This is a genomic window from Nocardioides lentus (assembly GCF_039529515.1).
Lineage (GTDB): Bacteria > Actinomycetota > Actinomycetes > Propionibacteriales > Nocardioidaceae > Nocardioides > Nocardioides lentus.
In genome coordinates, this window is record NZ_BAAAMY010000004.1 from 184,503 (window position 1) to 233,661 (window position 49,159).

Sequence of the window (49,159 nt, forward strand, 5' to 3'; positions counted from 1 at the left end):
GCCGCGCGCGGCGACCGCGCCCACGGGGGCCACGGAGCTGGCGCGGGTCACCGGCCTGCCGGTGGACCTGCTGGTCGAGCACCTCCTCGAGACGAGCGACAACGAGGTCGGCGAGGTGCTCGCCCACCAGGTCGGCCTCGCGGTCGCCGGGGAGGGGTCCTTCCGCGGCGGGTCCCGCGGGGTCACCGCCACGCTGCGCGACCTCGGCGTGGGCCTCGCCGGGGTGCGGCTGAACGACGGCAGCGGCCTGTCGCGGGCCAACCGGCTCACCGCGACGGCGCTGCTCGACGTGCTCGACCTGGCCGCGGCCCCCGATCGTCCCGAGCTGCGCAGCGTGCTCACCGGCCTGCCGGTCGCCGGCTTCTCGGGGTCGCTGACGAACCGGTTCGCGACCGTCGACCCCGCCGGTCTCGGCGCCGTGCGGGGCAAGACCGGCACCCTGACGGGCGTCTCCGGCCTCGCCGGCGTCGTCACCACCGCCGACGGGGCCGTGCTCTCCTACGCCGTCCTCGCCGACCGCATCGACCCCGTCGACACCCTCGGCGCCATCCAGGCGGTCGACCGCCTCGTCGCCGCCCTGGCCGCCTGCCGCTGCGCCGCCTGACCGGTCCGCGGCTGTGCGCGAGTCGGCACCTGTGTGCGCGCAGGTGGGCGCGAGTCGGCAGCTGTGTGCGCGCAGGTGGGCGCGAGTCGGCAGCTGTGTGCGCGCAGGTGGGCGCGAGTCGGCAGCTGTGTGCGCCTGGAGTGCGCATCCGGGCCGACTCGGGGGGCTGGGGGTGCGCATCCGGGCCGACTCGGGGGGCTGGGGGTGCGCATCCGGGCCGACTCGCCGTACGGCGGCCGTGCGGGGCGGGCCTAGGCTCGCCGCATGACGGACGGGCCGACGCACGGGACAGGACCGGCCTCGACGGCGGGCGCGGGCATGGTCGACTGGGCGCTGGCGGTCCGGGTCGGCAGCCGGCTGGCCGGGGAGGGACCCGTCGTCGACCCCGCGGTGGCCCGGACGGCGGTCGCCGAGCTGCGCGCGGGCGCGGCGCGCTCGACGGCGCTGGTGGCGGAGTTCACCGGGCTGCGGACCCCCGACGACGGTCCGCCGGTCCTCGTGGTCGACCGCCAGGGCTGGGTGCAGGCCAACGCCGACGGCTTCGCGACCGTGATGGAGCCGCTCGTCGCGCGCCTCGCCGAGCGGCGCGGCGCGCCCGGGGCCGTCGCGCAGGCGGTCGGGTCGCGGGTGACGGGCACCGAGGTGGGCGTCATGCTCGGCTTCCTCGGCAGCAAGGTGCTCGGGCAGTACGACCCGTTCCACGAGCCCGGCGGACGGCTGCTGCTCGTCGCGCCCAACATCGTCCACGTCGAGCGCGAGATCGGCGCGAAGCCCGCCGACTTCCGGCTCTGGGTGTGCCTGCACGAGGAGACCCACCGGGTGCAGTTCACCGCCGTGCCGTGGCTGCGCGGCCACCTGTTCGACCAGGTCCGCGCCCTCGGCGAGAGCGTCGACTCCGGCACGCTGCGCGACCTGCTCGGCGGCGACGGCCTCAAGCGCCTCGGCGACACCCTGCGCGGCACCGGCTCCGGCGCCGGCATCGTCGACCTCGTCAGCACCCCCGCCCAGCGCGAGGTGCTCGACCGCGTCACGGCCGTCATGTCGCTGCTCGAGGGCCACGCCGACGTGGTCATGGACGGCGTCGGTCCCGGCGTGATCCCCAGCGTCGGCGCGATCCGGGCCTCGTTCGACAAGCGCCGCGGCGGGGTGGGTGCCCTCGACCGGCTCCTGCGCCGGCTGCTCGGCCTCGACGCGAAGATGGCGCAGTACCGCGACGGGGCCGCGTTCGTGCGCGGCGTCGTGGACCGCGTCGGCATGGAGCGCTTCAACGCCGTCTGGGAGCGCCCCGAGCACCTGCCCACCCGCGCCGAGCTCGCCGACCCCGACGCGTGGGTCGCCCGGGTCCTCTGAGGGCCCGGCGCGACGTGCCCACCCCCGACGAGCGGGCCCTCGCCCGGGTCCGCCACGCCGTGCGCGGCGTGCTCGCCCCGGCGGAGCCCGGCGCCACCGTCCTCGTCGCCTGCTCCGGTGGCGCGGACTCCCTCGCGCTCGCCGCCGCCGCGGTCGCCGAGGCGCCCGGCCCGGGGGTGCGGGTCCTCGGCGTCACCGTCGACCACGGCCTGCAGGACGACTCCGCCGAGGTCGCCGCGACCGCGGTGGCCCGGCTCGCCGCCCTCGGCGTCGACGAGACCCTCACCGCCCGGGTCGCCGTGGAGGCCGACGGCAGCGGCCCGGAGGCGGCCGCCCGCCGGGCCCGCTACGCCGTGCTGGGCCAGGTCGCGGCCAGCACCGGCGCGACCCTGGTGCTGCTCGGGCACACCCGCGACGACCAGGCCGAGACCGTCCTGCTCGGCCTGACCCGGGGCAGCGGCGGCCGGTCGGTCGCCGGGATGCGCCGCTCCTGGACCGAGGAGGTCGGCCCCGGCGGGACGGCGACCACCTGGGCCCGGCCGCTGCTCGACCTCGGTCGCGAGGACACCGAGGCCACCTGCCGGGCGCTGGACCTCCCCTGGTGGTCCGACCCCCACAACGACGACCCGCGCTTCCTGCGCTCGCGGGTCCGCCGCAGCGTGCTGCCGGCCCTCGAGGCCGAGCTCGGCCCCGGCGTCGCCACCACCCTCGCCCGCACCGGCGAGCAGCTGCGCGGCGACATGGAGCTGCTCGACCTGCTCGCCGACGAGCTCGGCTCCCGGGCCGCGCGCGGACCGGCGGGGACAGACCCCGACGCCGGTGGCGATCCCGACGCCGGTGGTGACGCCGGTGGTGACGACGGGGCCGACGGGGCCGACGGGGCCGACGGTGCCGACGGTGCCGACGGTGCCGGCGCGCCCGTCGGGCCGGCGTACGACGTCGCGACGCTGGCCGCCGCTCCCGGGCCCCTGCGCCGCCGGGTGCTGCACCGCGCGGCCCTGGCCGCCGGTGCGCCGGCGGCCGAGCTCGCCCACGTGCACGTGCTCGGCGCCGAGGCGCTCGTCGTCGACTGGCACGGTCAGCGCTGGGCCGACCTGCCCGGCCCGCTGCGCGTCGTACGGCGTGGCGCGCTGCTGCGCTTCACCCGCCCCTGACGCGCCGCCCGCGAGGGCATAGCCTCGACCACCATGGAGTCGAGCGCCGTCGAGGGCGACCTGGTCAACATCCTCTTCACCGAGGAGCAGATCCAGACCCGGCTGGGGGAGATGGCCGAGCGGATCCGCGCCGACTACGAGGGCGAGGAACTGCTGCTCGTCGGCGTGCTGCGCGGCGCGGTCATGGTGATGGCCGACCTCGCCCGGGCACTGGACCGCCACCTCGAGATGGACTTCATGGCCGTCTCGTCCTACGGGTCGGGCACCAAGTCCAGCGGCGTCGTGCGGATCCTCAAGGACCTCGACACCGACATCTCCGGGCGCCACGTGCTCGTCGTCGACGAGATCATCGACACCGGCCTGACGCTGAGCTGGCTGATCTCCAACCTGTCCTCCCGCAACCCCGCGAGCGTCGAGATCGCCACCCTGCTGCGCAAGCCGGAGGCGCTGGCGATGCCGGTCGAGCCGAAGTACGTCGGCTGGGACATCCCCAACGAGTTCGTCGTGGGCTACGGCCTGGACTACCAGGAGCGCTACCGCAACCTGCGCGACATCGGCACCCTCGCGCCGCACGTCTACTCCTCCTGAGCGCGGGGGCGTCGGCCCGCGGCCTCCTCCTGGGGCCCGGGGCGCTGGGGGAGCCTGAGAGACTGAGCGGTGTCGGGACGCCGGAGTACCGTCGTCCTCTCACCTGGCCGAGCGCCCCACCGGGCGCGTCCGATGTGCGATTGGCGAAGAGAACCACGTGAAGCGAGCGTTCAAGGGTCCCTGGCTGTGGATCGTCCTGGCCGTGGCCGGCGTCCTCCTGGCCCTGCAGTTCCTCGCCCCGGGCGGAGGTCAGGACGAGATCTCGACCTCCCGCATGGAGCAGTACATCGCCGACGGGCAGGTCAAGGAGATCACCCTCGTCGACGGCGAGCAGCAGATCCAGGCCGTCCTCGACGACGACGTCGAGCGCGACGGCGGCAACGAGGTCGTCGCCTACTACGTGCAGGGCCAGCAGGAGGGCATCATCCGGGCGATCGACGCCCAGGTCGAGGCCGGCACGATCGACTCCTCCACCTCCGAGAACCCCCAGCCCTCGATCTTCGGATCACTGCTGCTCACGCTGCTGCCGATCCTGCTGATCGTCGGCCTCTTCCTGTTCCTCATGAACTCGATGCAGGGCGGCGGCCGCGGCGTCATGCAGTTCGCCAAGTCCAAGGCGAAGATGATCTCCAAGGACATGCCGAAGTCGACGTTCGCGGACGTCGCCGGCTGCGAGGAGGCCATCGAGGAGCTCGGCGAGATCAAGGAGTTCCTCTCGGAGCCCGCCAAGTTCCAGGCCGTCGGCGCGAAGATCCCGAAGGGCGTGCTGCTCTACGGCCCGCCCGGCACGGGCAAGACGCTGCTGGCCCGCGCGGTCGCCGGCGAGGCGGGCGTGCCGTTCTACTCGATCTCCGGCTCGGACTTCGTCGAGATGTTCGTCGGCGTCGGCGCCTCCCGCGTGCGCGACCTGTTCGAGCAGGCCAAGGAGAACGCCCCGGCGATCGTCTTCATCGACGAGATCGACGCCGTCGGCCGCCACCGCGGCGCCGGCATGGGCGGCGGCCACGACGAGCGCGAGCAGACGCTGAACCAGCTGCTGGTCGAGATGGACGGCTTCGACGTGCGCGGCGGCGTCATCCTCATCGCCGCGACCAACCGCCCCGACGTCCTCGACCCCGCACTGCTGCGCCCGGGCCGCTTCGACCGGCAGATCCAGGTCGACGCCCCCGACCTCGCCGGGCGCCACCAGATCCTCAAGGTCCACTCGCGCGGCAAGCCGATCGCCGAGGACATCGACCTGATGTCCGTGGCCCGTCGCACGCCGGGCTTCACCGGCGCCGACCTCGCCAACGTGCTCAACGAGGCCGCGCTGCTGACCGCCCGCGACTCCGGCAAGCGGATCACCGACGCCGCCCTCGACGAGGCCATCGACCGCGTGATCGCCGGTCCCCAGCGCCGTACGCGCCTGATGAGCGAGCAGGAGAAGCTCATTACCGCCTACCACGAGGGCGGCCACGCCCTGGTCGCCGCGGCGCTGCCCGGCACCGACCCCGTGCACAAGATCACGATCCTGCCCCGCGGTCGCGCCCTCGGCTACACGATGGTGCTGCCCGACGAGGACAAGTACTCCCAGACCCGCTCCGAGATGCTCGACAAGCTCGCCTACATGCTCGGCGGCCGGGCGGCGGAGGAGATGGTCTTCCACGACCCGACCACCGGCGCCGGCAACGACATCGAGAAGGCCACCAGCCTGGCCCGCGCGATGGTCACCCAGTACGGCATGACCGAGCGCCTGGGGGCGATCAAGCTCGGCGACTCCGGCGGCGAGCCGTTCCTCGGCCGCGACATGGGCCACCAGCGCGACTACTCCGAGGACGTCGCCGCGATCGTCGACGAGGAGACCAAGAAGTTCCTCGCCGTCGCCCACCAGGAGGCCTTCGACATCCTCGAGGAGAACCGCGACGTCCTCGACGCGCTGGTCCTCGCGCTGCTCGACCGCGAGACCCTCGACAAGGCCGAGGTCGCCCAGGTCTTCGAGCCGCTGCGACGCCGTCCGCGCCGCCCGGCGTGGACCGGCTCGCCCGAGCGCGCGCCGTCCGCGATCCCGCCGATCGAGATCCCGCAGGAGATCCGCGACCGGGTCAGGGCCAACGGCCACGTCCCGGCGTCGGGGGACGGCGGCGTCGTCATCAGCCCGCCCGGGCCCGGCGGCGACGTGCACGGCGACCCCGCCGTGGGCGGTCCCTCGTCCGGGGGCGGCGAGCCCCCGCGTCCCCTGTGAGGCTGAGCGCGTGACCGATCCCGTGCACGTCGTCCCCGTCGACCCGGCCGACGTGCCGCCGGTCGACCACGCCCGCGCCGAGGCCGCGGTGCGCGAGCTGCTCGCCGCCATCGGGGAGGACCCCGACCGCGAGGGCCTGCGCGAGACCCCGGCCCGCGTCGCCCGCGCGTACGCCGAGCTGACCGCGGGCATGCGGCTCACCCCGACCGAGGTCCTCGCCACCACCTTCGACCTCGGGCACGACGAGATGGTCCTCGTGCGCGACATCGAGCTGTGGTCGCTGTGCGAGCACCACATGGTGCCGTTCACCGGGGTCGCGCACGTCGCCTACATCCCGGCCTCCTCCGGCAAGATCACCGGGCTGTCCAAGCTCGCGCGCCTGGTCGACCTCTACGCCCGCCGCCTGCAGGTGCAGGAGCGGCTGACGACCCAGGTCGCCGACGCGCTGATGGAGGTGCTGGAGGCGCGGGGCGCGATCGTCGTCGTCGAGGCCGAGCACCTGTGCATGACCATGCGCGGGGTGCGCAAGCACGGCGCCCGTACGGTCACCTCGGCGGTGCGCGGCATCATGCACCGCCCGGCCACGCGCGCCGAGGCCATGTCGCTGATCCACGCGCGATGAGCCCGCACGGCGCGCACCCGCTCCTCGTCGGCCGCGACCGGCCGCGGGTGATGGGCGTGCTCAACGTGACCCCGGACTCCTTCTCCGACGGCGGGCGCTGGGCGGACACCGACGCGGCCCTCGCCCACGGGCGCCGGCTCGTCGCCCAGGGGGCCGACCTCGTCGACGTGGGTGGGGAGTCCACCCGGCCGGGCGCCGTCCGCCCCGGCACGGCGGAGGAGCTGGACCGCGTCGTCCCCGTCGTCACCGGGCTGGCCGCCGCCGGCGTCACCGTCTCGGTCGACACGATGCGCGCGGAGGTCGCCGCGGCCGCGCTGGCCGCCGGGGCGAGGGTCGTCAACGACGTGTCCGGGGGGCTGGCCGACCCGGCGGTCCTCGACGTGGTCGCCGGAGCCGGTGGCGACGTGGTCTACGTGGCCATGCACTGGCGCGCGCACGCCGACCGCATGCGCGACTTCGCGGCGTACGACGGGCCGGGCGGGGTCGTCGGCGACGTGCGCCGCGAGCTCGGCGAGCGGCTGGCCGCCGCCGTGGCGGCCGGCGTCGCCGAGGACCGAGTGGTCCTCGACCCGGGTCTGGGCTTCGCCAAGACCGCCGAGCACAACTGGGCGCTGCTGGGCGCGCTCGCCGAGCTCGACGCCCTCGGCCGCCCGCTGCTGCTGGGCGCCAGCCGCAAGTCGTTCCTGGGCCGCCTGCTCGCCGTGGGCTCCGAGCCCCGCCCGGTCGACGAGCGGGAGGCCGCCGGGGTGGCCCTCAGCGCGCTGGCCGCCGCCCACGGGGTGTGGGGCCTGCGGGTGCACGACGTGCGCGGCACGGCCGACGCGCTCGCCGTCGCCCGGCGCTGGCGGGAGGCCTCCGCGGCACGCACGGGGGCGGGCACGGCATGATGCTCGACGTGACCCCGACCCCGGAGACCTCCGTGCCCGTGACGGCGCCGGTGCACGCCTCCGGCGTCGGCGACGAGCTGGCCGTGCGAGGCATCGAGTGCTTCGCCCACCACGGCGTCCTGGCGCACGAGAGGCGCGACGGACAGGTGTTCCTCGTCGACCTCGTGCTGGGCCTCGACACCGCCCGCGCGGCCCGCACCGACGACTTGCGAGACACCGTGGACTACGGAAGCCTCGTGGCGGCGGTCAAGACCGCCGTCGAAACCGATCCGGTCGACCTGATCGAGACCGTGGCCCAGCGGGTCGCCGACCTCTGCCTCGCGGCGGGGCCGGTGGCCTGGAGCCGGGTCACGGTGCACAAGCCGGACGCGCCCATCGACGCGACGTTCTCCGACGTCGCGCTGACGATCACCCGGAAGAGGGCCGACGCGTGACCGAGACCCCCAACCCGCACATCATCTCGACCGACACGCTCACCGGCGAGATGCACCCCATCCGCCGCGCGGTCGTGGCGCTCGGGTCCAACCTGGGTGACCGGATGGCGAGCCTGCAGGGCGCGGTCGGCGCGCTCGCCGACACCCCCGAGGTCTGGCTGACCGACGTCTCCGCGGTCTACGAGACCGAGCCGGTGGACTCGCCGCCCGACGCGGAGAAGTACCTCAACGCCGTCGTCCTGTTCGACACGACCCTCTCCGCGGCGCGGCTGATGGACCGGGCGCTGGCCATCGAGGACGCCTACGACCGCGAGCGCAGCGAGGTCCGCAACGCCCCGCGCACCCTCGACGTCGACCTCATCGTCGTCGGCGACCGGCGCAGCGACGAGGACTGGCTGCGGCTGCCGCACCCCAAGGCCCACGAGCGCGCCTTCGTGCTGCAGCCCTGGTACGACCTCGAGCCCGACGCCGCGATCCCGGGCGTCGGCCCGATCGCCGAGCTGCTCGAGAAGGCCGACCGTCACGGCGTGGCGCGCCGCGACGACCTCACGCTCGACCTGCAGTGACCCGCCGCCCGTGAGCGCGGGGCGGTCCGGTCCGACGGGGTCGTCCGGTCCGTCGGGGCCCCCGGGCCCGGACGGGCGGCCCGACTGGCGGGCCATGCGGCCGATGGGCCCGGCGGCCCCCGCGGTCGCCGCCGCGATCGGCCTGGTGGGCGGCTGGCTGGTCCGTCCCGTCGCCGCCGCGACCGGCGTCACCGCGCCGCTCGTGCCGTGGGGGTCCGTGCTCGTGCTCGGCGTCGTCGCCGGGGTGCTCGGCCTCGCCGCCTGGGCGACCCGCACGGTCATCGCCGACCCGCGGGCCCGGCTCGAGCCGCACCAGGCCGTCAACCGGCTGCTGCTGGCGCGGGCCTGCGTGGTGGTCGGCTCCCTCGTCGCCGGGGCGTACGCCGGGTACGCGCTGTCCTGGGTGGGCCTGCCGACCGAGCTGGCCCAGCAGCGGCTGACCCGGTCCGGCGTCGCCGCCCTGGCGTCGGTCGCGGTCGTCGTCGCGGCGGCGCTGCTGGAGCGCGCGTGTCGCGTCCGATCGGACGAGCCGGACGCCTAGCCTGCAGCCATGGCCACCGCGAGCGCCCCCGTACCGTCCCCCGGGCGCACGCCCGGCAGCCCGTCGTCGAGCAGCCCGTCGTCCCCCGCGGCCCCCGGGTCGCGGACCCGCCCCCGCAGCGCCCGGCTGGTGCGCGCGGTGGTCCTGCTGGCCCTCGCCGCCGTGGTCGCCGTCGCGGCCGTGGCGGTCACGGTCCTCACCGGCGCGGGCGCGACGTGGCCCGTCGCCGGCGGTCTGGTCGTGCTGGCGCTCGGCGCCGCCGCCACCCGCTCCACCCACCTCGAGGTCCTCGACACCCGCCGCGAGGGCGGCGCGGACCGCGCCCGCCTCGCCGGGGAGTACCGCGGCATCACCGACGCCCGCGTGCGGGAGAACCGCGTCTTCGCCGAGACCATGACCCGCCGCCTCGACGACGGCGAGCGTGTCCTGGCCGAGCAGCTGGCCACCATCCACGCCCACGAGGCCGCGCTGGACCGCCGCGAGCGCCGGCTCGCCGCCGTCGAGGCCGAGCTCGAGCAGGCCAAGGACCGCCTCGCCGGCACCGAGAGCCTCGCCCGCGCGCAGGCCGCCCGCGCCGAGGAGCTCGCCACCCGTCTCAGCGAGGCCGAGGACATCGCCGGCGAGCGCGCGGTCGCCGCCGCGGCCCGCATCGCCGAGCTCGAGACCGAGCGCGACGCCCTGCGCTCCGAGCTGCACCTGTGGCAGACCGCCGCCACCCCCGGTCGCCGCCGGCAGGCCTGAGGCCGGCCGGGTCCACCCGCCGCCCGGGTCGGCGTACGGCAGAATCCTCGGGGTGATCGAGGACAGCCGGTTCGCCCAGGACGTCGACGACGTCGTTCCCGAGACGCCGACCCTGCCGGACGGCTGGACCGCGGAGGACCCCGGCGCGGGCAGCGCGGAGCTCGCCGACGAGCTCATCGCGCTGCTGGGCGCCCACCAGGAGGCGGCGCGCGGCTGGTCGAGCGCCGGACCCGACGACATCGAGATGCGGGTCTCCGAGGTGGCCGCGCTGACCCACGCCAACCTGGTGGTCCGCGACCCCGAGGGTGCCGTCCGGGCCTGGGGGAGCGTGCAGGACCGCGCCACCAACCGCATGATCTACGACCACGTCGTCGCTCGCGACCTGCCCGGCGCGGACGCCGAGCGCTGCAGCCGGATCCTGCTCGGCTGGGCCGAGGGACAGGCCCGCGAGGTCGGCCAGGCACGCGGCCTCACCACCCAGCAGATCGACGCGGGCGCGTTCGCCGACGACGAGCGCCAGCACGCCTGGTTCCGGGCCGCGGGCTTCGCCCACGCCCGGAACTGGTGGCAGATGAGCCGCCCCGTCACCCCCGACGAGGCCGACCTGGTCGACGACCCCGCCCGCTGGGAGGCCGACGGCGTCGTGTTCCGCCTCGTGGACCGCGAGGGCAGCAACATGCCCGCGGACGACGACCTGCGCGCCGTGCACGACGTCCTCGAGAGCGCCTTCCTCGACCACTTCAACTCCCGCGAGGAGACCTTCGCGGAGTTCCTCCACCGCCTGCGCGAGGACCCGGGCCACCGCTGGCACCACTGGTGGCTGGCCGAGCTCGAGGGCGACCAGGGCTGGGAGCCGGCGGGCGCGCTCGTCGGCACCCTGGTCGAGAACGCCGACGGTCCCCACGCGTCGTACGTCGACTACATCGGGGTCCTCTCCAGCGCCCGCGGTCGCGGCGTCGCGAAGGGCCTGCTGCGCACCGTCATCGCCGACGCGGCCCGGCGCGGCCGCGACAGCGTCGGCCTGGAGGTCGACGCGGACTCCCCGACCGGCGCCGACGGGCTGTACACGGCGATGGGCTGGGTCACGAAGTACCGCACCCAGTCCTGGCACCGCGACATCCGGGTCTGACGCCCGCCGTAGCGCCGTCGAGTCGGCGGCAGTTCCCGCCGTAGCGCCGTCGAGTCGGCGGCAGTTCCCGCTGTAGCGCCGTCGAGTCGGCGGCAGTTCCCGCTGTAGCGCCGTCGAGTCGGCGGCAGTTCCCGCTGTAGCGCCGTCGAGTCGGCGGCAGTTCCCGCCGTACCCCCGTCGAGTCGGCGGCAGTTCCCGCCGCCGCGTGCGATTCGTCGGGAACTTCTGACGTCTCGGCCGCTGGGGGCCGGGAGCTGGTGACGACTCGGCCGCTGGGGGCCGGGAACTTCTGACGACTCGGCCGCTGGGGGCCGGGAACTTCTGACGTCTCGCCGGTCAGGCCTCGTGGGGGCGGACGGCCAGCGCCAGGGGGTCGACGGGGGCGACGGTGGGCCCGTCCAGGACCGGGACGTCGATCCGCAGGCCCGAGCCGGCGGGGTCCGGCTCGCCGGGGCCCAGGGTCGCGCGCGGCACGGGCCCGTCGAGCCCGGCGAACCAGGTCATCACGGCCGCCGCGTCGTCGCGGCGGCCCTGCTCGACCAGCCACCCGGTGAGCCGGTGGACCGGGGGCAGGCCGCTGTGCACCAGGGACCGCTCCGACCAGAGCTCGAGCACCATCGCGCGCAGCAGCTCCCACCACGCGTCGTCGCAGCCCGGCACCTCGACGAAGTAGCGGTGGAGGTCCCCGGCGAGCACGCGGTCGAGGTAGACCGCGGACGTCGCCCCCACCCCGTGGGCGCGGACCGCGGCCCACGCGTCCCGCTTCGTCGTACGACGGTCCGCGAGGTCGGCGAGGGTCGAGCGCTGCTGGGTGATCGAGGTGCCCTCGGCCCGGATCCGCCAGTGGTAGACGACCTCGTCGAGCACGTCGAACCGCCCCGCGAGGTAGGCGCGGGTCGTCGTCGGCTGGTCCTCGTAGCGGACGCCCTCCGGCCACGACAGCCCCACCGCGTCCCACCAGGACCGGCGGAACAGCTTGTTCCAGGCGAAGACGTCGCCCATCAGCTCGGGGTGCTCGTCGGCGGTGGCGCCCCGGCGCGGGGGGTGGTGCAGCCGCCGCATCCACGGCGGCTCCTGGAGCCCCTCGCCGGTCCAGCGCACGCACGACCCGACCGCGAAGTCCGACCCGCTGGCCCGCAGCGAGGACACCAGCGTCGCCACCGCGTCCGGGGGCACGACGTCGTCGGAGTCGACGAACATGAGCAGCTCCCCGGTCGTCGCGGCGGTCCCGGTGTTGCGGGCGGCACCGAGGCCGCCGTTGGGCCGCCGCACCACCCGCACCCGCCGGTCCCGCTCGGCGTACGACGCGGCGACGGCGGCGCTGTCGTCCGGCGAGCCGTCGTCGACCACCACCACCTCGAGCGCCCGGTGGGTCTGCGCGAGCAGGCTGTCGAGACAGGCCGGCAGCCACGCGGCGACGTCGTACGCCGGGACCACGACGGAGACCAGCGGCTCCGGCGCGCGCCGCCGCAGTCGTCCGGGACCCCGCATGCCGCGGACGCTAGCGGCTATCCTGGCCGCTCGCCTCACCGACGTCCCGGGCCCCACGTCCCGGAGCCCGGGACGTCGAGGCCCCGTCCACGACGAGGGACGCGGGGAGTCGTGCGGCCGAGGGCCGCGGGTGCGGTCCCCGCCCCGGGGGTCAGCCCACCTCGACCCGGGTGAGGTCGCCGTCGTCGACGACGCGGCCCCCGGTGGCCTCCGCGACGGCGTCCCAGGCCACGCCCGCGGCCAGGTCGCGCTGGCCGTCGGGGACCAGCGGACCGCCGGCCTGCGGCGCGGGGGAGTGCAGCGACCCGGCGCGGGGGCGGGAGTCCGCGAGGTGACCCGGGTCGAGGGCCACGGCCCGGCCGCCGTCGAGGCGCCGGACGACGTCGCGCCAGGCCGCGTCGCGCCCGGTGCCGACCTCCGCCCGTGCGCCCGGACCCTGCTCGGCGACGGGCCACCACTCCGAGAGCCAGCGCCCGATGCTCTGCGGCACCCACGACTCGTTGAGGCGGGCCCCCAGGCGCTCGCGGCCCGTGAGGGGGTCGACGTGCACGAAGACGGGGTAGCCGTCAACACCGACCTGCACGACGTGGGCCGGCACGTGGCTCAGCCAGTCCACGGCGAGGACCAGCCCGCCGAACCCCTCGGGCAGGTCGTGGCGCACCGACAGCCCCGGCCGCCGGGCGGCCAGCTCCGGGGCCAGCGCCCCGGCGGCGCCGAGCAGCACCACCTCCGGCACGTCCTCGCCGACGAGCGCCACCACCTCCTCGCGTGCGTGGCGGAGCACGGTGGGGCGTCGCCGCAGCCAACCGTCGGCGCCGAACGACGAGGAGTCCCACGCCTGCTTCCACGTGGGCTCGGTCGGTGGCGGCAGGGCCGGCATGCCGAGGCTGGTGCTCATCGGGCGCGACGATACGGACGTCGCGCACGTCACTGCGCACCCGGCTACCGCACCCGGGGGGCCCGGACTACCGTTGACCACGCGTCACAGCCAGAACGCATCGTCCGGTACCCACCCCGGCCCCCGGCGCCGCCGGGGGTGGTCGGAGGGACTGCAGCGAGAGGTTCACCCTGATGGAGCAGGTCGTCGGTCCTGCGCGCCCACCCGCGCCCCACCCCCGCCCGGCACGCCGAGTCGGCGTGGTCGGGGCCGGCCGCGTCGGAGCGGTCCTCGGCGCAGCGCTCCGCGACGCGGGCCACGACGTCGTCGCGGTCTCCGCGGACTCCCCGGTCTCGCGTGCCCGCGCGGCCGCGCTGCTGCCGGGCGTCGCCGTCCGCCCGCCCGCGGCGGTCGCCGAGGCCTGCGACGTCCTGCTCCTCGCCGTGCCCGACGACGCGCTGGAGGGCCTCGTCGAGGTGCTGGTCACCGGGGGCTCCCTGCGCGAGGGCCAGTACGTCGTGCACACCTCGGGGCGCCACGGCCTCGCGCCCCTCGCCGCCGCCACCGCCCTCGGGACCCGGGCCGTCGCGCTGCACCCGGCCCTGACCTTCTCCGGCACCGCCGCCGACCTGACCCGCCTCGCGGGCTGCGCGGTCGGCGTCACCGCCGGACCCGGCGAGCAGCGCCTGGCCGCCGACCTCGTCGCCGACCTCGGCGGCACGGTCGTGGACCTCGCCGAGGAGCACCGCACGCTCTACCACGCGGCCCTCGCGCACGGCGCCAACCACCTCGTCACCGTCGTCGCCCAGGCCCGCGAGGCCCTGGTCGCGGCGGGGGTCCGCGACCCCGCCGCGGTGCTCCGGCCCCTGCTCGAGGCGGCGCTCGACGGAGCCCTCGGGCGCGGGGACGCGGCGCTGACCGGACCCGTCGTCCGCGGTGACGCCGGCACCGTCGCCGGCCACCGTCAGGAGCTCGCCCGCCACGCCCCGCAGGTGCTCACGGCGTACGACGCCCTGGCCGGGGCCACCCTCGACCGGGTCGTCGCCGACGGCCGGCTCGACGCCGTGCGCGCCGCGGGCGTGCGCCGGGCGCTGGGCGCCCACGAGCGCCAGGAGGCCCGCCGGTGAGCGTCGCCACCACGACCCGCGCGAGCGGACCGCTCCTCGTCACCACCGCCCGGCAGCTGCGCACCCACCTCGCGACCGCGCCCGCGGCGCGGGGCCCGCTGGTCCTCGTGCCCACCATGGGCGCGCTGCACGAGGGCCACGCGGACCTGGTCCGCCGCGCGCGCGAGCTCGCCGGCGAGGCGGGGCGCGTGGTCGTGACGGTCTTCGTCAACCCGCTGCAGTTCGGCGAGGGCGAGGACCTCGACCGCTACCCCCGCACCCTCGACGACGACCTCGTCGTCGCCGGCCACGCCGGCGCCGACCTCGTGCTCGCGCCGTCGGTCGACGAGGTCTACCCCGGCGGACGCCCGCAGGTCACCGTCCACCCCGGCCCGCTCGGCGAGGTCCTCGAGGGGGCGGTGCGGCCCGGGCACTTCTCCGGCGTGCTCACCGTCGTGACCAAGCTGCTCGGGCTCGTGCGTCCCGACGTCGCCGTGTTCGGGGAGAAGGACTTCCAGCAGCTGACCCTGGTGCGCCGCGCCGTGCTCGACCTCGCCCTCGGCGTCGAGGTCGTCGGGGTGCCCACGCGCCGCGAGGACGACGGACTCGCGCTGAGCTCCCGCAACCGCTACCTCGACCCCGCCGCGCGCCGGACCGCCCTCGGCCTGTCGGCCGCGCTGCGCGCCGGCGTCGAGGCGGGACCCGCGGGAGCGGACGCCGTGCTCGCCGCCGCCCGCTCCGCGCTCGCGTCGTACGACGGGGTCGCGACCGACTACCTCGTGCTCACCGACGCCCACCTCGGGCCCGCGCCCGCCGCGGGCGAGGCGCGCCTGCTCGTCGCCGCCCGCGTCGGCGGCACGCGCCTCATCGACAACCTGCCCGTCACCCTCGGGCCGGCACCCGCGGCCGGGACCCCGGCCGCACCCGCCACCCCCGACCAGAGCCCCCACCAGAGCCCCCACCAGAGCCCTGACCAGAGCCCTGACCAGAGCCCTGACCACACCCCTACCCCCACCCCGGGCGACACCGGAGAGGCTGGAGACCGCTGATGCTCCGCACGATGATGACCAGCAAGATCCACCGGGCCACCGTGACCCAGGCGGACCTGCACTACGTCGGGTCGGTGACCGTCGACGAGGACCTCCTCGACGCCGCCGACCTGCTCGCCGGCGAGCAGGTCCACATCGTCGACGTCACCAACGGCGCCCGGCTCGAGACCTACACGATCGCGGGCGAGCGCGGGTCCGGGGTGATCGGCATCAACGGCGCCGCGGCGCGGCTCGTGCAGCCCGGCGACGTCGTCATCCTCATCGCCTACGGCCAGATGACGACCGCCGAGGCCCGGGAGCTGACGCCGCGCGTGGTGTTCGTCGACGCCGACAACCGCATCGTCGGCACCGGCTCCGACCCGGCCGAGGTGCTGCCGGGCACCGGCGAGGGCTCCCCCCTGGTGCGCGGCGACCTGGTCGCCCCCGGCGCCCCCGGCGCCCCCGGGACCCGCCGGTAGCCTGCCGCGATGACCTCCGAGCGCCCCGGGGCGCCGCTGCTGCCGGCCCGTCTGCGCGCGCAGCCGCCCGGGTGGACGACGTGGGCCGACGTCGTGGTCGTCGGCTCCGGGATCGCCGGCCTGACCGCCGCCCTGCGGCTGCGCTCCACCCTCGACGAGCGGCTCGGCCCGCAGCCCGCCGGCGCCCGCGGGCCCCGGGTGCTGGTCGTCACCAAGGACGTCCTCGACGCCGGATCGACCCGCTGGGCGCAGGGCGGGATCGCGGCCGCGCTGGGCCCCGGCGACACCCCCGCCCAGCACGAGGCCGACACCCTCGTGGCCGGCGCCGGCGGCTGCGACCCGGAGGCCGTGCGGGCGCTGGTCGAGGAGGGTCCGGAGGCGGTCCGCGAGCTCATCGCGCTCGGCACCGTCTTCGACCAGGGCGACGACGGCGAGCTCGCGCTGACCCGCGAGGGCGGCCACCACCGCGACCGGATCGCCCACGCGGGCGGCGACGCGACGGGCGCCGAGATCTCCCGCGCCCTGATCGCCGCCGTGCGCGCCGCGCCGGAGATCGAGGTCGTCGAGCACGCCCTGGCGCTCGACCTGATGCTCGACGGCCCGCCCGGCGAGGGCGCCGTCGCCGGCGTCACGCTCCACGTGATGGGCGAGGGCCAGCGGGACGGCGTCGGTGCCGTGCGCTGTCGCGCCGTCGTGCTCGCCAGCGGCGGGCTCGGCCAGGTCTTCGCCCAGACCACCAACCCCGGCGTCGCCACCGGCGACGGGGTCGCGCTCGCGCTGCGGGCCGGCGCCCGGCTCCGCGACCTCGAGTTCGTCCAGTTCCACCCCACGATGCTCCACCTCGGCGCCGACGCCAGCGGCCAGCAGCCGCTCGTCTCCGAGGCGGTGCGCGGCGAGGGCGCGGTGCTGCTCGACCACGACGGCAGCCGCGTCATGGAGGGCGTCCACCCCCAGGCCGACCTCGCGCCCCGCGACGTGGTCGCCAAGGCCATCACCCGCCGGATGCGCGCCGGTGGCCACGACCACGTCTGGCTCGACGGGCGCCACCTGGGCGCCGAGCGGTGGCAGCGCCGCTTCCCGACCATCCTGCGCGTCGCCCGCGAGCACGGCATCGACCCGGTCGTCGACCTGCTCCCGGTCGCGCCGGCCTGCCACTACGCCTCCGGCGGGGTCGCGGTCGACCTGGCCGGGCGCACCGACGTGCTCGGGCTCTACGCCACCGGCGAGGTCGCGTGCACCGGCGTCCACGGCGCCAACCGGCTCGCGTCGAACTCGCTGCTCGAGGGCCTGGTCTTCTCCCGCCGGATCGCCGAGGTCCTGCCCGCCGAGCTCGGCGGGTGGCGCACCCCGGTCGCCGACCGCCGACCCGAGGGCCTCGTCGGCGGTGAGCACCGCGACGAGCTCCAGCGCACCATGACCGCGCGTGCCGGCGTGCTCCGCTCGGCGACCGGCCTGGCCGGCGCCGCCGCCGACCTCGCGGACCTCGCCGGTCGGGCCACCCGCCCCGACCGGGCCGCCGCCGAGCCCGGCGTGGCCGCGTGGGAGACCACCAACCTGCTCACCGTCGCCACCGGTCTCGTCGCCGCGGCCCTGCGCCGCGAGGAGACCCGCGGCTCCCACTGGCGCGAGGACCACCCCGACCGCGACGACGCCCGCTGGTCCGGCCACCTCGATCTCCAGCGCGATCTCCAGCTCGATCCCCAGCTGGACCCTCAGCCCGACCCGGGCGGCTCCCGCCTCGTGGTCGACCTCGTCCGCACCCGCCCCTCCGACACCCTCGCCGGAGCCGCCTCGTGACCTCGCCCGCCGCCACGCCCGGCCACACGCCCGGCCCTGTGCCCGGCACCAGCGCTCCCGACGGTCCCGACGGACCCTGGGTGACCGGCATCGCCGCCCCGTCGTACGACGCGCTGCCGGGCCGTCTGGTCGACGAGCTCACGGCGGCGGGCCTCGACCCCCGCGAGACGTGGGCGTCGGTGGTCGCCGCCGTCGCCGAGGACCTCCCCGGCGAGGACGTCACCAGCTGGTCGACGATCCCCGCCACCCAGGTCGAGACCGCCGACCTGCTCGCGCGCGCCGCGGGCACGCTGGCCGGGGGAGCGGTCGCGGAGCTGGTGTTCCGCCACGTCCTGGGCGCCGACGCCGCGGTCGAGCGGGTCGCCGCCGACGGCGCGGTGCTGGCGCGCGGCGACGTCGTGATGACCGTGACGGGGCCGACCGCGCTGCTGCTCACCGCGGAGCGCACCGCCCTGAACTTCCTCGGCCACCTCTCGGGCGTCGCCACCGCGACCGCCCGCTGGGTCGCGGTGCTGGACGGCACCGGGGCCCGGGTCCGCGACACCCGCAAGACCGTGCCCCACCTGCGCTCCCTGGCCAAGTACGCCGTCCGCGCGGGCGGCGGCGTCAACCACCGCCGCGACCTGTCCGACGAGGCCCTGGTCAAGGACAACCACGTGCTGGCGGCCGGCGGCGTCGTCGCGGCGTACGAGCTCGTCGCGGGCCGTCACCCGGACCTGCCGGTCCAGGTCGAGGTCACGACGCTCGACCAGCTGCGCGACCTCGTCGCCGGCACGGCCTGCACCGACGTGCTCCTCGACAACATGGACGTGGCCACCACCGCCGAGGCGGTGCGGCTCAACCGCGAGGTCGCGGCGGCCGCCGGGCGGGCACCCGCCCGGCTCGAGGCCTCCGGCGGCCTGGACCTCGATGCCGCCCGGGCGGTCGCCGAGACGGGCGTCGACACCCTCGCCGTCGGCGCGCTCACCCACTCGGCGAGCGTGCTCGACATCGCCATGGACCTGCGGGTCCCGTGAGCGGCGGGCAGGGCCCCGGGTCGGGCGGTGGGCTGGGCGGTGTCCGGGTCGACGACCCGGACGGCCTGCTCTGCGTCGCCGTGGGCAACGACCGCACCGAGGTCGGCCTCCTCGAGGACGGCGAGGTCCTCGCGCACTGGCAGCTGACGACCCGCGAGCAGCGCACCGCCGACGAGTGGTGGGTGCTGCTGACCGGGCTGCTCGGGGGCCGGCTCGAGCGGCTGCGCGGCGTCGCGGTCGCCTCCGCCGTGCCCGCGGTGCTGCAGCAGTGGCGCGCCATGCTCGACACCCGGCTCGCGGAGGTGCCGTGCGTCGTCGTCGAGCCGGGGGTCCGCACCGGCATCCCGGTCCGCACCGAGAACCCCCGCGAGGTCGGGACCGACCGCGTGGTCGACGCCCTGGCCGCGCTCCGGCGCTACGGCGCCCCGGTCGTCGTGGTCCACCTCGGCACCGCCACGTGCCTCGAGGTGGTGACGGCGGCGGGCGTCTACGTCGGCGGCGTCATCGCCCCCGGCGCGGAGACCTCGCTCGAGGGCCTGCGTCGACGCGCCGCCCAGCTGCGCGAGGTCGAGCTGGTGCGCCCGCCCGCCGTCGTCGCCCGCAACACCGTCGAGGCGCTCCAGTCGGGTGCCGTCTACGGCGCGGCGGCCATGGTCGACGGGCTCGTGGCCCGGGTGCTCGCCGAGGAGGGCCTCGCCGCCGCGGACACCCGCGTCGTCGCCACCGGCCACCTCGCCCACCTGGTCGCGCCCGAGTGCGCGAGCGTCACCGACCACGACCCGTGGCTGACGCTGCGCGGCCTCGAGCTCGTGCACGCGCGGAACTCCCACCGCCGCCCCTGACGCCTTTCGGGAGTGATTCCCGGGGATGTCGACGGGGCCTTTTCCGCGGGGAGACCGAAGATCGTGTACCTGCCTCACCAGATGATTCAGGGAATTGTCGTCACGTCGATGTGCGGAAAAGCGCAGGACCTGCGATAGTCCATTCCGACATGGGGGTCCCGTCGGCAATTCTTGAGAAAGGCACATTCCCGTGGCGCAGAAAGTGAACATCCTCCTCGTGGACGACATCGACGAGAGCGAGGCGAGCGAGACCGTCGCCTTCGGCCTCGACGGCACGTCGTACGAGATCGACCTGAACGACGAGCACGCCGCGCAGCTGCGCGAGGCGCTCGCCACCTACATCGGCCACGCCCGCAAGGCGGGTGGCCGCCCGCGTCGCGGTGGCTCCGCCCCGCGTCGCGCCGCCGCGTCGTCCTCCGACGGCCCGAGCGCGAAGGACGTGCGCGAGTGGGCCCGCGAGAACGGCTGGGAGGTCCCCGACCGCGGTCGGGTTTCCACCGAGGTCCGCGAGGCCTACGAGGCCGCCCACTGAGCACCGCCGGCCCGCCGGCCGCCCAGGCCCCGCCCCCTCCCGGGGCGGGGCCTGTTCGCTGTCAGCGCACCCCCTCCGGTACGCCGGGTGGAACACGTAGGCTGGCGATCCAGGTTGCACCCGTTGCAATCTTCGAGGAACTCTCCAGGTGGAGGAGCGCACATGTTCGAGCGGTTCACTGACCGAGCCCGCCGGGTGGTCGTGCTGGCCCAGGAAGAGGCCCGCATGCTCTCCCACAACTACATCGGGACCGAGCACATCCTGCTCGGTCTCATCCACGAGGGCGAGGGAGTCGCGGCGAAGGCGCTCGAGAGCCTCGACATCTCGTTGGAGGCCGTCCGCGCCCAGGTCGAGGAGATCATCGGCCAGGGCCAGCAGGCGCCCAGCGGCCACATCCCCTTCACGCCGCGCGCCAAGAAGGTGCTCGAGCTGTCCCTGCGCGAGGCGCTGCAGCTCGGCCACTCCTACATCGGGACCGAGCACATCCTGCTCGGCCTGATCCGCGAGGGCGAGGGTGTCGCCGCCCAGGTGCTGCAGAAGCTCGGCGCCGACCTCAACCGGGTCCGCCAGCAGGTCATCCAGCTGCTGTCCGGCTTCCAGGGCAAGGAGAGCGCGGGCGCCGCGACCGGCTCGCAGAGCAGCGGGGGCGACGCGCCGTCCTCCTCGCTGGTGCTCGATCAGTTCGGCCGCAACCTGACCCAGGCCGCCCGCGAGGGCAAGCTCGACCCGGTGATCGGGCGCGAGCAGGAGATCGAGCGGGTCATGCAGATCCTCTCGCGACGCACGAAGAACAACCCCGTGCTGATCGGCGAGCCCGGCGTGGGCAAGACGACCATCGTCGAGGGCCTGGCGCAGGACATCGTCCGCGGCGCCGTGCCGGAGACGCTGAAGGACAAGCACATCTACACGCTCGACCTCGGCGCCCTGGTCGCCGGCTCGCGCTACCGCGGTGACTTCGAGGAGCGCCTCAAGAAGGTGCTCAAGGAGATCCGCACCCGCGGCGACATCGTGCTGTTCATCGACGAGATCCACACGCTCGTCGGCGCCGGCGCGGCCGAGGGCGCGATCGACGCGGCCAGCATCCTCAAGCCGATGCTGGCCCGCGGCGAGCTGCAGACCATCGGGGCGACGACCCTCGACGAGTACCGCAAGTACCTCGAGAAGGACGCCGCGCTCGAGCGCCGCTTCCAGCCGATCCAGGTCGCGGAGCCCGCCATCTCGCACACCATCGAGATGCTGAAGGGCCTGCGCGACCGCTACGAGGCGCACCACCGGGTGACCATCACCGACGGCGCCCTCGTCTCGGCCGCGACGCTGGCCGACCGTTACATCTCCGACCGCTTCCTGCCCGACAAGGCGATCGACCTGATCGACGAGGCGGGCTCGCGCCTGCGAATCCGACGCATGACGGCCCCGGCCGACCTGCGCGAGTTCGACGACAAGATCGCCGAGGTCCGCGAGCGCAAGGAGACCGCGATCGACGGTCAGGACTTCGAGGCCGCCGCGCGCCTGCGCGACGAGGAGAAGCAGCTCATCCTGGCCAAGTCCGAGCGTGAGAAGCAGTGGCGCGCGGGCGACATGGACGTCGTCGCGGAGGTCGACGAGGAGCTCATCAGCGAGGTCCTCGCCCTGGCGACCGGCATCCCGATCGTCAAGCTGTCCGAGGAGGAGTCCAGCCGTCTGCTCAAGATGGAGGACGAGCTCCACAAGCGCGTGATCGGTCAGGAGGAGGCCGTCCGGGCCCTCTCCCGCGCGATCCGCCGTACGCGGGCCGGCCTGAAGGACCCCAAGCGTCCCGGCGGGTCGTTCATCTTCGCGGGCCCCTCGGGCGTCGGGAAGACGTGGCTGTCCAAGACGCTGGCGGAGTTCCTCTTCGGTGACGAGGAGGCGCTGATCCAGCTCGACATGAGCGAGTACGGCGAGAAGCACACCGTGTCGCGGCTGTTCGGTTCCCCGCCCGGATACGTGGGTTACGAGGAGGGTGGCCAGCTCACCGAGAAGGTGCGTCGGAAGCCTTTCTCCGTCGTGCTGTTCGACGAGGTCGAGAAGGCCCACCCGGACATCTTCAACAGCCTCCTGCAGATCCTCGAGGAGGGGCGACTGACCGACAGCCAGGGTCGTGTCGTCGACTTCAAGAACTGCGTCATCATCATGACGACGAACCTCGGCACCCGGGACATCGCGAAGGGCCAGAACCTCGGTTTCGCCCAGAGCGGTGACGCGGCCGGTTCCTACGACCGGATGAAGAACAAGGTGTCGGAGGAGCTGAAGGTCCACTTCCGCCCCGAGTTCCTGAACCGTGTCGACGAGGTCATCGTCTTCCCGCCGCTCAGCCAGGAGCAGATCGTCGCGATGGTCGACAACATGATCGCCGCGGTCGAGACGCGCCTGAAGGACCGGGACATGTCCCTCGAGCTGACCCAGCCGGCCAAGGACCTGCTGGCGAAGCGCGGCTTCGACCCGGTGCTGGGCGCGCGGCCGCTGCGCCGCACGATCCAGCGCGAGATCGAGGACACCCTCGCCGAGAAGATGCTGTTCGGCGAGGTGGGACCGGGTCAGATCGTGCTGGTCGACGTGGAGGGCGAGGGCCCGAGCGCGACCTTCACCTTCAAGGGTCAGAAGGTCGGCGCGCTGCCCGACCTCCCGCCGCTGGAGACCGCCGGCGTCGAGCTGGGCGAGCCCACCGGCGACCCCGGCGAGGACACCGACCCGCCGATCGACGTGAAGCGCTCCACCGACGACGACTGACGTCGCCGTACCGCTCCACCCACGAGGCCCGTCCCGGCACCCGCCGGGGCGGGCCTGGTGCGTCGGGTCGGCGGTGGTGGGCGGCGGAGGTGCGCATCCGGGCCGACTCGGCGCGTTGAGGGTGCGCACCCGGGCCGACTCGGCGCGCTGAGGGTGCGCACCCGGGCCGACTCGGGCTCAGGGCAGGGCGACGGTCGTGTCGGAGGTGCGGACGGCGAGGCCGTCGGTGAGGAGGCCCTCGAGGCAGCGGGCGCGCTGGAGGGGGTCGGGCCAGGCGGCGTCGAGGCGGCTGAGGTGGACGGGCGCGTCGGCGTCGCGGAGCACCGCCAGCAGGCGGCCGCGGCACTGGCGGTCGGTGCCGTCCCAGGCCTGGGCCCGCCGCACCGGTCCGTCGTACGCCGGGTGGCCGGCGGCGCGCCACGCGCAGGTCCCGGCGACCGGACAGGCGTCGCAGTCGGGGGAGCGGGCGGTGCACACGAGCGCCCCCAGCTCCATCACGGCGACCGACCACGTCGCCGCGGTCGGGGCGTCGGGCGGCAGCAGGGCCGCCGCGCGGTCCCGCTCGGCCCGGGTCACCGACGCGGCCGGGACCGCCTGGCCGGCCAGCACGCGGGCGTGGACGCGGCGCACGTTGGTGTCGAGCACGACGTGCCGACGGCCGTACGCGAAGGTCGCGATCGCCGCCGCGGTGTAGTCGCCGACCCCGGGCAGTGCCAGCAGGTCGTCGTAGGACGCCGGCACCTCGCCGCCGTGCCGCTCGGTCACGGCGACGGCCGCGGCGTGCAGCCGCAGCGCCCGCCGGGGGTAGCCGAGACGCCCCCACGCCCGCACGGCCTCCCCGGTCGGCTCGGCGGCCAGGTCCGCGGGCCGCGGCCACCGCTCGAGCCAGGCGGCGTGCACCGGCAGCACGCGGGCGACCGGGGTCTGCTGGAGCATGTACTCCGAGACCATCACCGACCAGGCCGAGGCGCCCGGCTCGCGCCACGGCAGGTCGCGGGCGTGGCCGTCGTACCAGCGCAGCACGGGCTCCCACAGGTCCGCCGCCGGCCCGGCCGGGAGGTCGCGAGCAGGGTCCGGGCCGTCCATCGCACCGCAGCGTACGTCGGCTGCGGTGTGGCTCCCCGTGGTGGGCGCCGCCGCTGGCTACGGTGACGCCCATGAGCTCGCTTGCCACGCCGCGCGGGCCGCTCCCGGCGCGGGTCTACTGGTTCCGTCGACTCCTCGTGGTCGGTCTCGCCGTGCTCCTCGTCGTCGGCCTGGCCCGGCTGCTCGGCGGCGGCGGTGACGGCGACGACGGTGCGGTGACCGCGGTGCAGGTCGGCTCCGACGCCGCCCAGACGCCCCAGGCGTCGCCGACCGCCGACGCGAGCGAGGCGCCCCGCGAGCGCGCGCGCCGCGCCCGGTCGGCACCGAGCGCGGGCCCGACCGTCGAGCCCCCGGCCGAGCCCGAGGGCGAGTGCGTCGACTCCGACGTCGTCGTCGAGCCCGAGGTCTTCCGCCCCACCGAGGGCAACACGGTCCTGATCGGCCTCGACGTCACCACCCGGGCCACCCCGGCCTGCTACTGGGACGTCTCCGCCGACTCGCTGGCCCTGACCATCACCTCCGGCGACGACGCGATCTGGAGCACGCGGCAGTGCCCGACGGCGGTCCCCGAGCGCGAGGCCGTCGTGCGCAGCACCCAGCCGACGCGCGTGATCGTCGAGTGGTCCGGCCGTCGTGCCGACGACGAGTGCAGCGAGACCACCGCCTTCGCCCTGCCCGGCTTCTACAACGTCGAGTCCGCCGCTCTGTCGGGTGAGCCGGCGAGCGTGCAGTTCCAGCTCAAGGCGCCCCCGCCCCCGGTGATCACCCGCTCGCCGGAGCCGACGGAGGAGCCGTCCGCCTCGCAGGACGCCCGGCCGGGCGCGGGGGACACCCCCTCGGCCGAGCCGGTCCCGGGCACCCGCGAGGGCGACACCGGTGGTCGCCGCCCCGCCCCGTCACCGTCGGGTGCCGTGGAGCCCGACGGCCGCTGAGGTCGTCCGCCGTGGACGACCTGCGCGTCTCGGCCCGGCTGCTCGTGCCCGACGCCGAGCTCTCCGAGCGGTTCTCCCGCTCCTCGGGCCCCGGTGGCCAGGGCGTCAACACCGCCGACACCCGTGTCGAGCTGTCCTTCGACCTCGCGCGCTCGCCCGCGGTGCCCGACGACCTGCGGGGACGGATGCTCGCCCGCCTCGACGACCGCCTCGTGTCGGGCGTCGTGACGGTCGCGGCGAGCGAGCACCGCACCCAGCTCGCCAACCGCCGGGCCGCGCGCGAGCGGCTCGCGTCCCTGCTGCGCGACGCGGCGGCCCCACCGCCCAAGCCGCGTCGGCGCACCCGCCCGACCCGCGGCTCGGTCGAGCGGCGCCTGTCGGCGAAGTCGCGCCGGTCGGAGACCAAGCGCGGTCGCCGCGGCCAGGGCTGGGACTGACGCGGGCCGGATCGTCGCGGGCGTAGGCTCGCCGAGGCCCCCGGCACCCGCCCCGGACCCTCCCCGAGTGATGGAGGTCGCCCCCATGTCGTGCGCCCGCTCCCTGGCCGGCCGTACCGTGCCCGCGCTCGTCGCCCTGCTCGCGTCCGGGGTCCTCGCGGTCCCGGCCGCCCTGCCCGCCTCGGCCAGCCCGCGCGCCTCGACCGCCCTGCCCGCCGGGCCCGTCGTCCTCGCGGCCCCCGGGGAGGCCCCCGTCGCCGGCGCGCGCACCGCGGGCGACAGCCTGTTCCCCCACGTCGGCAACGGCGGGTACGACGCCCGCCACTACGACCTGGACCTGCGGTGGACGCCGGCGCCCCGCCTGGCGCGGAGCCGCCTGCAGGCGACGACCCGCATGCGGGCGGTGACCACGGGACCACCGCTCGCGTCGTTCTCGCTCGACTTCGAGCGGGGTGGGATGCGGGTGTCCTCGGTGACGGTGGACGGCGAGCGCGCGTCGTACCGCTCGATCGACCGGCGGGCGAGGATCGAGCACAAGCTCGTCGTGACGCCGGCGACCCCGGTCGAGGGCACCTTCACCACCGTCGTGCGGTACGCCGGCGTCCCCACCCGGCACGTCGACCGCGACGGCTCGGCCGAGGGCTGGAACGCCACCGACGACGGGGCGGTCTTCGTGAACCAGCCGATCGGGGCCATGACCGCCTACCCCCACAACAACACCCCCGCCGACAAGGCGACCTACGCGATCGACGTCGACGTGCCCCGCACCCTGACCAACGCCGCCGGCCGTGGCCCGCTCGCGGTCGCGAGCAACGGCCTCCTGGTCGGGCGGGTGAGCAACGCGGCCGGCACCCGCACCACCTGGCGCTGGCGTCAGCCCCACCCGATGGCCAGCGAGCTGAGCATGATCTCGATCGGCAAGTACGACGTGATCCGCGACCGGGTGCGCCTGGCCGGCGGTCGGCGCGTGCCCGAGTGGAGCTTCGTCGACGCCGAGGTCGGCGCGGCGGCACGAGCCCGCGTCGAGCGTCAGCGGGATCGCTGGGCCCGGGTCCTCGACGGGCTCGGCCGCCTGTTCGGTCCCTACCCGGGGGTCAGCACCGGCGTCGTGGTCGACCGGGTGCCGGCGGCCGTGGACTACGCGCTCGAGACCCAGGACCGGTCCTTCTTCCCCGGCGACGTCGACCCCGAGACCTTCGTCCACGAGGCCGCCCACCAGTGGTTCGGCGACCACGTGTCGCCCGTGGACTGGAACGACCTGTGGATCAACGAGGGCATGGCCACCTGGGCGCCGACCTGGTTCGCCCACCGCGTCGGGCGCCCCGCCGGGCCGACGACCGGGACCGTCTACCACCGTCGGTGGGCCCGTACCCCGGCCGACGACCCGAGCTGGAGGATCCCTCCGACGCGCGTGCGCGACTCCGCCGACCTGTTCGGCGACCAGGCCTACGAGCGCGGCGCCCAGGCGTGGGAGGCGCTGCGCCTGACCATCGGGCCCCGTGCCTTCCGCGACCTCCTGCGGACCTGGCAGGAGCGGTACGGCGGGCGCAGCGCCGGCACGGGCGAGCTCGAGGCGCTGGCGGCGGAGGTCTCCGGCCAGGACCTCGACCTCTTCTTCGACGACTGGCTGCGCGACCCCGACAAGCCGGTCTGGCCGCGGACCGCCGGCACGGGAGGCTGACCGCAAGATTTCCGCAAGTGGTTCCGCTGTAACAGACATGTGATCTTTCAGGGGCCGGACCGGCATACGTTTCGCCTACCTGTCCCGGTCCCGCCCGAAAGGTCCCCATGCCCCTGATCCGCCGCACCGTGCCCGCCACGGTGCTCCTCCTGACGGCTGGCCTCGCCGCCGCCGTCGTCCCCGCCACGGGCGCGGCCGCCGCCGACCCGGTGGACGGTCCCCAGACCTCCGGCGACCGCCTGTTCCCGAACGTGGGCAACGGGGGCTACGACGCCCAGCACTACGACCTGGACCTGGCCTGGACGCCGGGCGCGACCCTGGCCGCCAGCACGCTGCAGGCCACGGCCGAGATGACCGCTGAGACCACCGGGTCCCCGCTGCGGTCCTTCTCGCTCGACTTCGAGCCCGGGAGCATGACGGTCTCGGAGGTGCTGGTCGACGGCGTGCCCGCGGCCCACACGCTGGTGCAGGACGCGGAGGCGATCAAGCACAAGATCGTGGTCACGCCGACCGCGCCGGTCGAGGGCGGGTTCAGCGTCGCGATCACCTACGCGGGCGTCCCGACGCGTCACGTGGACGCGGACGGCTCCTTCGAGGGCTGGAACGTCACCGACGACGGCGCGACGTTCCTCAACCAGCCGATCGGCTCGATGACCGGCTACCCCAACAACAACACCCCGTCGGACAAGGCGACGTACACGATCGACGTCGACATCCCCGACACCATCACCAACGGCGCCGGCACCGGCGCCGCGGCCGCCGCCAGCAACGGCGAGCTCGTCGCCCGCGAGCCGAGCGGCACCGGCCGCACCACGTGGCGGTGGGTCCAGGAGGAGCCGATGGCCTCCGAGCTCGCCATGATCTCGATCGGCAAGTACGACGTGATCGAGGCCGACGTGCCGCTCGCCGACGGGCGCACCATCCGCGAGTGGAGCTTCGTCGACTCGGCGATCTCCACGACCGCCAAGGCGTCCATCAACGTCCAGCGCAACCGGTGGACCGGCGTCCTCGACGGTCTCGCGGGCATCTACGGCCCGTACCCGGGCAACAGCACCGGTGTGGTGGTCGACCGCGTGCCGGGCGGGATCAGCTACGCCCTGGAGACCCAGGACCGCTCGTTCTTCCCGGGCAGCGTCAACGCCAACACCTTCGTCCACGAGGCCGCGCACCAGTGGTACGGCAACCACGTCGCGCCGCGCGAGTGGAACGACCTGTGGATCAACGAGGGCATGGCGACCTGGGTGCCGACCTGGTTCAACAACGAGGTCGACCCGCCGACCAGCGGCACCACGACCGAGGGTGCCAACTACGTCAGCTGGAACAGCTCCCCGGCCGACAGCGCCAACTGGACGGTCCCGCCGGCCGGCATGACCGACTCGGCGGACCTCTACGGCTACCAGAGCTACACCCGCGGCTCGCAGATGTGGGAGGCCCTGCGCCTGTCGATCGGTGACGACGACTTCTTCACGTTCGTCCGCGCCTGGCAGGACACGTACGGCGGCGGGAGCGCCGGCATCGAGGAGTTCACCGCGCTCGCCGAGGAGGTCTCGGGCGAGGACCTCGACGCCTTCTTCACCGACTGGGTCCGTGACGCCGACAAGCCGGCCTGGCCGCAGCGCTTCGACCTCTCGCTGTCCGAGCAGGCCGCCTCCCGGCCGGTCGAGCCCGGCTCGACGGTCACCTACACCCTCACCGCGGCCAACCGCGGCCTGTCGCGGCTGACCTCCAGCACCGCGAGCGTCGAGCTGTCCGACGTGCTCGACGACGCCGAGCTCGACCCGGCCGGCCTGCCCGAGGGTCTGACCCTGGACGGTGACGTGCTGACCTGGGCGGTGCCGGGCACCGCCCGCCGCGCCCGCTCGGAGGTCTCCTTCGACGTCACGGTCGACGACGCCGCGGCCGGCTCCCGCCTCGCCGCGGTCGCGTCGCCGACCTCGCTCGGCGGCTTCTGCGTCTCCGGGCGGGCCTGCACCAGCGACCTCGGCGTGCGCGAGCTGCGCGCGATGACGCTCAAGCCCCGGCCGAAGGTCGCCGGGCAGCCGGTGGTCGGCCGCACGCTGCGCGCCCAGCCGGGCCGTCACGACGACGGGGTGCGCCTGTCCTACCGGTGGCTGGCGGGCGGCAGGCTCGTCGCCGGCGCCCGGGGGGCGACGCTCGTGCTGAAGCCGTTCCAGCGCGGCGAGGCGATCGCCGTCCGCGTGGTCGCGACCAAGCCGGGCTTCGAGCGGCTGGTGCGCACCAGCGCCCCGACCGCGCCGGTGCGCTGACCCGTACCGTCTGACGACCGGTCACCCGCCCTCCCCGCTTCGTCGGGGTGCTTCGATGGGCGGGTGGCCGGTCGTCGTGCGTTCCTGGGGCTGCTGCCCGCCGCCCTGGGCGTCCGCCTGCTGACCGCCTGCGGCGTCGTGTCCGGCCCGCAGCAGGGAGCGCCGCGTCGCGAGGGGGACGGTGTGCAGGAGATCGCGTACGGCGAGGGGCCGTCGCAGTTCGGTGAGCTGACCCGGCCGGAGGGGACCTCGCGTGGCGTGGTCGTGGTGATCCACGGCGGGTTCTGGCGCTCCGAGTACGACCTGTCGCTCGGCCGGCCCCTGGTCGCGAGCCTGGTCGCCGAGGGCTGGACCGCCTGGAACCTCGAGTACCGCCGCGTCGGGAGCGGGGACGGCGGCGGGGGCGGGGTGCCCGCGACCCTCGACGACGTCGCGGCCGGCATCGACGCGCTCGCCGACGTGACCGACCTCGACACCTCGACGGTGATCACGCTCGGCCACTCCGCGGGAGGTCACCTCGCCGCGTGGGCCGCGGGCCGCGCGGCCACCGGCCGCTGGGGGGACGTCCGCGTCCCCGTGACCGCGGTGGTCTCCCAGGCCGGCGTCCTCGACCTCACCGCCGGCGCCGACGAGGGGCTCGGCGGCGGTGCCGTCCAGGCCTTCGTCGGGGCGCCGCCCGGCCCGTCGTACGACGAGGTGGACCCGCGCCGCCAGCTGCCGCTCCCGGTGCCGGTGCGGTGCGTCCACGGCTCCGGCGACACGATCGTGCCGCCCGCGCAGTCCACGACGTACGTCGAGGCGGCGCGGGCGGCGGGGGCCGACGCGGAGGAGGTCGTCGTCGACGGCGACCACTTCGTCGTCATCGACCCCGACTCCGAGGCGTGGACCCGGACCCTCGAGGTGCTCGCCGAGCTCGCCTGACGGCGCGCGGGTCAGGCCGAGCGGCGCATCCCCCGGACCCCGACGAGCAGCCCGAGGACGGCGACGGCGGCGGCGGCCACGAGGCCGGCGGCGACGTCAGCGGCCGGGAAGGACCCGGCGAACAGCGCCCGCTCGGCCTCGATCACGTAGGTCATGGGGTTCAGCGCGGCGAGCACCCGCAGCCAGGCCGGGGCGCCGTCGAGCGGCAGCAGCACCCCCGCGAGCAGCAGCAGCGGGAACACGACCGTCTGCTGGACCCCCCAGAACAGCCACGGCTCGCCGTGGGCCACCAGCCCCAGCGCCAGCGAGAGCGCGCCGACCCCGACGGCGAACAGCGAGAGCACCACCATCCCGAGCAGCACCCCGGCCGGGTGCAGGTCGAACGAGAACGGGGTGACGACGGCCAGGATGATCGCGGTCTGCGCGAGCATCGGCACCACCTCCTTGAGGGCCCGGCCCACGAGCAGCGCCGAGCGCCGCAGCGGTGAGACCAGCATCCGCTCGTGCGAGCCGGTCAGCATCTCGTCCATCAGCCCCGCCCCGGCGAACGAGGCCCCCATCAACGCCGTCATCGTCACGATGCCCGGCACGAACCACTGCAGCGCGGACCCGCCGGGCACCTCGGGCAGCAGGGGGGCGAACAGCGCGAGGAAGACCAGCGGCTGCATCATCGCCATCAGCACGCTCGCCGGCTGCCGCCGCAGCGGGGCGAGCTCGCGGACCGCGACGTTGCGCACGTCGCCGAGCCAGGACGGCCGCCGCGGCGCGTCGGGTCCGCGGCCTCGGGTGGGGGCGGCGGGGTCGGCCCGGCCGGTGGTCGTGCTCATGCGGCGGTCTCCTCGCTGCGCTCGCTGCCGGGGCCGTCCTCGCGCAGGCGGCGACCGGTGAGGGCCAGGAAGACGTCGTCGAGTGTCGGGCCGCTGACCTCGAGGCTCCCGACCGCGTCGCCGTCGGCGGCGAGCGCGGCGACGAGCCCGGCGACCGCCTCCCGCCCGTGGGCGACGCGGACCCGGACCTCGCGGTCCTCGACCGTCACGGACGGCGGCTGGCCCTGCCGTCCGCGCAGCCGCTCGGCCCGGGTCGCCGCCCGGGCGGCCGCTGCGGGATCGGCCAGCCGGAGGACCAGCAGGTCGCCGAGCGCCGACTTCAGGGCGGTGGCGGTGTCGTCGGCCACGATCCGGCCGTGGTCGACGACCACCACGCGCTCGGCGAGGGCGTCGGCCTCCTCCAGGTAGTGGGTGGTCAGGACGACGGTGCAGGCGCGCTCGGCGTGGAGGCGTCGGACGAGGTCCTGCAGGTGGGCCCGGTTCTGCGGGTCGAGGCCGGTGGAGGGCTCGTCGAGGAACAGCACGTCGGGGGCGTGGACGAGCCCCATCGCGATGTCGAGCCGACGCCGCTGGCCCCCGGACGATCCGATCGTCGGGCGGTCCACGACCGCGGCGAGGTCGAGGTCGGCGACCAGCTCGTCCGCGCGCTCCCGCGCCCGCGCCCGGGACAGGCCGTGCGCCCGGCCCTGGCTGACGAGCTCGTCGCGGCCCCGCTGCTGGTGACCGGCGCCGTTGCCCTGCCCGACGTACCCGATCGCCCGTCGTACGGCGTCCGGGTCGGCGAGCACGTCGTGGCCGGCGACGCGGGCGGTGCCCGAGCTCGGCGGGGTCAGGGTGGTCAGCATCCGCAGGGTCGTGGACTTGCCGGCACCGTTGGGCCCCAGCAGCGCCACGAGCTCCCCGGCGCCGATGCTCAGGTCCAGGCCGCGCACGGCCTCGACACGCGTGCGGTGGGACCCGAAGTGCTTGGTCAGGCCGCGGGTCTCGATGACGGGTGATCTGCTCATGACGACGACGCTACGGAGTCATGCGGTCAGGTCCTGGCCTCAATCGGACCTAGTCTCGACCCATGTCGACCAGTGCCCGGATGCTCCGCCTGCTGTCCCTGCTGCAGACCCACCGCTACTGGCCGGGCGCGGAGCTCGCGGACCGCCTCGAGGTCAGCGCCCGCACCCTGCGGCGCGACATCGAGCGCCTGCGCGACCTCGGCTACGACGTCGACGCGGTCCGCGGCGTCGCCGGCGGCTACCAGCTCCGGGCCGGCAGCGGGTCGATGCCGCCGCTGCTGCTTGAGGACGAGGAGGCAGTCGCGGTGGCCGTCGGCCTGCGCAGCTCGGCGGCGGGGTCGGTCAGCGGGATGGAGGAGACCTCCGTGCAGGCGCTGACGAAGGTCGTCGCGATGATGCCGCCCCGGTTGCGCCGGCGTCTCGACGCGCTCCGCGAGGCCACCGACCCGGCGCCCGGTCCGGGTCGCGGCCCCGTGGTCGACGCTGGCGTGCTGACCACGCTGGCGCAGACGGCGCGCGACGCGGAGGGCCTGAGCTTCGACTACACCGCCCGGGGCGAGCAGGAGCCGACCCGGCGCCGGGTGGAGCCCCACCGCCTCGTGGCCCTCGGCCGGCGCTGGTACCTCGTCGCCTGGGACCGCGACCGCGCCGACTGGCGTTCCTTCCGCGTCGACCGGGTGGGCGACCCGACCCCGACCGGGCTGCGGTTCCGGCCGCGCGACCTGCCGGCGCAGGACGCGACGACCTTCGTGCGCCGGGGCATCTCCCGCATGCCGGGCCGCTACGCCGTCCGGCTCAGGGTGGCGGCCTCGGCCGAGGACGTGCGCCGGATGCTCTGGGGCAACGGCGAGGTCACGGCCGTGGGGGAGAGCGCCTGCGTCGTCGAGCTCGGCAGCGACCGGCTGGAGTGGCCGGTGATGCTCGCCGCGGCGCTCGACGCCGAGTACGTCGTGGAGTCCCCGCCGGAGCTGGCCGCGGCGCTGCGGGCGACCGCGGAGCGGATGGTGCGCGCCACAGGCGCTTGAACGGGCCCGGCGGGTCCGTCATCCTGGTGGCGTCACGCAGGAGGGGAGTACCCCACCTCGTCCCGACGTCGTCAGTACGGCGCCACCCGGCGTCCGGCGGAGGGGGCCACCCGCAGCGCGGTGGTCGGGGGAGACCTCCGGTCCACCGACCGGGAGGTTCCCCATGGACGTGCCCCTGTGGCTCTGGTCCGCCGTCGTCGGCGGCATCGTGCTCATGCTCGCCGTCGACCTGTTCGCCCACCGCCGCGCCCACGTGATCGGCGTGCGGGAGGCCGCGGCGTGGTCCGCGGTCTGGGTCGCGATCGGCGTCGGGTTCGGCGCCTGGATCTGGTCCGCGTACGGCGCGGAGCTCGGCCAGCAGTACTTCGCCGGCTACCTGATCGAGAAGTCGCTCGCCGTCGACAACGTCTTCGTCTGGGCGATCATCTTCACCTTCTTCGCCGTCCCCCGCGAGCTGCAGCACCGCGTGCTGTTCCTCGGCGTGGTCGGGGCGCTCGTCCTGCGCGGCGGCTTCATCGCGGCGGGCTCCGCCGTCATCGACGCGTTCTCGGCGGTGCTCTACGTGTTCGCCGCGTTCCTGCTCGTCACCGGCGTGCAGATGATCCGCAGCCGCGACAGCCACGTCGACCCGTCGCAGTCGCGGGTCGTGGCCTGGTTCCGGCGCGCGGTCCCGATGACCGACACCTTCCACGGGCAGCGGTTCCTGGTCCGCCGCGGCGGTGTGCTGCTGGCGACGCCGCTGCTGCTGGTGCTCGTGCTGGTCGAGGTCACCGACGTGATCTTCGCCGTGGACTCGATCCCCGCGATCTTCGCGGTCACCTCGGAGCCGTTCCTGGTGTTCACCGCCAACGCCTTCGCCCTCCTGGGCCTGCGGGCCATGTACTTCCTGCTCGCCGACCTGATGCACCGCTTCGTCTACCTCAAGCTCGGTCTCGCGGTCGTGCTGATCTGGGTCGGCATCAAGATGGCGCTGCAGGTCGACGTCTACAAGGTGCCCACGACCGTCTCGCTGGCGGTGATCGCCACGGTCCTCGCGGTGGCGATCGGCGCCAGCCTGTGGCGCACGCGCGGACAGGCCCGCGTCGAGCCGGCCGCGCCGACCGACCCGCCGTTCCGGGTGGCGACGGCGGCCGAGGACGCGGGGCTCACCACGGCCTGGCGCCGTCGGCCCCTGGCCGCCGCGACGCACGACGCGCCCGCGGGGCCGTCGGGGCCGTCGGGGGCATCGGGCCCGTCGGACTAGGCGAGGCCCGCGGCGCCGGGCACCAGGCCGTCGGCGCCGCGGGTCTCGGGGCCCGGCCCCGGCTGGCAGTGCGGGCACCACGACGTACGCCGGTGGTCGGAGGAGTTCACGAAGGCCTGGACCTGTCGGATCTCGGTGCCGCAGCGCCGGCACGGCTTGCCGCCCCGACCGATCACCCAGTGCGACTGGCCGGGCCGGTTGACGCCGGTGGTGACCTGGTAGGCGTCCTTGGCGAGCGCGGAGTGGCGCAGCGCCCTCGCGGCGAGACGCACCAGCTGCTCGACGTCCACCTCGGCGAGCGGCGTCCACGGCGACCGGCCCACGAGGAAGGCCAGCTCGTTGGCCCACAGGTTGCCCAGGCCCGCCATGATGCGCTGGTCCAGCATCGCGGGGGCCAGCTGCCGGTCGGGCTGTGCGCGGAACCGTGCGATCGCGGCGCCGAGGTCCCAGTCCTCCCGCAGCGGGTCCGGCCCGAGGTGGCCCACCACGGTGTCCTCGTGGGCGGTCTCGACCAGCTCCACGATCGCCAGCCGCACGCCGTACGCCGTGCCCGCGCCCTCGGCGGCCAGCAGCACCCGGACGTCGGGCATGAGGTGGCGCGGCAGCCGCTTGCCGGGGCCGGTCGTCTTCCAGGTGCCCTCCATCTTCTGGTGGCTGTGCAGCGTCAACCCGCCGGAGAACCGCGTCAGCAGGTGCTTGCCGTGGGAGTCGTGGCCCAGCACGGTGCGGCCCGCCAGCGACGTGGTCGCCAGCTGCGGCACCCGTAGGTCGCCCCGCTCCAGGACACGCCCCGCGAGCACGCGGTCGAGCTTCCGCGCGTTCTTGTAGACGCTGTCTCCCTCCGGCACCCGACCACGGTGCCCTGCCCACCCCACGGCCATGCCCGAGCGGCTCCCGGCCGGCGGGCAGGCTGAGGGCGGACCCGCTGCCGGTCGAGGTGCGAGCGTGCGAGGCACGGGCGGGTGAAGAAGGGCGGGCGAGTTCCGGGACCCGGTGACGTGAACGATCGTTCTGGCGCGGGGGCCTATTGGCGTCGGTGGAAGGTGGCCTCGCCGGTGGCGCTCCAGTGGGTGTCGTAGCGGGTGTCGTGGACGCGGCGGTGGTGGTGGGGACACAGCAGCGCGCCGTCGGTGACGGTCGTGGTGCCGCCGTGTGCCCAGGGGGTGCGGTGGTGGCCGTCGCACCAGGCGGCGGGGATGGTGCACCCGACGGCCTGGCAGACGGTGTGGGCGACCTCGAGGGCGGCGCGGAGCCTGCCGTCGAAGAACCGCCGGGTGCGGCCGGCGTCGAGGACGACCGAGGCGCCGCCCATGACGGCGGGCCAGATCCCGGCGCCACACATGAGGCGGCGGGCCTGCTCCAACGAGAGGTCGACCCCGGTGGTGGTGCTCGCGAGACCGTTCTCGGACACCTCGCGGCGCAGCCGTTCCTCGTCGACGACGACGGTGACGGCGACCGACGTGCCGTGCCGCTGGGGCAGGGTGGTGGTGTCGAGGTTCTCCAGCAGCGTGCAGAACGCTTGACCCCGCCGCTGCGCACCGGACAGGTACTGCCCGTCGTCCGGCTTCTGACCGTCCGACGTCTGGCCGTCCGGCTTCTCGTCTCCGACTGGAGTCGGGGGCTGGGTCAGGGTGTCCAGGACGGTGTCGAGGATGGAGGCGTGCAGGGCGGGGAGGTCGGCGGTGACGCGGATGAACCCCTCCCCGATCCCGCGGGTGGTGAGCTTCGTGCGCCGCCACGCGTCGCGTTCGGCGCGGGCGAGGCGTTCGGCCTCGATCTGCTCGGCCCGGTCGGGGTCGACGACCTCCAGCACGTGACGCGCCAGCCGAGCGACCTCGGCCGGGGAGAACTGGGTGCAGTACTCGATCAGCTGCAGCTCGACCGCCTCGACCAGCTCGTCTGCACTCAACGCATCTGCACTCAACGCGTCCGCGCACGACGACTCCTCACCCGAGGACTCCTCGCTTGAGGGGTCGGTGTTGGTGGCGAGGAGGTCGACCGGGAGCGCGTCGAGGCACTCGACCACCACCCGGGCGTGCTCGGGGGACACCAGCCCGTCGAGCATCGCGGCGGACAGGTGGATCCGTCTCGTGATGCGGGCGCCGAGCCTGGCCTCCGCGGCGAGGCGGCGGGGGTTGGCGCAGGTGCGGTGCGCCAACCAGTCCGCCGCCGACCGGGCCCCGGCGGCGACCTGCACACAGCCGGGTCCCGCAGCGTCGTCGAGCGCGGCGAGCGCGGCCTGCTTCATCGTCGTCACCCGGTCGGCGATCTGCTGCAGCGAGGCCAGGTAGTAGCCCTGCTCGGCCGTGGGCAGCCAGGACGGGTCCGAGCCCGCCGCCAGGGCGGTGGTCATCTCATCCAGCGTCGCGATCATGGTCTGCACGCCACCGACCAGCGGGTGGGAGCCCCCGCCCCACCTCGCCTCGAGCGCCGCGCTGGTGACCATGGACCTGAACCTAGACGCGACCACCGACACCGGACCCGGCTGTCAGTCCACTCTCCACACCCCGGGCAGACCCCGGTTTCGGCGGTCTCGACCCCGTGCTGGCCGGGGCTCGCAGACTGCTCGACCACCTCGAGTCGGCTCGCGGGTTGCTCAACCGCCGCAGGGGTGGCGACCACCGACGCGGGATGATCGGAGCATGCCGCCCCGCCGCCGTCGCGCCGACCCCGACGCCCTCGTCGCCGCGCGCGCCGCGGTCGACGGCGGCGACCCCGACCGGGCCAGCCTCAAGCTCCTGGTGCGCCACTACCTCGACGAGCTGGCCGAGCGCTCGCCCGGCGCGAGCGTGGAGGTCCGCGTGCCGCCGTACGCCGCGGTGCAGGCGATCCCCGGGGTGCGGCACACGCGCGGCACCCCGCCGGCCGTGGTCGAGACCGACGCCCTGACCTGGATCGCGCTGGCCCGCGGCGAGCTGTCGTGGACCGACGCGGTCGCCGGCCACCGGATCCGCGCCTCCGGGGAGCGGGCCGACCTCGCGCCGTACCTGCCCCTCGGTGCCGGTCCGGGCGCCTCCTAGTCTCGGGGGCATGACGAGTCCCGCCGACGTCGAGACCCTCCGCGCCCGCCTCGCCGAGCAGATGCCCCGGCTCCGGGCGGACCTCGAGGACCTGGTCCGCATCGAGTCGGTCAGCGCCGACCCGGCCCGCGCCGGCGAGGTGCGCCGCAGCGCCGAGGCGACGGCCGCGCTGCTGCGCGGCGAGGGGATCGAGGACGTCCGCATCGTCGCCGCGGACGGCGGCGCGCCGGCCGTCATCGCCCGGCGTCCGGGGCCGCCCGGAGCGCCGACGGTGCTGCTGTACGCCCACCACGACGTGCAGCCCGAGGGTGACCACGCCGCGTGGGGCTCGCCCCCGTTCGAGCCCACCGAGCGGGACTCGCCCGGCGGCCGGCGGCTCTTCGGCCGCGGGGCGGCCGACGACAAGGCCGGCATCGCCGCCCACCTCGGCGCCCTCCGGCTGCTCGGCGACGAGCTCGCCGTCGGCGTCACCGTCTTCGTGGAGGGCGAGGAGGAGGTCGGCTCCGAGACCCTGCCGGCGCTGCTCGCCGAGCACCGCGAGGCCCTGGCGGCCGACGTGATCGTCATCGCCGACTCGACCAACTGGGACGTCGGCGTGCCGGCCCTGACGACGAGCCTGCGCGGCCTGGTGCGGGCCGACGTCACGGTGCGCACGCTGACCCACGGCGTCCACTCGGGCATGTGGGGCGGGCTCGTGCCGGACGCCCTGATCGCCCTCTCACGGCTGCTCGCCACGCTGCACGACGACACCGGCGACGTCGCCGTGGCCGGGCTGCACACCGGGCCCGCCGCCGACGTCGACTACCCCGAGGAGCGGCTGCGCGCCGAGTCCGGGGTCGCCGCGGGCGTGGACTGGATCGGCACCGGCAGCGCGGTCGAGCGGTTGTGGACCCGGCCCGCGCTCAGCGTCACCGGCCTCGACGCCCCCGCCGTCGACGGCGCCTCCAACACGCTCGTGCCCGCCGCGCGCGCCAAGATCTCGATGCGCATCGCCCCCGGTGACACCGCCGCGTCCGCCGCCGAGGCGCTGACCGCGCACCTGCACGCCCACGCCCCCTGGGGCGCGCAGGTCGACGTCAGGGTCGTCGACACCGGCGAGCCGATCGCGATCCACGCCGAGGGCCCGGCGTACGACGTGGCGCGCGGCGCGTTCGCCGACGCCTGGGACGGCGTCGCCCCGGTCGACCTCGGGGTCGGCGGCTCGATCCCCTTCATCGCCGAGTTCCTCGGGGCGTTCCCCGACGCCGCGGTGCTCGTGACCGGGGTCGAGGACCCCGACACGCGCGCCCACGGTGCCGACGAGGGGCTGCACCTCGAGGACTTCGCGCGGGTCGTGGTCGCCGAGGCGCTGCTGCTGGCGAGGCTCGCCGACGGGTCCGCGCCGACGAGCTGACCGGGCCCCGCTCAGCCGGGTGCGGCGGGCAGCTCGACCCGGAAGGTGGTGCCCTCGCCGAGCACGGAGCGCACGTCGATGCGGCCGCGGTGCCGCTCGACGATGCGGGCGACGATGGTCAGCCCGAGGCCGGTGCCGGGCTGGGCCACCGCGACCGGGTTGGTGGAGCGGAAGAACTCCCCGAACAGCTGCTCCTGGTCGACCTCGGAGATCCCGATGCCGTGGTCGGTCACCCACAGCTCGACGCACACGTCCGGGCCGTGGGCGACCCGTCTCACGCCGAGCTCGACCCGGCCGCCGGCGACGCTGTACTTCACGGCGTTGCTGACGAGGTTGGTGCACAGCTGGTCCAGCTCGTCCTGGTCGCCCAGCGCGAGCACCGGCGCCTCCGGCAGGTCCACGTCGAGGACCACCCCGCGGGTCTCGGCCTGGACCTCGAGCAGCTGGGCGGTCTCGCGCAGCGCGGCGCCGAGGTCGACCGGGGCCGGGTCGAGCACGTTGTGGGGGTCGCCGACCTTCGCCAGCATCAGCAGGCTGTCGACGAGGTGGTGCAGACGGCTCGCGCCGCGCCCGATGGCGTCGACCGACGTGCGCCCGCGGCTGCTGAGGTCGGGGTCCATGCCCAGCATCTCGACGTGGCCGACCACGGTGCTCAGCGGCGTCTTCAGCTCGTGGGAGACCGTGGCGATCAACCGGCTCTTGTAGGCGTCGAGCGCCTGGAGCTCGTCGACCAGGCGGCGCTCGCGCTCGAAGAGCCGGGCGTTGAGCAGCGCGCGGCCCAGGTCGTGGCCGATGTCGAGGGCCGCGGTGGCCTCCGCGTCGCTCCAGTCGGGGTCGCTGTCGTCACGGGTCAGCGCGAGCAGCCCGGAGCACTCCTGACCCGCCCCGAGCGGCACGACCATCACCGAGGTGACCGCGACCGACGCGAGGTAGTCGCAGACCGCCTCGTGCTCCGCGGGGGCCAGGAGCCAGTCCTCACGCCGGGGCGAGACGACCAGGGTCCGCTGCTCGGCCCAGCAGGCCCGGGCGATCTTCTCGCCGAGCGCGACCATCTCGGGCTCCAGGCGCAGCTGGGCGCCGTCGGAGGAGTGCAGGCGCCCCGGACCGTCGCCGTCGGCGTCGAACGTGTGCAGCCACAGACCCTGGATGTCGAAGCCGTCGACCACGGCCTCCTTGGCCGCGTCCAGCAGCGCGTCGGTCGACAGCTGCCCGCTGGCCTCGCGGACGACCTTCCGGGCGGCGTCGGCGAGGCGGACCCGCTCGGAGAGCCGTGCCCGCTCGACGGCGGTGAGGATCGCGCGACCGGCCTGCTCGGCGTACGTCTCGAGCTGGCGGCGACGCTCGGCCCCGGGTCGCAGCCCGTCGTCGGGCAGGTCCACCGACATGGTGCCGCGCACGACCCCGTCGGCGTCGGTGATCAGCGCGATCAGCAGGTCGAGCGGGTGCCACGCGTCGGGGGAGTCGACGGGCTCGTACTGCGGGACCCAGCCGATCGTGCCGACCGCCGAGCTGAGCCGCTCGTGGGGCACGAAGCGCAGTCGCGGGCCCCAGTGCTCGGCGACGGCGAGCTCCTCGGCGAGGCCGGCCATCGGGCTGAACGTGCCGAGCAGCTCCTCGCGGGCGCTGTCGTCGCCGCCGACGGCCACGACCTCCAGCTCGCCGGTGTCGTGCAGCACGCTCAGGGCCGCGACGCCGAACCCCACGAGCTCGACCACGCCGTCGGCGACCACCTGCAGGCTGTCGCGCAGGGCGGTGTGGGACCAGGCCTCGGCCATCACCCGGTGGATCCGGTACGTCGTCAGCTCGCTCGGCTCGGCCTCCGCCACGTGGTGGTTCACCCCCTCAGGTCCCCATGCCCCGTGAATGGTAGGCCCACGCACCGGTCCGCGGGCCCGCCCGCGCCCACGTGGACCCACCCCGGGCCCTAGACTCGGGGGGTGCCCTTCTCCAGCAGCGCGCGCAAGGGTGGCGACGGGCGTCTGACCCACGCCCTCGACCCCGAGGACCTCGGACCCCAGGACGCCTGCGGCGTGTTCGGGGTGTGGGCGCCCGGCGAGGACGTCGCCAAGCTCACCTACTACGGCCTCTACGCCCTGCAGCACCGCGGGCAGGAGTCCGCGGGGATCGCGGTCAGCAACGGCCGCCAGATCCTCGTCTACAAGGACATGGGGCTGGTCTCCCAGGTCTTCGACGAGGCCACCCTCGAGGCCCTCAAGGGCCACGTCGCGATCGGCCACTCGCGCTACTCGACGACCGGCGCCAGCACCTGGCTCAACGCCCAGCCGACCTTCCACCCCACGGCCGAGGGCTCCATCGCGCTGGCCCACAACGGCAACCTGATCAACACCGCCGAGCTGGCCCGCATGGTGGAGGACCGCAGCCTGCTCGACGGCGAGCTCGACCTCCGCATCGACGCCGGCCCGGGCGCGACCAACGACACGAGCGTGGTCACCGCGCTGCTCGCCCACCACCCCGGCCAGAGCGTCGAGGAGCGGGCCGCGGAGGTCCTGCCGCAGGTCCGCGGGGCGTACTCCTTCGTCTGGATGACCGAGGACACGCTGTACGCCGCCCGCGACCCCCAGGGCATCCGCCCCCTGGTCCTGGGTCGACTCGACCGCGGCTGGGTCATCGCCTCCGAGACCGCGGCCCTCGACATCGTGGGCGCGTCGTTCGTGCGCGAGGTGGAGCCCGGCGAGATGGTCGCGGTCGACTCCGACGGCCTGCGCAGCCACCAGGTGAGCGAGCCCGCGCCCAAGCACTGCCTCTTCGAGTTCGTCTACCTCGCCCGGCCCGACACCCGGATGACCGGCAAGCGCGTGCACAGCGTGCGGGTCGAGATCGGTCGCCGGCTCGCGCAGGCGTTCCCCGCGGAGGCGGACCTCGTGATCCCGGTGCCGGAGTCCGGCACCCCCGCCGCGATCGGGTACGCCGAGGCCTCCGGCATCCCCTACGGGATGGGCCTGGTCAAGAACTCCTACGTCGGGCGCACCTTCATCCAGCCCAGCCAGACCATCCGGCAGCTCGGGATCCGGCTCAAGCTCAACCCGCTGCGCGACGTCATCGAGGGCAAGCGCCTCGTCGTGGTCGACGACTCGATCGTGCGCGGCAACACCCAGCGGGCGCTGGTGCGGATGCTCCGCGAGGCCGGGGCCCGCGAGGTGCACGTGCGGATCTCCTCGCCGCCGGTGAAGTGGCCCTGCTTCTACGGCATCGACTTCGCCACCCGCGCCGAGCTCATCGCCAACGGGCTGACGATCGAGCAGATCCGGACCTCGATCGACGCCGACTCGCTCGGCTTCATCGAGCTCGACGACCTCGTCGACGCGACCACGGTGCCCAAGGACGACCTGTGCCGGGCCTGCTTCGACGGCGTGTACCCGATCCCGCTGCCCGACGCCTCCGAGCTCGGCAAGGACCTGCTCGAGACCCCCTCCGGACCGGCCGTGCCGGCGGTGCAGCCCGGTGCGCGCACCCCCGACGGCCTCGCCGCCACCACGGCCGGCGCCGGTGCCCCCGACTCGCTCCGCCACCCCTGAGGAGGCCGCCATGGCCCCGTCCGACCCCACGACGTACGCCTCCGCGGGCGTGTCCATCGACTCCGCCGACAAGGCGGTCGCCCTGATGAAGGGCGCCGTCGAGCGTGCCCGGCGCCCCGAGGTGATCGGGGGGCTGGGCGGCTTCGCCGGGCTGTTCGACGCCAGCGCGCTGCGCGGCTACGCCCGGCCGCTGCTGGCGACCTCCACCGACGGCGTGGGCACCAAGGTCGCCATCGCCCAGGCGATGGACACCCACGACACCATCGGCTTCGACCTGGTCGGGATGGTCGTCGACGACCTGGTGGTCTGCGGCGCCGAGCCGCTGTTCATGACGGACTACATCGCGACCGGCCGCGTCGTCCCGGAGCGGGTCGCCGCCATCGTCTCGGGCATCGCGGAGGCCTGCGTCGAGGCCGGCTGCGCCCTGGTCGGCGGCGAGACCGCCGAGCACCCCGGACTGATGGCGCCCGACGAGTACGACGTGGCCGGGGCGGCGACCGGCGTGGTCGAGGCCGACCGGCTGCTGGGCCCGGGCCGGGTCGCCCCCGGTGACGTGGTGGTCGCGATGTCCGCCTCCGGGCTGCACGCCAACGGCTACTCGCTGGTGCGCCACGTCTTCCTCGAGCGCGCGGGCTGGGCGCTGGACCGTCACGTCGACGAGCTGGGCACCACCCTCGGGGAGGAGCTGCTGACCCCCACCCGGATCTACGCGAGGGCCTGCCTGCGTCTCGCCGCCGAGACCCGGACCCACGCCATGGCCCACGTCACCGGCGGCGGGCTCGCGGCCAACCTGGCCCGGGTCGTGCCCGCCGAGCTCGAGGTCGTCCTCGACCGCGCCACCTGGACGCCGCCCCCCGTCTTCTCCCTCGTGCGCGACGTCGGGCAGGTCGCCGTCGAGGACCTCGAGCACACCCTCAACATGGGGGTGGGCATGGTCGCCGTGCTCGACCCGGCCGACGCGGACCGGGCCCTGGAGGTCCTCCAGGCCGCCGACGTGCGGGCGTGGGTGCTCGGCGAGGTGCGGGCCGCGGCCGCCCCGGCGGCGGGTGCCGGCGAGCTCGCGGGCGGCGCAGTGCACCTGTCCGGGCGCCACCCGGGCTGGTGAGTCGTACGCGACACCGTCCGGGTCCCGGGTCAGCGTGCGGATTCCTTCGGTGAACAGGTAGCGTTGCGCTCACGACACAGACCGGACAGTCCGGGCCTTCGGTGCCCGGCCAACGTGCGAGGGGGTCGACCCTATGGGGCGCGGCCGAGCTAAGGCGAAGCAGACGAAGGTCGCTCGCGACCTGAAGTACCGTACGCACGAGACGGACTTCGGGGCGCTGGCGCGGGAGCTGCACGGCGGAGAAGACGACGGCAGGGACGATCCCTCGTCCGGCGACGACGACTGGTCGGCCCCGGCCGACCGGCGGGACTGACCTCCGCCTCCACCATCTCCTGACAGCAGGACCGCGGTCACCCTCGGGTGACCGCGGTCCTCGCCTGTCGTGGCGACGGTGCGTCGGGGCGCCGGCCGCCGCGGGTGCTCAGCGGGTCGACGGCAGCCAGGTGCCGCGCAGGCGGCCGACCTCGCGCATCCGCTGCTCGGCCAGCCGGTCGGCGGCCGCGCCCGGGGGCACGCCGTCCTCCGCGGAGCGGCGCAGCACCTCGCGGGTGGTCTCGAAGATGCCCGAGGCCCGCTGCTGGGCGCGCTCGAAGGAGAAGCCCTCGAGCTCGTCGGCGACCTGGATCAGCCCGCCGGAGTTCACGCAGTAGTCGGGCGCGTAGAGGATCCCCGCGTCGACCAGCGACTTCTCCACGCCCGGGTGCGCGAGCTGGTTGTTGGCGGCGCCGCAGACGATGCGGGCCGACAGGGTGGCGACGACCTCGTCGGTCAGCGCGCCGCCGAGCGCGCAGGGCGCGTAGACGTCGAGCGCGGACGCGACGAGCGCGTCGGTGTCGGCGACGACCTCGACCTGCGGGTGCTCCTCGACGAGCGCGGCCACGGCCGGGGCGTGGACGTCGGTGACCACGACGCGGGCGCCGTCGTCGAGCAGGTGACGGGCCAGGTGGCGCCCGACCTTGCCGACCCCGGCGATGCCGACGGTGCGACCGCCCAGCGTGGGCTCGCCCCACGCGGCCTCGGCCGCGGCGCGCATCCCCTGGAACACGCCGTACGCCGTCAGCACGGAGCTGTCGCCGGCGCCGCCGTGGGCCACGGTCCGGCCGGTGACGAAGCGCGACTCGCGCGCGATCAGGTCCATGTCGGCGCTGTAGGTGCCCACGTCGCAGGCCGTGTGGTAGCGGCCGCCGAGCGACTCGACCATCCGGCCGTAGGCGCGCAGCAGGGCCTCGGTCTTGTCGCGACGGGGGTCGCCGACGATGACGGCCTTGCCGCCGCCGAGGTCGAGCCCCGCCAGCGCGGCCTTGTAGGACATGCCGCGGGAGAGGGCCAGCGCGTCGGCCACGGCCTCGGTGCCCGTGGCGTACGGGTGGAAGCGCGTGCCGCCGAGGGCGGGGCCGAGGGCGGTGGAGTGGATCGCGATGACGGCGCGGAGCCCCGAGTCGCGGTCGTGGCAGACCACGACCTGCTCGTGGTCGGCGGCGAGGTCGAGGACGTCGGCCGGGGTCGGCGCGGGGGCGGTCTCAGCGTTCATGGGTGCTCCGGGTGTCGTCACCGCTGCGGGTGGGCGGTGGTCGGTGGTGGGTGGGCCGCGTGGGTGTGCGACCTCACACCCAGGGTAGAGGGGTCCGGGGCCGCCGACGTCCCCGGACCGGAGGGGCCGCGCCGGCCCGGCCCTGTACGCCGGCTGTGCGGATGGGGTATGAAACGGGGGCACCCGGGATGCGACTCGGCGCTCGGGGCACGTCTCGGAAGGCACCACATCGTGAAGCTCCTGCCCCGCGCCGGATCCCGGCGCTCACCCGTCAGAGCCGCGGTCACCCTCGCCGCCGGCCTCGCCGTCGTCCTGACCCCCGCCCTCGTCCCGCTCGCCACCGCGTCGGGGACCGGCCCCGCCGCGGCGCCCGTGGCCGCGACCTCCGGCGCCGACCCGGAGTGCTCGCCGCAGCGGCTCCAGGGGCTACGGACCCAGGCCGACCTGTTCGCGGCCGGCTGCGCGCAGCTGGCGGAGGACTACGGCACGATGGACGACTCGTCGGCCGAGAACACCGAGCCCGGCCGGGTCGCCTCGCGCAACATGTCGCTCATCGCCCAGCGCCCGCGCTCGGCGACCTTCGCCAACGCGACGCACTCCGACCTCGCGTTCAAGGGCGACTACGTCTACGCCGGCAACTACGACGGCTTCACGGTCTTCGACGCCCGCAACCCCCGCAACCCCCGGCGCGTCGCCGAGGTGGTCTGCCCCGGCGCGCAGGGCGACGTGTCGGTCTACAAGAACCTGCTCGTCGTGAGCGTCGACTCCCCGCGCTCGGACTCCTCCTGCGAGAGCACGCCGTCGCAGACGTCCGTGCCGACCGCGTGGGAGGGCCTGCGGGTCTACAACATCAAGGACCCGGCCGAGCCGAAGTACGTCGCGGCCGTCAAGACCGCCTGCGGCTCGCACACCCACTCGCTGGCGCCGAGCCCCAACGGCAAGACGCTGTTCGCCTACGTCTCCTCCTACTTCCCGTCGGCGACCAACGTGAACTGCCCCGAGCCCCACGACAAGATCAGCGTCGTCAAGATCCCGGTCGGCAAGGCCTTCCAGGCCAAGGTCGCGAGCACCCCGGTGCTCTTCCCGGACGGCGGCAACCCGGGCGGTGGCCGTGAGCTCGCCCCGACCACCGGCTGCCACGACATCACGACGTACGTGGAGAAGAACATCGCGGCCGGCGCCTGCATGGGCGACGGGATCCTGATGGACATCAAGAACCGCTACCAGCCGGTCGTCACCGAGCGGGTCCAGGACCGCGAGAACTTCGCCTTCTGGCACTCCGCGACCTTCAACAACGACGGCACCAAGGTGATCTTCACCGACGAGCTCGGCGGCGGCGGCGGCGCGACCTGCAACCCCGACGTCGGCCCCAACCGCGGCGCCAACGGCATCTACGACATCAGCCGGGGCGGCGACCTGGTCTTCGCCAGCTACTACAAGATCCCGCGCACCCAGACCAACGAGGAGAACTGCGTGGCCCACAACGGCTCGCTGATCCCCGTCGAGGGCCGCGACATCATGGTCCAGGCCTGGTACATGGGCGGCATCTCGGTCTTCGACTTCACCGACTCGGAGAACCCCCGCGAGCTGGCCTGGTTCGACCGTGGTCCCGAGCCGGAGGGCAGCCCCGACGGCCGCGGCAACTGGTCGTCGTACTGGCACAACGGCTACGTGTTCTCCAACGACATCGGCAAGGGCCTGAACGTCTTCGACGTCACCGCCCGCGCTGTCGACGGGGCCCGCGGTGTCGACCTCGGCACCAACAACCCGCAGATGCAGAAGAGCTACTGAGCCCCACCCGCCCCCGCGGCGGTCCGCACCCGGGCCCCACGCCGTCCACCCGGACGGCGTGGGGCCCGCTGGCGTGACGCCCGAGGCCGGGCGCGCGAGGCCGGGCGCGACGAGGCCGGGCGCGACGAGGCCGGGCGCGACGGGGCCGGGCGCCGGTGCGCCGGGCGCACCGGTGCGCTGCGCGCGCCGACCCCCCGGGCGCACCCGACCTGCGAGCGTGGTGCTCGCGGGGGCGGGGCTCAGAGCTGGTCGGCGATGTCTTCCATGCGGCCGATCTCGGCGCTCTGGCCGAGGTTCATGTCGGCGGCGAGCTCGGCGACCTGCTGGTCGGTGCCGGTGGTGGCGACGTCGTCGGTCATGTCGACGGCCCCCTGGTGGTGACCCATCATCCCGGTGAGGAAGAGCTCGTCGAACTCGGCGCCGTCCGCCTCGACGAGGGCCAGGAGCGCGTCGGCGTCCAGCATGCCCATGTGCTCGCCGTGCATGCCGACGTCGACGGTGTCGTCCTCGGGGGCGGGCACGTCCTCGCCCTTGGTCGAGAGCCACTCCGCCATGAAGGCGATCTCGGGGGCCTGGGCGCCGCGGATGCGCGCCGCGAGCCGTCGTACGGCGGGGTCCTCGGCGCGGGTCTTCGCGAGGTCCGCCATCACCAGCGCCTGGCGGTGGTGCGGGATCATCATCTGCATGAACTCGACGTCCGCGTCGTTGTGGGCGTTCTCCGCGACCTCCGTGGGCCCGGTCTCCGCGGGCTCACCGGGCTTGCCGGGCCGCAGGACGAGGATGTCGTCGTCGGCGCCGGCCGAGGGCGAGCCGCTCGGCGACGCGGCGGCGGGGGAGGGGTCGGCGGCGGCGGCGTCCGCGCCCTCGGAGGAGTCCGAGGAGCATCCGGACAGGCCGATCACAGCGACGACGCTGAGAACAACCCATGACTTTTTTGTGTCCGAGATCTTTACTCGCATGGTCCGACCACGGTACGACATACCTCACCGCTGTGCGATCCCGCTGGCGGACCTTTTTGCTCGGAAGGTCGACAATCTCGTGAAGATTATCCTGCGCTCACCGCGCCGGACGGCGGCCACCCTCGCCGCCGGCCTCGTCGTGGCGCTGGCTCCCGCCGCCGTCCCCGTCCTCTCCTCGGCCTCGGAGGCCGAGCCCGACCCCGCGTGCTCCGCCGCCGAGCTCAAGCAGCTCCGCTCCGCCGCCGACCGCTTCGCCGCCGGCTGCGAGCAGCTGCCCGAGGCCTACGGCGAGATGGACGACAGCGACGCGGAGAACACCCAGCCCGGCCGCATCGCCAGCCGCAACATGTCGCTGGTCGCCAACCGGCCCAAGACCGGGGCGTTCGCCCCGGAGACGTCGTACAACTCCGACCTGGCGTTCAAGGACGACTACGCCTTCGCCGGCAACTACAACGGCTTCATGGTCTACGACATCAAGAACCCGCGGAACCCGCAGCCGGTCACCCAGGTGGTCTGCCCCGGCGCCCAGGGCGACGTGTCGGTGTTCAAGAACCTGCTGGTGGTGAGCGTCGACTCCCGTCGCTCCGACAGCACCTGCGACTCGACCGCGTCCCCGAACCCGCCCGCCGGTGGCACGCTCACCGACTACTGGGAGGGCATCCGGGTCTACAACATCAAGGACCCGGCCAACCCCCGCTACGTCGCCGCCGTCGAGACCCAGTGCGGCTCGCACACCCACTCGCTGGCCCCGAGCCAGGACGGCACGCGCCTGTACGCCTACGTGTCGTCGTACTCGCCGAGCGCCGCGCTCGCCGACTGCCAGCCGCCCCACGACAAGATCAGCGTCGTGGAGATCCCCGTCGGCAAGGCCTTCAACGCCTCCGTCGTCTCCACCCCGGTGCTGTTCCCCGAGGGCGGCAACCCGGGCGGCACCAACGAGGACGGCAACAACTACTCCGCCACCAGCGGCTGCCACGACATCACCACCTACCCGAGCAAGAACATCGCGGCCGGTGCGTGCATGGGTGACGGCATCCTGATGGACATCAAGAACCGCAAGCAGCCCAAGGTCACCGAGACGGTCCAGGACACCAAGAACTTCGCGTTCTGGCACTCCGCGACCTTCAACAACGCCGGCACGAAGGTCGTCTTCACCGACGAGCTCGGCGGCGGCGGCGCGGCCACCTGCAACCCCGAGATCGGCTCCACCCGCGGCGCCAACGGCATCTACAACATCAACAAGGCCGGCGACCTCGTCTTCCAGAGCTACTACAAGATGCCGCGCACCCAGACCAACGAGGAGAACTGCGTGGCCCACAACGGCTCGCTGATCCCCGTCGAGGGTCGCGACATCATGGTGCAGGCCTGGTACCAGGGCGGCATCTCGGTCTACGAGTTCACCGACTCGAAGAAGCCCCGTGAGATCGCCTGGTTCGACCGTGGTCCGCTGACCACGCCGGAGCAGGGCCTCGCCCTCGGCGGCTCGTGGTCCGCCTACTGGCACAACGGCCACGTGTACTCGAACGACATCCAGAAGGGCCTGGACGTCCTCGACATCAGCGCCCGTGCGGTGCAGGACGCCAAGAGCGTCCGGCAGGGCACCAACAACCCGCAGGCGCAGACCTCCTACTGAGGTCTGCTCCCC

At 74.9% G+C, this 49,159-nt stretch carries 44 protein-coding genes (1 of these 44 running past the window's edge); 34 read left to right on the forward strand and 10 right to left on the reverse strand.

Going from position 1 to position 49,159, the window contains the following annotated elements; genetic code table 11:
• The 12 genes from dacB to ABD158_RS07715 form a co-directional block, all read left to right on the forward strand.
• On the forward strand, window positions 1–604 hold the 3' end of the coding sequence (gene dacB, locus ABD158_RS07660; protein ID WP_344005778.1) for a D-alanyl-D-alanine carboxypeptidase/D-alanyl-D-alanine endopeptidase. It extends 893 nt beyond the left edge of the window; 604 of the gene's 1,497 nt are visible here — the last part of the coding sequence; the start codon falls outside the window, past its left edge; the stop codon is at window positions 602–604.
• A gap of 264 nt (window positions 605–868) precedes the next feature.
• A complete protein-coding gene (locus ABD158_RS07665; protein WP_344005780.1) occupies window positions 869–1,954 on the forward strand; it encodes a zinc-dependent metalloprotease in 1,086 nt (361 codons plus the stop codon).
• A 14-nt stretch (window positions 1,955–1,968) separates the two neighbouring features.
• On the forward strand, window positions 1,969–3,108 hold the full coding sequence (tilS, locus tag ABD158_RS07670; RefSeq protein WP_344005782.1) for a tRNA lysidine(34) synthetase TilS: 1,140 nt from the start codon (window positions 1,969–1,971) through the stop codon (window positions 3,106–3,108).
• A 33-nt stretch (window positions 3,109–3,141) separates the two neighbouring features.
• The gene (gene hpt / locus ABD158_RS07675; RefSeq protein WP_344005784.1) at window positions 3,142–3,696 is read left to right on the forward strand and encodes a hypoxanthine phosphoribosyltransferase; all 555 of its coding nucleotides are present in this window, start codon (window positions 3,142–3,144) and stop codon (window positions 3,694–3,696) included.
• A gap of 157 nt (window positions 3,697–3,853) precedes the next feature.
• On the forward strand, window positions 3,854–5,917 hold the full coding sequence (ftsH, locus tag ABD158_RS07680; RefSeq protein WP_344005786.1) for an ATP-dependent zinc metalloprotease FtsH: 2,064 nt from the start codon (window positions 3,854–3,856) through the stop codon (window positions 5,915–5,917).
• A 10-nt stretch (window positions 5,918–5,927) separates the two neighbouring features.
• The gene (folE, locus tag ABD158_RS07685) at window positions 5,928–6,539 is read left to right on the forward strand and encodes a GTP cyclohydrolase I FolE (RefSeq protein ID WP_425573166.1); all 612 of its coding nucleotides are present in this window, start codon (window positions 5,928–5,930) and stop codon (window positions 6,537–6,539) included.
• A complete protein-coding gene (gene folP, locus ABD158_RS07690) occupies window positions 6,536–7,426 on the forward strand; it encodes a dihydropteroate synthase (protein ID WP_344005788.1) in 891 nt (296 codons plus the stop codon). The genes folE and folP overlap by 4 nt, the downstream gene beginning before the upstream one ends.
• An 8-nt stretch (window positions 7,427–7,434) precedes the next feature.
• Window positions 7,435–7,860: a dihydroneopterin aldolase gene (gene folB / locus ABD158_RS07695; RefSeq protein ID WP_344005789.1), complete on the forward strand. Its 426-nt coding sequence runs from the start codon at window positions 7,435–7,437 to the stop codon at window positions 7,858–7,860.
• Window positions 7,857–8,426: a 2-amino-4-hydroxy-6-hydroxymethyldihydropteridine diphosphokinase gene (gene folK, locus ABD158_RS07700; protein ID WP_344005791.1), complete on the forward strand. Its 570-nt coding sequence runs from the start codon at window positions 7,857–7,859 to the stop codon at window positions 8,424–8,426. The genes folB and folK overlap by 4 nt, the downstream gene beginning before the upstream one ends.
• A 94-nt stretch (window positions 8,427–8,520) precedes the next feature.
• The gene (locus ABD158_RS07705; RefSeq protein ID WP_344005793.1) at window positions 8,521–8,967 is read left to right on the forward strand and encodes a DUF3180 family protein; all 447 of its coding nucleotides are present in this window, start codon (window positions 8,521–8,523) and stop codon (window positions 8,965–8,967) included.
• A 9-nt stretch (window positions 8,968–8,976) separates the two neighbouring features.
• On the forward strand, window positions 8,977–9,708 hold the full coding sequence (locus ABD158_RS07710; protein WP_344005795.1) for a hypothetical protein: 732 nt from the start codon (window positions 8,977–8,979) through the stop codon (window positions 9,706–9,708).
• A 52-nt stretch (window positions 9,709–9,760) separates the two neighbouring features.
• Window positions 9,761–10,837, forward strand: a complete 1,077-nt coding sequence (locus ABD158_RS07715; RefSeq protein ID WP_344005797.1) for a GNAT family N-acetyltransferase — start codon at window positions 9,761–9,763, stop codon at window positions 10,835–10,837.
• A 336-nt stretch (window positions 10,838–11,173) separates the two neighbouring features.
• Here ABD158_RS07715 and ABD158_RS07720 read toward each other — a convergent pair whose 3' ends face one another.
• Both ABD158_RS07720 and ABD158_RS07725 read right to left on the reverse strand, forming a co-directional pair.
• Entirely contained in the window at window positions 11,174–12,328 is a 1,155-nt protein-coding gene (locus tag ABD158_RS07720) for a glycosyltransferase family 2 protein (RefSeq protein ID WP_344005799.1), read from the reverse strand.
• A gap of 151 nt (window positions 12,329–12,479) precedes the next feature.
• Window positions 12,480–13,226 carry a hypothetical protein gene (locus ABD158_RS07725; RefSeq protein ID WP_344005801.1) on the reverse strand — a complete coding sequence of 249 codons (747 nt, stop codon included), beginning with the start codon at window positions 13,224–13,226 and terminating at the stop codon, window positions 12,480–12,482.
• A gap of 173 nt (window positions 13,227–13,399) precedes the next feature.
• Here ABD158_RS07725 and ABD158_RS07730 point away from each other — a divergent pair, with 173 nt between their 5' ends.
• From ABD158_RS07730 to ABD158_RS07765, 8 genes are all read left to right on the forward strand, one after another.
• A complete protein-coding gene (locus ABD158_RS07730; RefSeq protein WP_344005803.1) occupies window positions 13,400–14,332 on the forward strand; it encodes a Rossmann-like and DUF2520 domain-containing protein in 933 nt (310 codons plus the stop codon).
• Window positions 14,329–15,360, forward strand: a complete 1,032-nt coding sequence (panC, locus tag ABD158_RS07735) for a pantoate--beta-alanine ligase (protein ID WP_344005805.1) — start codon at window positions 14,329–14,331, stop codon at window positions 15,358–15,360. The genes ABD158_RS07730 and panC overlap by 4 nt, the downstream gene beginning before the upstream one ends.
• Window positions 15,360–15,818 carry an aspartate 1-decarboxylase gene (gene panD / locus ABD158_RS07740; protein ID WP_344005807.1) on the forward strand — a complete coding sequence of 153 codons (459 nt, stop codon included), beginning with the start codon at window positions 15,360–15,362 and terminating at the stop codon, window positions 15,816–15,818. The genes panC and panD overlap by 1 nt, the downstream gene beginning before the upstream one ends.
• A 9-nt stretch (window positions 15,819–15,827) precedes the next feature.
• Window positions 15,828–17,615 (forward strand): L-aspartate oxidase, encoded by a 1,788-nt coding sequence (locus ABD158_RS07745; RefSeq protein ID WP_344005809.1) that lies wholly within the window; start codon window positions 15,828–15,830, stop codon window positions 17,613–17,615.
• Complete coding sequence (nadC, locus tag ABD158_RS07750; RefSeq protein WP_344005811.1) at window positions 17,612–18,631, forward strand: carboxylating nicotinate-nucleotide diphosphorylase; 1,020 nt, start codon at window positions 17,612–17,614, stop codon at window positions 18,629–18,631. Before ABD158_RS07745 ends, nadC begins: the two co-directional genes overlap by 4 nt.
• Complete coding sequence (locus ABD158_RS07755) at window positions 18,628–19,473, forward strand: type III pantothenate kinase (protein WP_344005813.1); 846 nt, start codon at window positions 18,628–18,630, stop codon at window positions 19,471–19,473. Before nadC ends, ABD158_RS07755 begins: the two co-directional genes overlap by 4 nt.
• A gap of 190 nt (window positions 19,474–19,663) precedes the next feature.
• Entirely contained in the window at window positions 19,664–20,005 is a 342-nt protein-coding gene (locus tag ABD158_RS07760) for a histone-like nucleoid-structuring protein Lsr2 (RefSeq protein WP_344005815.1), read from the forward strand.
• 162 nt (window positions 20,006–20,167) lie between these two features.
• Window positions 20,168–22,753: an ATP-dependent Clp protease ATP-binding subunit gene (locus ABD158_RS07765; RefSeq protein ID WP_344005817.1), complete on the forward strand. Its 2,586-nt coding sequence runs from the start codon at window positions 20,168–20,170 to the stop codon at window positions 22,751–22,753.
• 177 nt (window positions 22,754–22,930) lie between these two features.
• On the opposite strand, the gene ABD158_RS07770 is transcribed toward ABD158_RS07765, so the two are convergent.
• The gene (locus tag ABD158_RS07770; protein ID WP_344005819.1) at window positions 22,931–23,839 is read right to left on the reverse strand and encodes an HhH-GPD family protein; all 909 of its coding nucleotides are present in this window, start codon (window positions 23,837–23,839) and stop codon (window positions 22,931–22,933) included.
• 71 nt (window positions 23,840–23,910) lie between these two features.
• Between ABD158_RS07770 and ABD158_RS07775 the strand changes: the two genes are divergently transcribed.
• From ABD158_RS07775 to ABD158_RS07795, 5 genes are all read left to right on the forward strand, one after another.
• On the forward strand, window positions 23,911–24,771 hold the full coding sequence (locus tag ABD158_RS07775) for a hypothetical protein (protein ID WP_344005821.1): 861 nt from the start codon (window positions 23,911–23,913) through the stop codon (window positions 24,769–24,771).
• Window positions 24,772–24,782: 11 nt separating this feature from the next.
• Window positions 24,783–25,208, forward strand: a complete 426-nt coding sequence (arfB, locus tag ABD158_RS07780) for an alternative ribosome rescue aminoacyl-tRNA hydrolase ArfB (RefSeq protein WP_344005823.1) — start codon at window positions 24,783–24,785, stop codon at window positions 25,206–25,208.
• Window positions 25,209–25,278: 70 nt separating this feature from the next.
• Window positions 25,279–26,889 carry a M1 family metallopeptidase gene (locus tag ABD158_RS07785; protein WP_344005825.1) on the forward strand — a complete coding sequence of 537 codons (1,611 nt, stop codon included), beginning with the start codon at window positions 25,279–25,281 and terminating at the stop codon, window positions 26,887–26,889.
• Window positions 26,890–26,996: 107 nt separating this feature from the next.
• The gene (locus tag ABD158_RS07790; RefSeq protein ID WP_344005827.1) at window positions 26,997–29,156 is read left to right on the forward strand and encodes a M1 family aminopeptidase; all 2,160 of its coding nucleotides are present in this window, start codon (window positions 26,997–26,999) and stop codon (window positions 29,154–29,156) included.
• Window positions 29,157–29,219: 63 nt separating this feature from the next.
• On the forward strand, window positions 29,220–30,077 hold the full coding sequence (locus ABD158_RS07795; protein WP_344005829.1) for an alpha/beta hydrolase family protein: 858 nt from the start codon (window positions 29,220–29,222) through the stop codon (window positions 30,075–30,077).
• 11 nt (window positions 30,078–30,088) lie between these two features.
• On the opposite strand, the gene ABD158_RS07800 is transcribed toward ABD158_RS07795, so the two are convergent.
• Window positions 30,089–30,904: an ABC transporter permease gene (locus ABD158_RS07800; RefSeq protein WP_344005831.1), complete on the reverse strand. Its 816-nt coding sequence runs from the start codon at window positions 30,902–30,904 to the stop codon at window positions 30,089–30,091.
• Complete coding sequence (locus ABD158_RS07805) at window positions 30,901–31,911, reverse strand: ATP-binding cassette domain-containing protein (protein ID WP_344005833.1); 1,011 nt, start codon at window positions 31,909–31,911, stop codon at window positions 30,901–30,903. The genes ABD158_RS07800 and ABD158_RS07805 overlap by 4 nt, the downstream gene beginning before the upstream one ends.
• Before the next feature lie 62 nt (window positions 31,912–31,973).
• On the opposite strand from ABD158_RS07805, the gene ABD158_RS07810 reads away from it, so the two are divergent.
• Window positions 31,974–32,936 (forward strand): helix-turn-helix transcriptional regulator, encoded by a 963-nt coding sequence (locus ABD158_RS07810; protein WP_344005835.1) that lies wholly within the window; start codon window positions 31,974–31,976, stop codon window positions 32,934–32,936.
• Window positions 32,937–33,099: 163 nt separating this feature from the next.
• A complete protein-coding gene (locus ABD158_RS07815; protein WP_344005837.1) occupies window positions 33,100–34,179 on the forward strand; it encodes a TerC family protein in 1,080 nt (359 codons plus the stop codon).
• Here the strand turns inward: ABD158_RS07815 and ABD158_RS07820 are convergent.
• The gene (locus ABD158_RS07820) at window positions 34,176–35,027 is read right to left on the reverse strand and encodes a DNA-formamidopyrimidine glycosylase family protein (RefSeq protein WP_344005839.1); all 852 of its coding nucleotides are present in this window, start codon (window positions 35,025–35,027) and stop codon (window positions 34,176–34,178) included. The two genes, ABD158_RS07815 and ABD158_RS07820, sit on opposite strands and share 4 nt — an antisense overlap.
• Before the next feature lie 176 nt (window positions 35,028–35,203).
• Entirely contained in the window at window positions 35,204–36,625 is a 1,422-nt protein-coding gene (locus ABD158_RS07825) for an HNH endonuclease signature motif containing protein (RefSeq protein WP_344005840.1), read from the reverse strand.
• 196 nt (window positions 36,626–36,821) lie between these two features.
• Here ABD158_RS07825 and ABD158_RS07830 point away from each other — a divergent pair, with 196 nt between their 5' ends.
• Together ABD158_RS07830 and ABD158_RS07835 are read left to right on the forward strand one after the other, a co-directional pair.
• Window positions 36,822–37,199 carry a sterol carrier family protein gene (locus ABD158_RS07830; RefSeq protein ID WP_344005842.1) on the forward strand — a complete coding sequence of 126 codons (378 nt, stop codon included), beginning with the start codon at window positions 36,822–36,824 and terminating at the stop codon, window positions 37,197–37,199.
• Between the two features lie 10 nt (window positions 37,200–37,209).
• Window positions 37,210–38,592, forward strand: a complete 1,383-nt coding sequence (locus ABD158_RS07835) for a dipeptidase (protein ID WP_344005844.1) — start codon at window positions 37,210–37,212, stop codon at window positions 38,590–38,592.
• An 11-nt stretch (window positions 38,593–38,603) separates the two neighbouring features.
• Here the strand turns inward: ABD158_RS07835 and ABD158_RS07840 are convergent, their stop codons facing one another.
• Entirely contained in the window at window positions 38,604–40,430 is a 1,827-nt protein-coding gene (locus tag ABD158_RS07840; protein ID WP_344005845.1) for an ATP-binding protein, read from the reverse strand.
• 99 nt (window positions 40,431–40,529) lie between these two features.
• Here ABD158_RS07840 and purF point away from each other — a divergent pair, with 99 nt between their 5' ends.
• The 3 genes from purF (at window position 40,530) to ABD158_RS07855 (ending at window position 43,546) form a co-directional block, all read left to right on the forward strand.
• Window positions 40,530–42,128 (forward strand): amidophosphoribosyltransferase, encoded by a 1,599-nt coding sequence (gene purF, locus ABD158_RS07845; protein WP_344005847.1) that lies wholly within the window; start codon window positions 40,530–40,532, stop codon window positions 42,126–42,128.
• Between the two features lie 10 nt (window positions 42,129–42,138).
• A complete protein-coding gene (purM, locus tag ABD158_RS07850) occupies window positions 42,139–43,233 on the forward strand; it encodes a phosphoribosylformylglycinamidine cyclo-ligase (protein WP_344005849.1) in 1,095 nt (364 codons plus the stop codon).
• Between the two features lie 133 nt (window positions 43,234–43,366).
• Window positions 43,367–43,546 (forward strand): DUF3073 domain-containing protein, encoded by a 180-nt coding sequence (locus tag ABD158_RS07855; RefSeq protein ID WP_344005851.1) that lies wholly within the window; start codon window positions 43,367–43,369, stop codon window positions 43,544–43,546.
• Between the two features lie 108 nt (window positions 43,547–43,654).
• On the opposite strand, the gene ABD158_RS07860 is transcribed toward ABD158_RS07855, so the two are convergent.
• Window positions 43,655–44,764, reverse strand: coding sequence for a Glu/Leu/Phe/Val dehydrogenase dimerization domain-containing protein (locus ABD158_RS07860; protein ID WP_344005853.1), 1,110 nt, complete (start codon window positions 44,762–44,764; stop codon window positions 43,655–43,657).
• 231 nt (window positions 44,765–44,995) lie between these two features.
• Here ABD158_RS07860 and ABD158_RS07865 point away from each other — a divergent pair, with 231 nt between their 5' ends.
• Window positions 44,996–46,555, forward strand: coding sequence for an LVIVD repeat-containing protein (locus ABD158_RS07865; RefSeq protein ID WP_344005855.1), 1,560 nt, complete (start codon window positions 44,996–44,998; stop codon window positions 46,553–46,555).
• A gap of 239 nt (window positions 46,556–46,794) precedes the next feature.
• Here the strand turns inward: ABD158_RS07865 and ABD158_RS07870 are convergent, their stop codons facing one another.
• The gene (locus ABD158_RS07870; RefSeq protein ID WP_344005857.1) at window positions 46,795–47,457 is read right to left on the reverse strand and encodes a DUF305 domain-containing protein; all 663 of its coding nucleotides are present in this window, start codon (window positions 47,455–47,457) and stop codon (window positions 46,795–46,797) included.
• Window positions 47,458–47,593: 136 nt separating this feature from the next.
• Here ABD158_RS07870 and ABD158_RS07875 point away from each other — a divergent pair, with 136 nt between their 5' ends.
• The gene (locus ABD158_RS07875) at window positions 47,594–49,147 is read left to right on the forward strand and encodes an LVIVD repeat-containing protein (RefSeq protein WP_344005859.1); all 1,554 of its coding nucleotides are present in this window, start codon (window positions 47,594–47,596) and stop codon (window positions 49,145–49,147) included.
• The last annotated feature ends 12 nt before the right edge of the window (window positions 49,148–49,159 follow it).

Bases quoted from the DNA above. Each gene is read 5' to 3' on its own strand.
- ABD158_RS07730 (WP_344005803.1), top strand. From the start codon at position 13,400: ATGGAGCAGGTCGTCGGTCCTGCGCGCCCACCCGCGCCCCACCCCCGC.
- ABD158_RS07830 (WP_344005842.1), top strand. From the start codon at position 36,822: ATGCCGCCCCGCCGCCGTCGCGCCGACCCCGACGCCCTCGTCGCCGCG.
- ABD158_RS07710 (WP_344005795.1), top strand. From the start codon at position 8,977: ATGGCCACCGCGAGCGCCCCCGTACCGTCCCCCGGGCGCACGCCCGGC.
- ABD158_RS07835 (WP_344005844.1), top strand. From the start codon at position 37,210: ATGACGAGTCCCGCCGACGTCGAGACCCTCCGCGCCCGCCTCGCCGAG.
- ABD158_RS07785 (WP_344005825.1), top strand. From the start codon at position 25,279: ATGGAGGTCGCCCCCATGTCGTGCGCCCGCTCCCTGGCCGGCCGTACC.
- ABD158_RS07765 (WP_344005817.1), top strand. From the start codon at position 20,168: ATGTTCGAGCGGTTCACTGACCGAGCCCGCCGGGTGGTCGTGCTGGCC.
- ABD158_RS07860 (WP_344005853.1), bottom strand. From the start codon at position 44,764: ATGAACGCTGAGACCGCCCCCGCGCCGACCCCGGCCGACGTCCTCGAC.
- ABD158_RS07720 (WP_344005799.1), bottom strand. From the start codon at position 12,328: ATGCGGGGTCCCGGACGACTGCGGCGGCGCGCGCCGGAGCCGCTGGTC.
- panD (WP_344005807.1), top strand. From the start codon at position 15,360: ATGCTCCGCACGATGATGACCAGCAAGATCCACCGGGCCACCGTGACC.
- folP (WP_344005788.1), top strand. From the start codon at position 6,536: ATGAGCCCGCACGGCGCGCACCCGCTCCTCGTCGGCCGCGACCGGCCG.
- ABD158_RS07705 (WP_344005793.1), top strand. From the start codon at position 8,521: ATGCGGCCGATGGGCCCGGCGGCCCCCGCGGTCGCCGCCGCGATCGGC.
- ABD158_RS07725 (WP_344005801.1), bottom strand. From the start codon at position 13,226: ATGAGCACCAGCCTCGGCATGCCGGCCCTGCCGCCACCGACCGAGCCC.
- ABD158_RS07810 (WP_344005835.1), top strand. From the start codon at position 31,974: ATGTCGACCAGTGCCCGGATGCTCCGCCTGCTGTCCCTGCTGCAGACC.
- ABD158_RS07665 (WP_344005780.1), top strand. From the start codon at position 869: ATGACGGACGGGCCGACGCACGGGACAGGACCGGCCTCGACGGCGGGC.
- ABD158_RS07790 (WP_344005827.1), top strand. From the start codon at position 26,997: ATGCCCCTGATCCGCCGCACCGTGCCCGCCACGGTGCTCCTCCTGACG.
- ABD158_RS07825 (WP_344005840.1), bottom strand. From the start codon at position 36,625: ATGGTCACCAGCGCGGCGCTCGAGGCGAGGTGGGGCGGGGGCTCCCAC.
- ABD158_RS07775 (WP_344005821.1), top strand. From the start codon at position 23,911: ATGAGCTCGCTTGCCACGCCGCGCGGGCCGCTCCCGGCGCGGGTCTAC.
- ABD158_RS07805 (WP_344005833.1), bottom strand. From the start codon at position 31,911: ATGAGCAGATCACCCGTCATCGAGACCCGCGGCCTGACCAAGCACTTC.
- ABD158_RS07745 (WP_344005809.1), top strand. From the start codon at position 15,828: ATGACCTCCGAGCGCCCCGGGGCGCCGCTGCTGCCGGCCCGTCTGCGC.
- hpt (WP_344005784.1), top strand. From the start codon at position 3,142: ATGGAGTCGAGCGCCGTCGAGGGCGACCTGGTCAACATCCTCTTCACC.
- ABD158_RS07770 (WP_344005819.1), bottom strand. From the start codon at position 23,839: ATGGACGGCCCGGACCCTGCTCGCGACCTCCCGGCCGGGCCGGCGGCG.
- ABD158_RS07800 (WP_344005831.1), bottom strand. From the start codon at position 30,904: ATGAGCACGACCACCGGCCGGGCCGACCCCGCCGCCCCCACCCGAGGC.
- purM (WP_344005849.1), top strand. From the start codon at position 42,139: ATGGCCCCGTCCGACCCCACGACGTACGCCTCCGCGGGCGTGTCCATC.
- ABD158_RS07815 (WP_344005837.1), top strand. From the start codon at position 33,100: ATGGACGTGCCCCTGTGGCTCTGGTCCGCCGTCGTCGGCGGCATCGTG.
- ABD158_RS07855 (WP_344005851.1), top strand. From the start codon at position 43,367: ATGGGGCGCGGCCGAGCTAAGGCGAAGCAGACGAAGGTCGCTCGCGAC.